Here is a 54,534-nt window from a genome sequence, read left to right on the forward strand (position 1 = left end):
CGAACGGCGCGCGCGGCCGCAGCGTGCCGCCGCGAGCGGTCTCCCGTACAGCGAAGGGCCCCGGCGCCTTGCGGCGCCGGGGCCTGCCCTCCCCTGCTTCGACCTGGAGCCCCGAGCTCTCTAGGTCGTTCCCAGCGGGCCCTCATCCCCGAGTGGCCCGCCTCCCGCTGAAGATCTCCCCTCCGCCACCGGCATCAATCCCTCGAAGCCGTCACTCGAACGAGCGGTGTTGCGTGGCAGAACCCTATTTTCGAACGTGAGTTCGATACTCTGCGCGGTGTGTACGGCGCGTGCGGTGTGGCCGGGACCGTGGTGCGGCCCGGTGGTCGAACGGTGATCGAGGACCAGAAGGGGGTGCCAGGACATATGGTGCGACGCACCGACGTGACCGGGACCGGGGGCGTGCGCCTCGCGGCCTGGGAGTTCGCCGAGCCGCCCAAGGGGCGCGCGGAGGGCGACCGCGCCCCCGGCGTCCTCCTGCTCCACGGCCTGATGGGCCGGGCCGCGCACTGGGCCCCGACCGCCCGCTGGCTCGCCGAGCGGCACCGGGCCGTCGCGCTCGACCAGCGCGGCCACGGCCGCAGCGACAAGCCCGCCGACGGCCCGTACACCCGCGAGGTGTACGTCGCCGACGCCGAGGCCGCGATCGAACAGCTCGACCTCGCCCCCGTCACCCTCGTCGGGCATGCGATGGGGGCGCTGATCGCCTGGCAGCTCGCCGCGAAGCGGCCCGATCTCGTGCGGGCCCTGGTCGTCTGCGACATGCGGGCCTCCGCGCTGGGCGCCGCCTCGCAGCGCGAGTGGGACGACTGGTTCCGGACCTGGCCGGTGCCGTTCGCGACGCTCTCCGACGTACGGAAGTGGTTCGGCGAGGACGATCCCTGGGTGGAGCGGCCCAACCCGGCCCGGGGCGAGTACTTCGCCGAGGTGATGGCCGAGCGGGCCGACGGCTGGCGCCCGGTCTTCTCCCGCCGCCAGATGCTCCAGTCCCGCGCCACCTGGGTGTTCGACGCGCACTGGGAGGAGCTGGCGCAGGTCGACTGCCCGACCCTGGTGCTGCGCGGCCTCGACGGCGAGCTGGGCCGGGCCGAGGCCCAGGAGATGGTCCGCGTACTGCCGCGGGGGCAGTACGCGGAGGTGGCCGATGCCGGCCATCTCGTCCACTACGACCAGCCCGAGGGCTGGCGCGCGGCGGTCGAGCCCTTCCTGGAGCAGTTCGCCGAGGAGACCCCCGGCGACCGCGAGGCCGTTCCGACGTGACCGCTCCGGCGCGACCCGGCCCGGCCCGGCGGTCAGCCCTTGCTGACCGCCGCCAGGATCTCCGGGAGCCGGTCCGCCGTGCGCGGCGCCGCGATCCGCAGCCCCGCCCAGACGACCAGCGCCCCGTACACGATCCCTCCGGGCAGCAGCGTCCACAGCCACGGCTGGTGGTCCGCGACGTGCAGCCAGATCGTCACCCCGACCAGGGGCAGGCAGAGCAGCCCCGCCGAGAACATCCCGCCGAACATGGAGATCCAGGCGAGCCCGGCCTGCCCCGGCGCCACGTTCTTGAACGCCCCGTCCTGCGGGATCGAGTACGGGAAGAGCGCCGACGTCACCGCGCCCGTCGCCAGCATCCCGCCGAGGATGCCGACCGACAGCCCCAGCGCCGAGGGCAGCGTCCCCCAGTCACCGAGCACCGCCGCCGTCACCACCGTCACCACGACCGTGTAGGGCAGGGTGACCAGCAGCAGCGTCAGCGCCCGCGCCCGCAGCTCCAGATAGGCGTCCCGGGGGGAGGAGATCGTCAGCGACACCATCCAGAACGCGGAGGTGTCCTGGCCGAACTGGTTGTACATCTGGACGCCGATCATCCCGGCGGCGAAAGTGGCGAAGTAGACCGAGCCGTTGCCCTGGAGCGCGTTGAACAGCGGTACGAGCAGCCCGACCGCCAGCGCCGTGACCCAGGCGGACTTGGTCTTCGGATCGCGGACGATGTACCGCAGGCCGCGCTCCATCACCGGGCCCGTGCGCCCCGCGGGCAGCAGCCCGGAGAGCCGGGAGCCGTCCTTGCCGGTCTTCTCGCGGGCCGTACCGGCGGCGGCCAGGGTCGACCCGTCCGGCGCCGTCATCAGCTTCACCAGACTCCGCTGCCACAGCCACAACAGCGCCAGCAGCGCCGCCACCGACAGCAGCAGCTGCCCGGCGGCCTGCCCGTACGCGCCGCGCGACGCCGAGTCCACCGCCCCGATCGCGGAGGCGGGCGGCAGCCAGCGCACCACGTCCGCGACCGGGTCGAGCGTGGACAGCCCGCCCGCCTCGCTGAGCCGCTGCGCACCGAAGTTGACCACCTGGAAGCCCACCGCGATCACCAGCCCGCTGAGCACCGCCAGGTCACGGCCCTTGCGGGAGGTCAGCAGCCGGGTGTTGGCCGTGGCCACCGTACGGGCCAGCGCCACGCACAGCAGCAGCGCGAGCGGCGCGCAGACCACCGCGAAGGCGGCCCCGGCCGCCCCGTACGCCACCGCCGCCACCGAACCGGCCGTCAGGCAGAGCGTGAACAGCGGGCCGATCCCGACCAGCGAGGCGGTCAGCAGCGCCGCGACCAGCGGGCGCGGGCGCAGCGGCAGCATCACCAGCCGGCTCGGGTCCAGGGTCTCGTCACCGCTCGGGAAGAAGAGCGGCATCACGGCCCAGCCGACCGCCAGCACGCCCGTCAGCAGGACGGTGACGGCGGCGACATGGGCGTTGCCGCGCAGCGCGACCAGCCCGATCAGCTGGCCGACGGCGAACAGCAGGGCGAAGACGACGGAGGCGATGTACGCGGCCCGCCGCTTGACCGACTGCCGCAGCCCGTTGCGGAGCAGGGCCAGCTTCAGCCCGACGAAGACGCCGACGAGCCCCTCGCCGCTGGCCGCCGGCGCGGTCGCCCGGCCGGGAGCGGGGGCGGTTCCCGCCGGGGTGCCGAGGGCGCTCATCGCCTGCCGCCCAGCCAGTCCAGGGACTCGCCGGTGGCGCGGGTGCCGGCCCCGACGAGTTCGAGGAAGGCGTTCTGCAGCGAGGGCGCCCCGCCGCGGACCTGCTCCAGGGTGCCCTGGGCGCGGATCGTCCCGGCGGCCATGACGGCCACCCAGTCGCAGAGGGACTCGACGAGCTCCATCACATGGCTGGAGAAGACGACGGTCGCGCCGGAGCGGGTGTAGCGCTCCAGGACCTCGCGGATGGTCTGCGCCGAGACCGGGTCGACGCCCTCGAACGGCTCGTCGAGGAAGAGCACTTCGGGGTTGTGGAGCAGCGCGGCCGCGAGCCCGATCTTCTTCCGCATGCCGGTCGAGTAGTCGACCACCAGTTTGTGCTGGGCGCCCGCCAGACCGAGCACGTCCAGGAGCTGGGTGGCCCGCTTGTCCACCTCGGCGCCCGGCAGCCCGCGCAACCGGCCGTTGTACGCGAGGAGTTCCCGCCCGGAGAGCCGCTCGAAGAGGCGCAGCCCCTCGGGGAGCACGCCGATCCGGCGCTTGACCTCGACCGGGTCGCTCCATACGTCGTGCCCGGCGACCTCGACGCGCCCCTGGTCGGGCCGGAGGAGCCCGGTGACCATCGACAACGTGGTGGTCTTTCCGGCGCCGTTGGGCCCGACCAGGCCGATGAACCGGCCCGCGGGCAGCTCCAGGTCGATCCCCGCCACCGCGGTCTGCTCCCCGAACCGCTTCCACAGGCCCTGTACGCGGACGGCGGGAGGCGGAGTGGTCGGGCCGCCCGTGCCGTTCGCCGTCGTGCTGCCGGTCCCCGTCTGTTCGGGCCGTTCCCGGTCCGTCATGTCCTGCTGCCTTTCTTGTGGCCCCGTTTACCCCGTTTACGGGACCACCCTACGAAAGGCCGTTCTACCGGGGGCGGTCGCGTGCGTCGGCGGCCTCCCGGGCGCAGGCGTACGCGAGCGGACTCAGCAGCTCCTCCGCGTCCGGCAGCCAGCGGTTGGCGGCGGTCGGGCGGCGGACCCACTGGACCGTCCCGTAGCCGCCGATCCGGGTCGGCGGAGCCATGACGTACGTGCCGTCGCCGCGGGCGGTCAGGTCGATGGCCTCGGCCTGCCAGCCCAACTTCCGTACCAGGCCCGCCACCTTGGCGGCGGCGCCGGGCAGGACGAAGAAGTGGATCCGCCGGTCGGGGCTGTGGGTGACCGGGCCGAGCGGCAGACCCATCCGCTCCATCCGGGCCAGCGCCATGAAGCCCGCGGACTCGGGGACGTCGATCGTGTCGAAGGCGTGCCCGGTGGGCAGCAGGATCGACGCCTTCGGCTGCCGGCTCCACATCCGGCGGGCCGCGGCCCCGCTCCCGGTCGCCCGGCCCGCCCAGTCGGCCGCCGTGGGATGGCCGCCGGGGAACGCGCAGGCGGCGTCCCCGCAGGAGCACCGCTCGGCCCCCTCCACCGCCTCCAGCCACGTACCCGGGCACACGTCCCAGTGCCGTTCCTCCGCGTACCGCACCGCCGCGTCGAGCAGATGTCCCTCCCTCTGCCGGGGGACCTTCGCGGCTTCCCTGACGCCTGCTTCCGTCACTTCCGCTGCTTCCGCCGCCACTCCCGTGACGACGACGGACTCTTCGGTCCGGATGCGCTCTTCCACGCTGAGCACAACTACGGCCAATGACCGGGGTTACGGGGGTGAAAGGTGCGCTCACGGCGCTCGATTCCGCATCCGGGGCGCATGGGTGCATGGGCGGGGGCGCGCAGTAGGCAGGGCGGGGACGAGTGGGTAAGCACTTACGGGCAAACCGGCGGGCGGCCGTCGGGCGGATCCGGAACGGTCGGCCTCTGTCATATGCCGACAGGAATGGCATCAAAGACGACGCCCGTGATGAACACGATGATTCCGTGCATTTTCCGCGTATTCGCCGGGCAGTGATCGGCTCAATCATCACTGCGGCCTCAGGGGGAAACATGGCAGCCAGGCCTCTCGTAGCCCGCCAGCCGAACGAACGGCTCCAGGCACTCATTCAGGAAGCCGGATGCTCCAACGCCGGACTGGCCCGTCGGGTCAACATGGTCGGTGCGGAGCGCGGGCTCGACCTCCGGTACGACAAGACGTCCGTGGCCCGTTGGCTGCGGGGACAGCAACCACGTGGGAGGGCCCCGGGGATCATCGCGGAAGCACTCGGCCGCAAGCTCGGCCGTACGGTCACGATCGACGAGATCGGCATGGCCAACGGAAAGAACCTGGCGTCCGGCGTCGGCCTCCAGTTCGCCCCGACCGTGATCGGCGCGATCGAGCAGGTCTGCGAGCTGTGGCGGAGCGACGTGGGCCGGCGGGACTTCCTGTCCGGTTCGGCGGTCGCCTCCTCCGCGCTCGTCGAGCCCAGCCGCGACTGGCTGATCACCGGCGCGGACCCGCAGGTGGCCCGGTCCGCCGGGGCCCGGGTCGGGATGTCGGACGTGGCGGCGGTGCGGTCGATGACGGCCGCGCTGGTCGACCTCGACCACCGCTTCGGCAGCGGGCACGTACGGCCGGTCCTGGTGCACTACCTCAACAGCGTGGTGTCCGGGCTGCTCTCCGGGGCGTACCGGGAATCGGTCGGCCGTCAGTTGTTCGCGGCGGTCGCCCGACTCACCGAACTGGGCGGGTACATGGCGGTGGACACCGGCCAGCCGGGGCTCGCCCAGCGCTACTACATCCAGGCGCTGCGGCTCGCACAGGCCGCGGACGACCGGGCGTACGGCGGTTACGTGCTGGCCGCCTCGATGAGCCACCTCGCCGCCCAGCTCGGCAACCCCCGGGAGATCGCCCAACTCGCCCGCGCCGCGCAGGAGGGCGCGCGCGGACACGTCACACCGCGGGCGGAGGCGATGTTCTACGCGGCGGAGGCGCGCGGCCACGCGCTGCTCGGCGACGCCCGCACCTGCCAGGAGGTCACCGGCCACGCGCTGGCGTGCCTGGAGAAGGCCGAGCCGGAGACGGGCGACGACCCCGACTGGATCGCCCACTTCGACCACGCCTATCTCGCGGACGAACTGGCGCACTGCCACCGCGACCTGGGCCAGGCGGAGGCGGCCGCCCGCAGGGCCAAGGAGGCCCTGGCCGCTCTCCCGGAGTCCCGGGCCCGCCGCCGGGGAATCGGGCTGGTGCTGCTGGCCACGGCCCAGGTGCAGATGCGCGAGGTGGAGCAGGCGTGCCACACCGGTACGCAGGCGATGGAGCTGCTGGGCTCGGTGCGTTCCAGCCGGGGCGCGGAGTATCTCGACGATCTCCAGCAGCGGTTGCTGCCGTACGGGGACGAGTCCGCGGTCCGGGAGTTCGGCGCCCGCCTGGAGCTCCAGGCGGCGTAGGACGTGCCGGGGTCGGACACGGCCTGCCCGGAGGGCGGCCGGGGGGTGTCCGACCGTCCCGATTCACCGCGCCGCACGGGCGCGGAGCGTCGCACCGCCTGTGAAGGGGTGGTGAGCGACCGCACACGCTTGGCGGACCGCGCCGACCACCCGATAGCGTGAGCCGACGATTCCGTAGGTTTACACGTAGGAGTCCCGGTGACGCAGAGCGGCGGACACGGCGGCGAGCAGCAGTTCCCTGCTGAACGGCCCGCGCACGAAGGTGTCGTGCTGCCCGCGGGCGGCAGCGAGCCCTGGATATCAGGGCCCGCGGATCAGGCCGCTCCGGCAGGCGGACAACCGTGGGGCGGTTCCTGGGGGCCACAGGCCGCGCACCAGCCTCCGCCCCAGCAGCCGGGGCAGGGCCAGGGGCAGGGGCAGTACGGCGGGCAGGCACCGTACGGCCAGGACCAGTACGGCCAGGGTGCGTACGACCCGGGTCAGTACGGCCGGAGCCAGGGGCACGGCCAGGGCTACGCGCAGCCGGGGCAGGGGTACGGATACCCGCCGGCCCAGCAGCCCCCGCACTCCCAGCAGCAGCCGCAGCAGGCCCAGCAGCCCCCGCAGGCCCTTCCGCCGCAGCAGCCCCCGCAGTCGTTCGCGCAGCCGTTGCCGCCCGAGGCCGTGCCCGGCGCGGCCCCCGCGGCCGGTGCGGGCGGGGACGCGGACGCCACGCAGTACATCGCACCGGTGCCCGGCGGGCCCGCGCCCGGTGGACTGCCGCCGGAGAACCCCGCCGAGTCGACCGCGTTCCTCGGCCGCACCGGGGCACAGCCCCCGCAGCAGGCGTACCAGCAGCCCGGCCAGGGCCAGGGCGGGGACGCGGACGCCACCCAGTACATCGCGCCGGTGCCCGCCGGGGCCCCGTACGACGTCCGGCCCGGCGCCCCCGGCGACCGGCAGCCGCCCGCCGAGTTCGACAACCTGTTCCGCAGCGACGAGCCGGCCGGCGCCACCCAGCAGATGCCCCAGCTCAATCACGCCCCCGCGTACCAGGGCGCCCCGCCGGCCCACCAGCCCCCGCCCCCGTCCGCGTACCGACCGGGGGACGAGGAGCCGCCCGCGCGCCGGAAGCGGCCGCACGTCACGCTGATCGCGGCGGTCGTGGCCGGCTGCGCCGTCGTCGGTCTCGGCGCGGGCGCGCTGCTCAGCGGCAACGGCGACGACAAGGCCAAGGACGACAAGCAGCCGATCGCCTCGGCGAGCCGGCCCGCCGAGAAGCCCAGCCAGGAGGCACCCGCCGACCCGGCGAAGCCGCAGGCCGAGGAGCTGGACAAGCTGCTGGCGGACAGCAACAACAGCCGGGCCGCGGTCATCGGCGCCGTCGAGAAGACCAAGAACTGCACCGACCTGGACCAGGCCGTGACGGCCCTGAAGGACGCCGCGAAGCAGCGCCGCGACCTGGTGACCCGGCTCGGCGGCCTCACCGTCGACCAGTTGCCCGAGAACGAGCGGCTGACCGGCGCCCTCACCCGGGCGTGGCAGGCGTCCGCCTCCGCCGACGACCACTACGCGGCCTGGGCCGAGCAGGCCAAGCACGGCCGGAAGGTGTGCAAGCACGGCAAGGCCCGTACGACCTCCGAGACGCAGCAGGCCAACGCGCAGAGCGGCGAGGCGAGCAAGGCGAAGCAGGAGGCGTCGAAGCTCTGGAACTCGATCGCGGCGAAGTACGGCCTGACCCGCCGGGCGGCGACGGAGCTCTGAACCCCGGCCGGTGGTCCGGGCGCTCCGGCGGCCCGGACCGGCCGGAGGCCCGGTCGGCGGTCCGGTCAGGGGGTCCGGTCGGCGGTCCGCCCGGTCAGCTCCTGGTGCTGGCGTCCGAGAGCGTCTCCGCGACGTCCACGAACCCCTTCCGGTCCGCGACGAGCCGCCCGCCGCGGACCACCTGGAACGTCACCCTGGTGTTGACGATCCGCGGATAGGCGGTGGAGCCCAGCACGTCGTCGAATCCCCAGCGCAGCACCGGCGTGAGGCCGCCGGTCCCGACCGAGGTGCCGGTGTTGAGGGCGGAGGTGATCCGCCACGGGGTGATCCGCGGGGCGTCGACCGCCTCCACCAGCCCCTTCAGCACGGTGTACGCGATCCAGGTGGTCTGCACCCCGGTGTCGTCCGGGTCGATCCGGTTGTCGCCGAAGGCGTACTTCCGGATCACCTGCCGCATCCCGTCCCAGCGGGTGTCGCCCGAGTCCGGGTACCAGCCGGTGATGTACGCCCCCTCGAACGGGCTGTTCCGGCCGCCGGTGCTGTCGATCAGCGGCTGGTCGACGCTGCCGAGCACCGAGGAGATCCGCACCTTCCCGTACGACGGCTCCATCCGCCGGAACGAGTCGAAGAAGGTCTCCGTCCGCCGGCCGAGCACCGCCGTCGCGCAGCCTCCGGCCGGGCCCGCCGCCCGGAGCGCCGCCCCGGCCGCGTCGTCGTACGAGGTCGCCGCCTCCGGCGCCCGGATGTCGGCCGGCGCGGACCGCCCGGCGGAGGTCAGGCCGGTCCGCAGCAGCCATGCCTGGCCGTCGCCGCCGAGCGTGTCCGGCCGCACCACCGATACCCGCTCGCAGGAGCGGGCCAGCTGCCGGGCGTTGCCCGCGAGCAGGGCGGCCTGGCCGCCGTTGACGGGGAAGGAGAGGTAGCTGGAGAACTCCTCGTCGGTGGCGCCGTAGCCCCCGATGAAGGGGATGTTGGAGCCCTCCAGCACCGGCATGAACGCCGACCCGTGCCGACTGTACGAGCCGACGACCGCGACCGCCTTCTCCTTGACGGCCCGCCGGGCGCAGCCGGCCGCTCCGGCGGAGGTGTCCTGCTCGTCGCAGGTGAGGACGCGCAGACGGTGGCCGTTCAGACCGCCGTTGTCGTTGACCCAGCGGGCGTAGGCGCGTGCCATGGCGGTCATCCCCGCCATGTTCACCGTGTCCGGCCCGGCGACGCCGCTCGGCGCCCAGGTCATGACGGTGACGGACTCCCTGGAGCCCCCCGTGGCCCCAGGGAGGGCGCCGCAACCGCTGATCAGCGATGCCCCGAGCACCGCGCTCGTCAGGATTCTGGAGAAGCGCGGGGAAATGGGGCGTCGCCATCCGGTCATGGGCATGAACATTTCCGGACTCGGGGTAACGGCGCCGTGTGCACCGGTCAACACGGAGTGACGTCCGGGTGAATTCCGGGGGCCCGGACGGCGGGCCCGTGAAGGAACGTACGATCGATGACCGTGCAGCAAGGTTCGGAGAACTCTTCCCGTCGCGGCCGTCGCTCCTCCACCATGGGCGGCATGCCGCTGAATGACATGCCGTGGTGGCGCTGGCGCAGCAACGTGCGCTCGGCGCTGCACATGCTCTCCGACCCCGTCTTCCACCACGAGTGCTGGCTGGCCGGCCGGGAGGGGTACGGCGACGTCACCGACGCCGTCTACCGCCTGGTCGAGGACACCTGGCTGGACAACTGGTCCGCCGAGAAATACATAGGCACGATCTTCCGTGACGCGGGCGAGGCGGCCCTCGTCGACGTCGCCGTCCTGCGGGTGCTGCGCATCATGCACCAGGTCGGGGCGGACGCCCCCGTCTCCGCGTACCTGGAGCACCAGGGCTGGCCGGAGGCCGTGCAGGCCGCCCGCGAGGCGCATGTGCTGCTCGCCGGGAACGACGGCGAGGACCCCGACACGCCGCCGCGCTCCCTGGACGTCCTCCACATTCTGACCGGTTCGGCCTGACGGCTCCCCGGTGTGGCACGCTACGGGAATGACCGAGCCGCAGCCCGCCGGGGACGCCCCCGAGCAGTACGTCCTCACCCTGTCCTGCCCCGACAAGCAGGGCATCGTGCACGCCGTGTCGAGCTATCTCTTCATGACCGGCTGCAACATCGAGGACAGCCAGCAGTTCGGTGACCACGACACCGGTCTCTTCTTCATGCGGGTCCACTTCTCGGCGGAGGCCCCGGTGACCGTGGAGAAGCTGCGGGCCAGCTTCGCCGCGGTCGGCGACTCCTTCCGGATGGACTGGCAGATCCACCGCTCCTCGGAGCGGATGCGGATCGTGCTGATGGTCAGCCGGTTCGGGCACTGCCTCAACGACCTGCTGTTCCGCTCGCGGATCGGGGCGCTGCCGGTCGAGATCGCCGCCGTCGTCTCCAACCACACGGACTTCGCCGAGCTGGTCGCCTCGTACAACGTGCCGTTCCGGCACATTCCGGTGACCAGGGAGACCAAGGCCGACGCGGAGGCGCAGCTCCTGGAGCTGGTCCGCGAGGAGAACGTCGAGCTGGTCGTCCTCGCCCGCTACATGCAGGTCCTCTCGGACGATCTGTGCAAGCAGCTCAGCGGCCGGATCATCAACATCCACCACTCCTTCCTGCCGAGCTTCAAGGGCGCGAAGCCGTACCACCAGGCGCACGCCCGCGGGGTCAAGCTGATCGGCGCCACGGCGCACTACGTGACGGCCGACCTCGACGAGGGGCCGATCATCGAGCAGGAGGTCGAGCGGGTGGGCCACGGCGTCACCCCCGACCAGCTGGTCGCCGTCGGGCGCGACGTGGAGTGCCAGGCGCTGGCGCGGGCCGTGAAGTGGCACGCGGAGCACCGCATCCTGCTCAACGGCCACCGCACGGTCGTCTTCGCCTGACGTCCCGGCGGCCTCGGCGGCCTGGGGCCCCGCCCGGTCCCGGCTCCTACAGGCGGCTCAGCGAGGCCGCGGCGAAGAGGACGTCCCGGATGGCCTCGCGGTCGCCCTGCTGACCGGCCGCGGCCTCCTCCGGCGAGACGTGCCCGGCGACCAGCCGGCAGAACTCCACCCCGTCCAGCGCGACCTGCGCCACGGTGTGCGCGGGCGAGCCGAGCGCGGCCGGCGAGTCCAGCGGCACGTACCAGTCACCGCCGCCCGAACCCTCGACCTCCAGATGGAGCGAACGGCCCGGTGAACCGGCCGTCACCAGGTGCCGGGCGGGTCCGGCCAGCCCGGACCGGCGGCGTGCGGCGAGGGTGGCGGGCAGCAGCCGGGCCGCCAGGTCGATCATCCGGTTGAGATGCGGGGCGGACGGGGTCTCGTACGGGTAGTCCACCGCGTCCGCGATGTCGCCGCCGTGCATCCAGCACTCGAAGGCCCGGTCCAGCAGGGCGTCGTGCATCGGCAGGGCGAAGTCCCCGTACGAGACGGACAGCTCGGAGACCCTGCGACCGACGAGGGACACCGTGCGGATGAGGGTGTGGGTCTGGGCCCGCCACGGCTCGTGGACCTCCCGGGTGGGCGGCAGCCGGGACGCCGACCAGTACGCCTCGGTGCGCGCGGTGGGGGAGAGCGGCCAGTCGACGCCGGGCCCGAAGCGGTGGTCGCCGAGCGGTACGTCGAGATCGAGGGCGGTGCCGATCAGTCCGTCGACGGCCGTCAGATGGCCGATGACGCCCGCGACGGTGGTCCGGCGGCCGGTCTCCTGCTCGTCCTCGAACCACTTCAGCCGCACCGGGGCGTGCCACTCCGCGCTGCCGATGTCCCGGAGCAGCGCGTCGAGCCGGGCGGTCTCCGCCTCGTACGGCGCGGCCCAGTCCGGCACCGGGATGGCGGCCGGGCGGCGGCTCAGGCAGGCGTCGATCACCCGGCCGCGCAGCGTCGGGTCGAGGTCCAGGCTGCAGTCGGTGTGCAGCAGCCCGACCGCGTCCCGCAGCCGCAGCGCCTCGTCGGCGCAGGCGGCGCACTCGGTCAGATGCGCCTCGACCGCCTCGGTCTCCTCCGTGGAGCAGGCGGACAGGGCCCAGGCGCCGAGCAGCGCCCGCAGGAGCCGGTGCGGTGGTTCCGGTGGGGCCACGGTGGTTTCCGGTTCCGGTCGGGGCGTCGGTGGGGGAGTGCCCGGGGACGGCTCCCCGGCCGGTGGGACGGGGTCGGGCGGCGGAGTGGCGGCGGGAGCGAGGTCGTCGGCCGCGGGCCGCTGCGCCGGTATCCGCCGGATGTCCCGGAGCCTGTCGGGACGTCCGGCGGCGGGCCCGTTCGCGTCGTCGGTCACCGGGAGGTCCCGTGTCCGGGCGGCGAGGCCCCGTCCAGGGGGCGGGGGTGGGCGCTGGAGAGGAGCTGGAGCCCGAGCCGGAGACGGCGGCGGGCCTCGTCCTCGGTCACCCCGAGATCGGCCGCGGCCTGCCGGTAGTCCCGGCGCTGTACGTACGCGAGCTCCAGTGCGGCCCACAGCGGGGCGGGCATGGACTCGACGATGTAGTCGGCCCGCGCGGCGGCCGTGGCCCGGCTCACCCGCTCCTCCAGCGCGTCGAGCCCTTCGGCCTCCGCCCCGTCCGCCCCGCCCGCGCCGTCCGTACCCGCCTCGCGGAGCCTGCGCACCGCGTGGCGGTGGGCGAGCCGGGCCACCCAGGCCCGCATCGGCCCCTGCCGGGGGTCGTACGCGTCCGGGTTCTCCCACATGTAGCCGAAGACCTCGCGGGTCACGTGGTCGGCGGCGGTGTCGTCGTCGAGTATCCGCTGGGCCTGGCTGTGCACCAGGGCGGCGAAGCGGTCGTAGAGCTCACCGAGCGCGGCCTCCTCGCCGCGTGCCAGTCGCTGCTGCATCCTGCGGTCCCAGCGGGGTGGTGCGTTTTTAGCCATGCGTCCCCCAGCCACTTCCCCTCGTGGGACCGAATGTAGTCGCCGCTGTCGATGATGTACGTACCTTTCGGGCAAGTGCGCCCCTGAAACGGCCCGGGGTGGTAGGGGTGTCCGGTGCCGCGGGATGGCGGAATCCGACCCTGGGTGATCGTTTCGGTCGGGATGCTGTGACGTTCTGGCGGAGCGGCCGGTGTTTCGAGGGGCTGTGACGGGGCAGCGGCGAGAAGGAGGGAAAACTTCCGGATCGTCGGAATATCCGGAATCAGCCGAAGCATTGGAATCCCTGGGATCCCTGAAGCCCTGGAATCCCTGGAGTTCCCGGAACGAGAGGCCCCGTCGCGTGACACTCACTGTGGCCGAGACCGTGCAGGCCGAATGGACCGTGCTGCGTATCCGCGGCGAGCTGGACCTGCTGACGTCGTCCTCCGTGCGCCAGTCCGTGCACGACGCGGTCGCCGCCGGCCGTCACGACGTGGTGCTCGACCTCTCCGGGGTGCTGTTCTGCGACTCCAGCGGTGTCGGCGTACTGATAGCCGCCCGCCGTCTGATGCGCTCCTGCGGGGGCCGCCTGCGCTTGGTCCTCCCGGCCCGGGGCGCGGAGGAGGGCTCCCATGTGAACCGGGTCCTCGCCGCCCTCGGTGTGCGCCGCCTCTTCGACGTCTACCCGGACCCGGCCACCGCCGTCGCTCCCGAGACCCGCCCGCTCTCCGCCTGAGCGGCGGCCGGGGGCCGGGTCGGCGCCGATCCACAAGCCGCCCGGCACGCATTCCAAAGCCGCCGCCCGCTCCCGGTGGGACCGTGAGCCGTACCGTGCGGTGCGCCCTGCCGGGCGTCCCTCCGGTCTTGAGGCAAAGGGCGAGGGGGAGCCATGTCCTGGTACGGCGGCAAGGAGCGGGAAGCCTACGAACGGGGCCGGAGCGACGAGCGCGACCGGATCCGACGCGCGGTCGACGGTGGCGACGACGGCTGCGGCGCCCTCGGCTGTCTGATCTTCCTGATCTTCGTGTTGCCCTGGATCCTGCATTCCTGCCGGGGCTGACGGGCGGGGGCGTCCCGCGTGCCCGTGCCGCCCGCCCGCGTGACCGGGGCCGGACCGGGGTCACGGCCGGTCGTGCCAGGGGCGCACGCGGCCGATGACCCGGGCCGGTGCGTCGTCGGTGGCGCTGGTGGCGGCCGGTGCGGGGGCGCGCGCCGCGGCCAGGACGCCGTCGGCGATCTCCTGATGGGTGAGCCAGCGAGTGCCGTCCGGGCCGTCGGCGAAGCCGAGGACGACCGGGCGGTGGTCGCAGCCGGCCAGGTCCGGTGGCGGCAGCGGCCGGGCGCGGCCCGGGGCGGCCGCCGCGCTGCCGCGTACGTCGACGACCACCGCGCCGGCCGCCAGTACGTCCGCGACGACGGGGAGGGCGGTGTCGCGGCTGGGGGTGCGGATCCACAGGACGACCGTCCGGAACGGGCCCAGTTCGTCGCGGGCCCGTTCCAGCGCCGAGCGGAACCCCCTGGTGTCGGTGTAGTCCGTGGCCAGGGCCAGCGTCCTGGCGGGGTGGGCGGTGCTCCGTACCAGTGCGCGGAGGGCCGCCTCGCCCCGGGCGGCGACGGCGGTGCGCAGCCCGTCGGCCACCAGTCCGCGGACGGTGCCGGAGAGCATGCCCGTACCGCCCACGACGAGCGCCGGTCCCGCGGCCCGTACCGGCCCGGCCGCCGGCTCGGCCTCAGGCGAACTGCTCCCGGAGGCGGTACTTGAGGACCTTGCGGAGGGTGTCGTTGCGGGGAAGGGCATCCAGGACCTCCAGGCGTTCGGGGAGCTTGTGCACGGCGAGGCCCTCGGCGCGGAGGTGGCCGGTGAGCCCGGCCAGGGTCAGCGGGGCGGCGCCGGGCGGCTGTTCGACGACCGCGCAGACCAGTTCGCCGCGCTCCGGGTCGGGGAGGCCGATCACCGCCGCGTCGGCGACGTCCGGGTGGCGGTGGAGCAGGTCCTCTATCTCCTTGGCGGAGATGTTCTCACCCTTGCGGATGATGATGTCCTTGAGGCGCCCGGTGAGCACCAGATGGCCGCTCTCGCGGAGATGGCCGACGTCGCCGGTGATCAGGAAGCCCTCGGCGTCGAAGGCCGCGGCGGAGGCCGCCGGGTCCAGATAGCCCGCGCAGACGGCCTCGCCGCGCAGCCTGACCTCGCCGTCGGTGCCGTACGGCAGGGGCTCGCCCCGCTCGTCGGTGATCCGGATCTCCATGCCCCCGGGCGGGCGGCCCTCCGTCCCGGCCAGGTGCTCCGGGGTGTCGTCGGGGTCGCCCATGGTGATCATCGGGACCTCGGTCATGCCGTACCCGTGGGTGAGCTGGACGCCCATCTCCCGCACCACCGCGTGGTAGAGCTCCGGCGGCTTGGGGGCGCCGCCGCCCGCCAGCAGCCGGAGGGTGGGGACGGGCCGGGTGTCCGGGGCCTTGCGCTGTTCGGCCAGGAACATCGAGTAGAACGCGGTGGACCCGCCCGCGACCGTCACCCCGTGGCGCCGGTACTCCACCAGCGCGTCCGGCAGCGCGAAGTGCTCGAACAGCACCGCGGGGAACCCGTACAGCAGCAGCATCACCGAGTAGTCCGGCCCGGCGACATGGGCGAACGGGAAGGCCATCGAGCCGACGTCGTCCGGGGTCAGCCGCAGCGCGTGGGCCAGGCAGGCGCCCGCCGAGATCAGGGACCGGTCGGTGTGCAGGACGCCCTTCGGGTCGGAGGTGGTGCCCGAGGTCCAGTAGATCCAGCGCACCGCCGTACCGTCGGCGGGCGGCGGCGGCAGCACCGCCGGGTCGCCGTCCGGGAGCGTGTCGTACGCCTCGAAGACCTCCGGCGCCCGCCGTCCGGCCTCCCCGGCCAGCCGCTTGGCCATCGCCGTGTGGTCGAACCCGCGCCAGGTGCCCGGCACGGCGAAGAACTCCGCCTGCGACTCGCGCAGCGCGAACCCCGTCTCGCGGTCCCGGTAGAAGGGGATGACGGGCGACTGGACGGCCCCGATCCGGGCCAGCGCGAAGGAGAGCAGCACCGTCTCGATCCGGGTCGGGAGCTGCCAGGCGACGACGGTCCCGGGGCGCACCCCCATCCCCCACAGCCCGGCCGCCACCCGCTCGCCGCGTTCCCGCAGTCCGCCGAAGGTCAGGACGCGGTCGTCCTGGAGGAGGAAGGGGCGGTCCGGGGTCAGGGCGGCCCGGCGTTCGACGAGTTCCCAGAAGGTGCGCGAGGCGTCCAGGGCGTGCGCGGTCCCGGTCATGGCCGACCCCTCTCCGAAGCTGACGGATAGTCAGATAGTGCGGAGAGCGTAGAGCGCCGCGCCTTGTCGGTCCAGGGGTGCGGGGCTAGCCTGAGGGCGACATCGATCTGACGGGTCATCAGAAATGCGTTCGCCGGAGGGGACACCATGACGGAACTGCCTCGGATCGTCAGCGTCGACGACCATGTGATCGAGCCGCCGCACCTCTTCTCGACCTGGCTGCCCGCGAAGTACCGCGAACGCGGCCCGCAGCCGCTCACCGCGGGCATCGGCGAGCTGGCGTACACCGGCGGCAAGTACGTCATCACGATGGACCCGGACGGGCCGCCCACCGACTGGTGGATCTACGAGGACCTGAAGTTCCCGTACAAGCGGAACATCGCCGCCGTCGGCTTCGACCGCGACGAGATGACGCTGGAGGGCATCACCCGCGCCGAGATGCGGCCCGGCTGCTGGGACCCGGCCGAGCGGCTCAAGGACATGGACCTCAACCACGTCGAGGCCAGCCTCTGCTTCCCGACCTTCCCGCGCTTCTGCGGCCAGACCTTCGCGGAGGCGCGGGACAAGGAGGTCGCGCTCGCCTGCGTCCGCGCCTACAACGACTGGATGGTCGAGGAGTGGTGCGGCGACAGCGGCGGCCGGCTGATCCCGCTCTGCATCATCCCGCTCTGGGACATCGACCTGGCCGTTGCCGAGATCCGGCGGAACGCGGCACGCGGGGTGCGGGCGGTGACCTTCTCGGAGATCCCCACCCACCTCGGGCTCCCCTCCATCCACACCGGCTACTGGGACCCCTTCTTCGCCGTCTGCGAGGAGACCGGCACGGTCGTCAACATGCACATCGGGTCCAGTTCGCAGATGCCCGCCGCCTCCCCGGACGCCCCGCCCGCCGTGCAGGCCAGCCTCTCCTTCAACAACGCCATGGCCTCGATGATGGACTTCCTCTTCAGCGGGGTCCTGGTCCGCTTCCCGCAGCTCAAGCTCGCCTACAGCGAGGGCCAGATGGGCTGGATCCCGTACGCCCTGGAGCGCGCCGACGACGTCTGGGAGGAGCACCGCGCCTGGGGCGGGGTGCGCGGACTGATCCCCGAGCCGCCGTCCACGTACTACTACCGACAGATCTTCTGCTGCTTCTTCCGCGACAAGCACGGCATCGCCTCGCTCGACGTCGTCGGCCGCGACAACGCCACCTTCGAGACCGACTACCCGCACGTGGACTCGACCTTCCCGCACACCAAGGAGGTCGCCCTCGACCACGTCAAGGGACTGGACGACGAGACCATCTACAAACTGATGCGCGGAAACGCCATCCGGATGCTCGATCTGGACCTGGACAAGTAGGCGGCCGTGGACCTCGCGTACACGGAGGAGGAAGAGGAGTTCCGGGCGCGGCTGCGGGCCTGGCTGGCCGCCGCGCTCCCGTCGCTGCCCGCGAAACCCGCCCCCGAGGACTGGCCGGGGCGGCGCGCGTACGACACGGCCTGGCAGCGGGCCCTGTACGACGCCGGGTACGCCGGTCTGCACTGGCCGCTCGACGCGGGCGGCCGGGGCGCCACCCCGACCCAGCACCTGATCTTCCTGGAGGAGACCGAGCTGGCCGGGGCCCCGTACGTCGGCGCCAACTTCGTCGGGCTGCTGCACGCCGGACCGACCATCGCCGCCGAGGGCACCGCCGAGCAGCGGGCCCGCTGGCTGCCGCCGGTGCTGCGCGGCGACGAGATCTGGTGCCAGGGGTTCAGTGAGCCCGACGCCGGATCGGACCTCGCCGCGCTGCGGACCCGGGCGGTGCGCGACGGGGACGACTACGTGGTCAGCGGCAGCAAGATCTGGACCTCGCACGCCGAGGTCGCCGACTGGTGCGAACTGCTGGTCCGCACCGACCCGGCGGCCCCCCGGCACCGCGGCATCACCTGGCTCGCCCTGGCGATGGACGCCCCCGGCGTCACCGTCCGCCCGCTGCGCACCCTCGCCGGATCGACCGAGTTCGCCGAGGTCTTCCTCGACGAGGTACGGGTGCCGGCCGTCAACCGGGTCGGCGCCGAGAACGACGGCTGGCGGGTCACCATGGTCACCCTCTCCTTCGAGCGCGGCACCGCCTTCGTCGGCGAGGTCGTCGCCTGCCGCCGCACCCTGGCCGCGCTCGCCGCCGAGGCCCGGCGCCGGGGCTCCTGGGACGATCCGGTGCTCCGCCGCCGGCTCGGCAGGCTCAACGCCGAGTTCCGGGCGCTGTGGCGGCTCACCCAGTGGAACGTCAGCGAGGCCGGGCGGGGCGGTGTCGTCGGCACCGGCGGCTCCGTCTTCAAGCTGCGCTACTCGCACGCCCGCCAGGAGCTGTACGAGGCGGCGGCCGAGGTGCTCGGCGCCGACGCCGCCGACCTGGACCGGGAATGGGTGCTCGACCGGCTCTCCTCCCTCTCGTACACCATCGCCGCGGGCACCTCGCAGATCCAGCGGAACATCGTCGCCGAACGCGTGCTCGGCCTGCCGAAGGGGCGCTGACGCTCATGGACTTCCAGCTCTCGGACGACCAACGGGCCCTGCGGGCAGGGGTACGGGACCTGCTCGCCGGGCGGTTCGACAGGGACCGGATGCGGGCCGCGCTGGAGAACGGCACGGCCGTGGACCCGGCCCTGTGGCGGGAGCTCGGCGACGCCGGGTTCTTCGCGCTGCGGCTGCCCGAGGCGGAAGGCGGCGTCGGCCTGGGACTGCCCGAGGCCGTCCTGCTCTTCGAGGAGGCGGGCCGGGTGCTGCTGCCCGGCCCGCTCGTCGCCACCCACCTCGCCGCCGGGGCCGTGAAGGGCGCGGCGCGGGGCGAGGCGGTGGTGGCGGTGGCCGAGGCGGGGCAGCCGGTGGCCCACCTGGGCGGGGCCGACGCGCTCCTGGTCCTCGGCCCCGGGGACCTCCCCGGTGGCCTGGTCCGGGAGGCCGGTCCGGTGCGGGAGGCGGCCGCGCCGCTACGCTCCACCGACCCGTTCACCCCGCTGTGGCGCCCCGCGCGACCGGTGACCGCCGACGAATCGCTGCCGCTGCCGCCCGGCGCCCGGCACCTCCGCGACGAGGGGGCCCTGCTCACCGCCGCCGAACAGCTCGGCAGCGCCGCCCGCACCACCGAGCTGGCCGTCGAGTACGCCGGTACGCGCGAGCAGTTCGGCGCCCCGATCGGCTCCTTCCAGGCGGTCAAACACCTGTGCGCCGGGATGCTGGTCCGCGCCGAACTGGCCCGCTGCGCGGTCTACGCGGCGGCCGTGACCGGGGACCGGGTCGAGATCGCGGGCGCCAAGCTCCTCGCCGACGACGCGGCGGTCCGCAACGCGCGCGACTGCCTCCAGGTCCACGGCGGCATGGGCTTCACCTGGGAGTCCGACGTCCACCTCCACCTCAAGCGGGCCTGGCTGCGCGCCGGGTGGTGGCAGACCGCGGCGGCGGCCGAGGAGAGGCTCGCGGCGGACCTGCGCTGACGCCCGGCACGTCCCGGACCGCCGACCGCCCACCCCACGGAATCACGCAGCGTGAGGAAGCGGCGCCGGGCCCCGATCCGTGCCCGGCACATCTTTCGTCACGGGGCGGAGTCGGCTCCCGGCTCGGGTACGCTCCGTGGAGTGCGACAGGAACTGGAACCGGGCAGTCCGGTGATGGCCGGTGCGGTGACTCCGGCCCGCAAGCGGTTTCCTGCTCGCGGTCCAGGCAGCGGCGCCGGGCGCGCCCGGGAAGCGGCCCGCGCGGGCCGCTGTTCGACTCCCCGCGAAGTGCGTCGCACAGTATGGAGTACAGGTACTCCTTCGCGCTGGAGTATGCCCGAAGCGCTTGTTGCGGTGACTGTACGTCAACCATGCTGTCTCGTAGGGGAATCACGTTCCGTGACCCCAAGGAGGCGCGAGGCGATGTGTCCGCCGGTTCGGATGGTGTGAGCGGTGCAGGTGCTTCAGGTTCAGCTGGAAGTCGGGGCCGACCCCGCGGAGGTCGGCCGGGCCCGTAGATGGGCGCGGTCGAGGCTGGTCGGGTCCGGGATAAGTGACGACGAGCCCCTGGCCGAGACGCTGATCCTGCTGATCTCGGAGCTGGTCACCAACGCGGTGGTGCACACCGGCTGTCCGGCCGTGCTGCGCATGCTGTTCGGCCTGACCGGCGCCTCCGGCTGCCCCGGGACGGTCCGGGTCGAGGTGGCGGACGCCAGCTGCCGTCCGCCCCTCCAGCGGCACGCGGCGGGCGAGGACACCAACGGCCGCGGCCTGGAGCTGGTGGACGGCCTCGCCGACCGCTGGGGCTGGCAGCCGGAGGGCGCGGGCAAGCGGATCTGGTGCGAGGTCGACCGGAGCGCCCCGCTGATCCAGCTCCCACCGCACCCCGGCGCGACGGGCACGCCCGTACCGGACCTCGTGAAGCACCCGGTGTCGCGGGCCGTCACACATCTCGCGTGAGGCCTCGGCTCCTCGGGAATCTGCATAAAGGTTAAAGCAGTTGGACCGGGCCGCCCCGGTCCGGCCGTTCCTGGACGGTCAGAGCCAGTCGGCGAGGAAGAGCGCGAGGGGTCCGGCCGGGAGGAGGAAGCGTCCGTTCCCGGCGGCCGCCAGGGCGTCGGCCATCTGCCACCAGGACAGCGTGAAGTCCGTCTCCGTCGCGGTCGGTTCCTGGGGCCCGAGGGTCAGGCCGCGGGCCTCGTAGAGATGGACGCGGGCGGTGGAGTCCAGCGTGATCGCGTACGCACCGAGCGGGCGCCATCGGTCGGCGGTGATCCCGGCCTCCTCGCGAAGCTCGCGCCGTGCGCATTCCTCCGGGGTCTCACCGTCCTCCCGCCGTCCGCCGGGGAGGAACAGGTGCTCGCCGTCGTGGCGGGGGAAGTCGGCGGACAGCAGCGCGACCATGCCGTCGGCGTCGCGGGCCACGACGACGGACGCGTCCCGGACCGGGCCGCGCGCGGGTGCCTGGTTTCCGGTCATGGCGGCCGAGCATAGCCACGGGTCCTGCCGCGTTCGGGCGGCACCGGGCACGTTCACCACATTGGGGTTTGCCGCAGCCGAGTAGCCGCCCCGCCCCTCAGAGCACCGCGACCGGGGCGACCGGGGTGCCGGTGGCGCCGGTGAAGGGTTCGGGCATCGCGGAGAGCAGGAAGGCGTAGCGGTTCTCCTGCGCACAGGCTGTGGACAGCGCCTCCAGGTTCCAGTTCTGGCCCTGGAGCATGCCCATCTCGACCAGGTCCAGCGCGTGCACGCCCAGCCACAGGTTCTCGATCTCCGGCGGGAAGATCTCGAAGGTCAGGGTGTCGTTGGCGACCGCCGCGACGTCGCGGGCGTGGAACCACTCGGGCGTCCGGACCGAGAGTCCGGGCGAGGGGTAGGCGTACGCGTGGGTGTCGCCCGCCAGGTATACCTGTATCTGCCCGGTTCGTACGAGGACGATGTCGCCGGAGCGGACCCGTACCCCTGCCAGTTCTTCGGCGGCTTCCAGGTCCTCGGGGGTGACGGCGTGGTCGCCGGGCAGCCGGTCCGTGCCGAGCGCGCGGGCCACATCGAGGAGTACCCCGCGCGAGACGAGGTGCGGGACCTTGTCGATGCCGCTGAACTGCGCGCCGCCGTGGGCGGTGATCGTGGCGGCGGAGCGGCCGTTGTAGATGCGTCCCGAGTGCGAGGCGTGGGTGAGGGCGTCCCAGTGGGTGGCCGTCTGGAGGCTCAGTACGGCCATGTCGTCGCTGGTGGCGACGGTGCCGGGGCCGAACAGCTCCTGGTTGATCTGGACCATGGTGTGCGTCGGGTTGATCCGCCCGGGGACCAGCCCGCTCTGGACGCCGTCCTGCCGCAGCGGCAGCGCCAGCGGGACGCGCAGGCCGCTGCGCACGGTCGCGGCGGCCTCGCGGACCACGGCGTCGGTGATCAGGTTGAGGGTGCCGATCTCGTCGTCGGCGCCCCAACGGCCCCAGTTGTTGACCCGCTTCGCGATGTCGTGGAACTCGGCCGGCAGTGACATGGCGCCTCCCGGGGCTTGTGCTCGTGGACCTGATGGCCCATAAAATCTAACGGTCCGTCAGAAACCGCGGGAAGGGGCCGGGCATGGGGAACTTCTTGGCAGGCAAGGTGGTGGCCGTGACCGGTGCCGGACGCGGCATCGGCCGGGCGGTGGCGCTCGCGGCGGCCGCCGAGGGCGCGAAGGTCGTCGTCAACGACTACGGGGTCTCCATCGAGGGCGGCGAGCCGAGCAGCGAGGTCGCCGAGTCGGTCGTCAAGGAGATCGAGGCGGCGGGCGGCGAGGCGGTGGCGGTCGCCGACGACATCTCCACGATGGCGGGCGGACAGCGCATCGTCGACACGGCGCTCGCCCGGTTCGGCCGGATCGACGGGGTGGTCTGCGTGGCGGGCATCCTGCGCGAGCGGATGCTCTTCAACATGTCCGAGGAGGAGTGGGACCCGGTGGTCGCCACCCACCTGAAGGGCACGTTCACCGTCTTCCGGGCCGCCTCGGCGGTGATGCGGAAGCAGGACGGCGGCGGCACCCTGATCGGCTTCACCAGCGGCAACCACCAGGGCAGCGTCGCCCAGGCCAACTACAGCGCGGCCAAGGGCGGGATCATCTCGCTGGTCCGGAGCGCTGCGCTCGGCCTGCACAAGTACGGCGTCACGGCCAACGCGGTCGCCCCGGTGGCCCGTACCCGGATGTCCGCCAATGTGCCGATGGAGCTGAAGGAGATCGGCGAGCCCGAGGACGTGGCGGCGCTCGTGGTCTACCTGCTCAGCGAGCGGGCCCGCGCCGAGGGGATCACCGGCCAGGTGTACACCGTCGCGGGGCCGAAGATCGCGGTCTGGGCCCAGCCGAGGGAGCTGCGGGCCGGATACGTCGAGGGGGCGTGGACGCCCGAGCGGATCGCGGACTTCCTGCCGGGGACGGTGGGCACCGACCCGATGCCGATGCTGGCGCGGCTGGAGGAGATGGCGGCCGCGGCGGCGGCGAAGGCCCGGCCGAACGCGTGACCCTTCCGTCTCGGACGGATCGGATCATCTTCGCCGGGCGGCCGAGACCGCCCGGCCTACCGAGGGAGACGGGATGAGAGGCGTCGTCTTCGACGGCGAGCGTACCGAGGTCGTCGACGATCTGGAGATCCGTGATCCGGGGCCGGGCGAGGTGCTGGTGCGCGTGGCCGCGGCCGGGCTGTGCCACAGCGACCTCTCGGTGATCGACGGGACGATTCCGTTCCCGGCGCCGGTGGTGCTCGGGCACGAGGGCGCGGGCGTGGTGGAGGCGGTCGGGGCGGGCGTCGGCCATGTGGCGCCCGGCGACCACGTCGCGCTGTCCACGCTGGCCAACTGCGGGGCGTGCGCCCAGTGCGACCGGGGGCGGCCCACGATGTGCCGCAAGGCGATCGGGATGCCCAGGAAGCCGTTCAGCCGGCGCGGTGAGCGGCTGTACCAGTTCGCCGCCAACTCGGCCTTCGCCGAGCGGACGCTGGTCAAGGCCGTGCAGGCGGTGAAGATCCCGGCGGACGTCCCGCTGACCTCGGCGGCCCTGATCGGCTGCGGTGTGCTGACGGGTGTCGGGGCCGTCCTCAACCGGGCGAAGGTCGACCGCGGCGACACCGTCGTGGTCATCGGCACCGGCGGCATCGGGCTCAACGTCATCCAGGGCGCCCGGATCGCGGGCGCGCTGACGATCGTCGCGGTGGACGCCAACCCGGCGAAGGAGGCCGTGGCCAGGCGGTTCGGCGCGACCCACTTCCTGACCTCGGCGGACGGGGTGCGCGGCATCCTGCCGGACGGCGCCGACCACGCCTTCGAGTGCGTGGGCCGCACCGAGCTGATCCGTACCGCGATCGACCTGCTGGACCGGCACGGCCAGGCCGTCCTGCTGGGCGTCCCGCCCGCGTCGGCGGAGGCGTCGTTCCGGGTCTCGACGATGTACCTGGACAAGTCGATCCTGGGCTGCCGGTACGGCTCCTCGCGCCCGCAGCGGGACATCGCGCTCTACGCGGAGCTGTACCGGGAGGGCCGGCTGCTGCTGGACGAACTCGTCACCGCCACCTACCCGGTGGAGGACTTCGCCAAGGCGGCCGAGGACGCGCACCAGGGCCGGGTGGCCCGCGGGGTGCTGGTGTTCTGAGCCGGGCACGGGGGCGGCTCCTCGGCTCCGCGCGGTGCTGGGGGGCCCCGGCTCCGCGCGGCGTTGGGGTTCCTCGACTCCGCGCGGCCCCGGGGGTTCCTCAGCCCACCGACGGCCTACTGGCGCGGAAGGTGCGCCGGTAGGCCGTCGGGGAGACCCCCAGCGCCGCCTGGAGGTGCTGGCGCAGTGACGTGGGCGTGCCGAAGCCCGCGTCCCGGGCCACCTGGTCGACCGACAGGTCCGTCGTCTCCAGCAGATGCCGGGCCCGCTCGATCCGCTGCTGGGTCAGCCACTGCACCGGGCTGACCCCGACCTCCTCCCGGAACCTCCGGGTGAAGGTCCGTACGCTCATCGACTCCTGCTGCGCCATGTCGCGCAGCAGGATCGGCCGCTCCAGCCTTCCCAGCGCCCAGGTCCGCGCGGTCGTCGTGGCCGCGAGCCGCGACTCCGGCACCGGGCGCCGGATGTACTGCGCCTGCCCGCCGTCCCGGTGCGGCGGCACCACCGTGCGGCGGGCGACGTCGTTGGCGACGGCGGTGCCGTGGTCGCGGCGCACGATGTGCAGGCAGAGGTCGATCCCGGCGGCCACCCCGGCCGAGGTCAGCACGTCCCCGTCGTCGATGAACAGGACGTCCGGGTCGACCCGGACGGCGGGGAACAGCCGCTGGAAGTGGTCGGCGTGCCACCAGTGGGTGGTGGCGGGGCGCCCGTCCAGCCGGCCGGAGGCGGCCAGTACGTAACTGCCCGTGCAGATCGAGACCATCCGGGTGCCCGGCCTGATCAGGGCGAAGGCGGCGGCCAGTTCCCCGGTGAGCCGTCCCTCGGAGTGGACCGGTCCCAGCTCGTAACTGGCCGGGATCACCACCGTGTCGGCCGTGGCCAGCGCCTCCGGGCCGTGCTCGACGCCGATCGTGAAGTCCGCGTCGGTGCGGACCGGGCCCGGCGGCCGGACCGAACAGGTCACGACTTGGTAGAGGCGGCGGCCCGCGTTGTGCGCCTCGACGCCGAACGCGCGGCCGAATATCCGCTGGGGGATGCCGAGTTCGAAGGGAAGCAGCCCGTCGAGGGCCAGGACGACGACCCGGTGCGGCACACGTGGCATACGCAGGACTCCCTTCACCCCCTAGTGGTATAGACCTCAACCCTGATACATGTCACTCCCGTGAAGGCAAAGTCAGCGCGGCCCCCGCGCATTCCCGCCGTGGAGGGCGAGGGCGCGCGGTCCCTCCCGTCCCTCCCGTCCGACCCGTCCCTGGGCGAAGGGCTGTGGAACCGTAACTTCCGGCTCTTCTTCGTCGCCCGTACCGCCGCCCTCTTCGGGGACGGCATGATTCCGGTGGCGCTCACCGCCGGGCTGCTCGGGGCCGGCCGGCCGCACTCCTCCGTGGGGTACGCGCTGGCCGCCTGGATGGGGCCGCTGGCGCTCTTCGTGCTCTTCGGCGGCGTGCTCGCGGACCGGTTCACGCCCCGCCGGATGATGGTCGTCGCGGACGCGCTGCGGCTGGTCGGCGCCTCGGTGCTGGCCGTCACCTTCGCCACCGGGAACCCGCCGCTGTGGGCGGTGTACGTGCTCAGCTCGGTGGCCGGGGTGGGTGCCGCGCTCTTCCAGCCGGGCGTCGCCTCGACCGTGCCCCGGGTCGCCCCGGACGTCCAGCGGGCCAACGCGGTGCTCCGGGTCTCCGAGGCGCTGATGACCATGGCGGGCCCAGCCTTCGCGGGCATGCTCGTCGGGCTGGCCAGCGCCGGGGCGGTCTACGCGGCGAACGCCTCGACGTTCCTGGTCTCCGGGATCTGCCTCTTCCTGATGCGGCTCGCCCCGGCCGCCGGGGACGACGCCGTGCGCGGCGGATTCGTCGCGGAACTGGTCGACGGCTGGCGGGAGTTCCGGGCCCGTAGCTGGCTGTGGGGGGTGATCGCGATCTGGACGGTCTACGGCTTCACCGTGCTCGGCCCGATGCTGCCGCTCACCGCGATCGAGGTCACCGAGGCGCACGGCTCGGGAACGTACGGCGTGATGATGGCGGTGAACGGCGCGGGCAGCGTCGTCGGCGGGCTGCTCGCCCTGCGGCTGCGGCCCCGCCGTCCGCTCGCGGCGGGGGCGGTCGCGCTCACCGGTGTCTGCGTGAACCTGGTGGCGCTGGGGCTCGGGCTGCCGGTGCCCGCGCTCGCGGCCGGGCAGCTCGTGGCGGGCGCGGCGTTCGCGTTCTGGCTGGTCATGTGGTCGACGACGGTGCAGACCCATGTGCCGCCCGAGGCGCTGAACCGGCTGCACGCCTACGACGTGGCGGGCTCGCTGCTGATGCTGGCGGCGGGCCGGGCCCTGGCCGGGCCGGTCGCGGACCGGTTGGGTGCGCCGGAGGTACTGCTCGCCGGAGCGGTGATCAACCTGCTGGTGGTGGCGGTCCTGCTGGTGGCCCGGCCGATCAGCCGGCTGGAGCGGATCGCGTGACAGGACGGGGCGGGTGCGACGGGTGCGGCGGGGGCTTCACGGCCTCCGGGCGGCGCGCCCGCGCGGTCGCGGCCGGGGCCGCCGTGCTGACCGTGCTCGCCGGGCTCGGCGTCCGGGCGGTCCTGGACGGCGACCTGGCCAAGTACGCCGGGGACGCGCTCTACACCGTGCTGATCTGCGCGCTGGTCGCCGTGGTCGCGCCCGGGGCCCGGCCGGCCGTCGTGGCCGGGACCGGGCTGGCGGTCAGCTGGGCGGTGGAGCTGCTGCAACTGACCGGGGTGCCCGCCGATCTCGCCCGGCACAGCACGGTGGCGCGGCTGGTGCTCGGCTCGACCTTCAACGCCCCCGACCTGCTCTGGTACGCGGTGGGGGCAGGGTGCGCGTGGGCGGCGGCGGCCCGGTGGCACCGGGTGCGGCGGTGGCCCGATTCCTGCGAAGGGTGTCCCTCCGGCCACTCGTGAGGAGGTGCGCCCCGCTCCGATGCTGGGTGACGTGACCCAGACAACCGACACCGCCACCCGGGGTGCGTCCGAGGCTCCCGGACGGCCGTCCCGCTCCCGCGTCCGGCGCGTCCACCGCGCCTGGATCGTCGCCGCCGTCACCTTCGTGACGATCATCGGCGGCGCCGCCTTCAACTCGCTGCCCGGCCTCCTCATCGACCCGCTCAACCAGGAGTTCGGCTGGTCGCGCGGGGAGATCGGACTCGCCGTCTCCGTGGACATGGCGCTGTACGGGCTGACCGCGCCGTTCGCCGCCGCGTTGATGGACCGCTTCGGGATCCGCCGGGTCGTGGCCGTCGCCCTCGGCGCGGTGGCGGCCGGGGCGCTGGGCAGCGTCTGGATGACCGCGTCCTGGCAGCTGATGATCTACTGGGGCGTGCTCGTCGGCCTCGGCACCGGCTCCATGGCGCTGGCCTTCTCCGCCACGGTCACCAACCGCTGGTTCGTCGCCCGGCGCGGCCTGGTCACCGGCATCCTCACCGCCGCGGGCGCCTCCGGCCAGCTGGTCTTCCTGCCACTCTGCGCCTGGATCGTCGCCCACCACGGCTGGCGCCCCGCCTCGGTGACGGTGGCGCTCGCGGCCCTGGCCGTCGTCCCGTTCGTCTGGTTCCTGCTCCGCGACCACCCGGCCGACGTGGGCCTCGCCCCGTACGGCGGCACGTACGAGGAGAAGCCCGCGCCCGCGCGCGGGGCGGCGCGGCGGACCCTGCGGGTGCTCGCCGACGCGGCGCGCACCGGGCCGTTCTGGCTGCTGGCCGGCACGTTCGCGATCTGCGGGGCCTCCACCAACGGCCTGATCCGCACGCACTTCGTGCCCTCGGCCCACGACCACGGCATGCCGATCACCGCCGCGGCCTCGCTGCTCGCCGTCATCGGGGTCTTCGACATCATCGGCACCGTCTTCTCCGGCTGGCTCACCGACCGCTTCGACGCCCGCCGGCTCCTCGCCGCCTACTACGCGCTGCGCGGCGTCTCGCTGCTCTTCCTGCCGATGCTGATGGCCCCCGAGGTCCACCCGCCGATGGTGTTCTTCATCGTCTTCTACGGCCTGGACTGGGTGGCCACCGTCCCGCCGACGCTGGCCCTGTGCCGCGAGCACTACGGCGACGACAGCGCCATCGTCTTCGGCTGGGTGCTCGCCTCCCACCAGGTGGGCGCGGCCCTGGTCGCCTTCCTGGGCGGCGTGGCGCGCGACACCTTCGGCACGTACGACGTGGTCTGGTACGCCTCGGGCGCCCTGTGCGCGACGGCGGCCCTGATGGCCCTGGTCATCCGCCGGGTCCGCACGCCCTGAAGGGCGCGGCGGTCAGCCGTCGAGGGGGGCGAAGCGGCCGAAGGCGCCCCGGTGGAACAGGAGCGGAACGGCCCCGTCCGTCGCACCCAGGGCCGCCACCCGGCCGACCACGATCAGATGGTCGCCCCCGGTGTGGACGGCCTGGATGTGGCAGTCGATCCAGGCGGCCACCGAGTCGAGCCGGGGCGAACCGGTCACCGGGGCGGGCCCGTACGCCACCCCCGCGAACTTGTCCGCGCCGCTCACCGCGAAGCCCCGGCACAGCGCGCCCTGGTCCGCGCCGAGCACATTGACGCAGAAGGCCCCGGCGCGGGCGATCCGCGGCCAGGTCGTCGACGTACGCGCCACCATGAACGTGACCAGTGGCGGATCCAGCGAGAGCGAGGCGAACGACTGGCAGGCGAAGCCCGCCGGGCCCGCCGGGTCGTCCGGATCGTGTGCCGTGACGATCGTGACGCCGCTGGCGAAGCTCCCCAGCACCCGGCGGAACTCGCCCGGTTCGACCGGCGGCCGCTCCCCTTCCGCGACGGCGCGCAGATGCGGGCGCGGCAGCGGCTCGACCGGCGCCTCCTGTGCGTCGGCGGCGGTGGTGGCGGTGCCGACGGACCCGAGGTACCGGACGGCTATGGCGGCCATGCCTGCGTGTCCCATCACCCTTCGATTAGAACTGACACCTCATCAGATGGGAAGGCGCGCGGACCGGCAGCTTGCAAGTGCCGGTCCGGCCCCGCCCCGGCGGTCGTCGGGGCGGGGCCCGTCGCCCAGTCCTGCTCGCGGGTACCCGCCGGGGCGGGCACCCGCGCCCCCGTCAGCAGGTCTTGCTGGTCCCCTTCGGGCTGAGGTTCTCGTTGTAGATCCAGCCGCCCTCGGCGCCGGGGATGCGTACCCAGGTCCACTTGCTGCCCAGGTCGTTCGTGGTCGTGCAGTGGTAGACGAGCGTGACGCTGTCGGCCACGTACCCGTCGATCGAGCAGTCCGCGTAGGGGCCCGCGCTGCGGAGCGGGACGCTGGACTTGGACGGCTTGCCGCGGGTCACGTTGTCCTTGGCCGAGTGGGCGTGCGCCCGGCAGTTCCCGGCCTTGGCCGCCGGGGCGGTCGCCTGGGCGGTGGCCGGGACCATCAGGCCCGCGGCGGTGACCCCGGCGGCGAGCAGTACGCCCAGGTAGCGCTTGTTCATCGATCGGCTCCTCTGGCTGGTGTCCGGTTCGTGGTGACGGCTCCAGCATGTCGAGCGGGCCGGGCGAAGTCCTTGACGATGCCCGCACGCCCCTTGCCGGTCCGCGCACGGCCCGGCAAGGGGCGTGCGGGCCGGGGCATCCCGTCCGCGAGGAAACGGCCGGTCTCCCTCTCGCACTCCGCCCGCCCGTCCGGGCACGCTCGGACCGGGCATGCGCCGGGGCGACGTGGCTGGGGGGGCGGGATGCTGGTGTCGGAGTTCACGACGGAGACGGTGGCTGCTCCCGAGCGGTTCGCCCTGTGGGAGGAGATCGCGTGCCGTTCCCATCTGCGCAATGTGCTGCGCAGCGAGATGCGGGACGACTTCAGGGCCAGGATGCGGCTGCTGGCCCTGGGCGAGGCCCAGATCTCCGCCCTCGCCCTGCCGCACCTGGACGTGGTGCGCACACCGCGGCTGATCCGGAGCTACGACCCGGAGGTCTACCAGGTGCAGTACGTGATCTCCGGGACCGGGCGGCTCACGCACGCCGACGGCGTCCGCGCGTACGGTCCCGGCCACCTCGTGCTGGCGGACAGCAGCCGGCCCCTCGACGTCACCATCCGGGCCAGCCCGGACACATGGTCCTCCGTCGTCGCCACGGTTCCCCGCGCCCTGCTGCCGCTGCCGGAGCGACTCGTGCGCCCACTGATCGGTGTGCCGATTCCCGGCGGCACGGGCCTGGAGGCCGTCCTCGGCCGCTGGATCACCGATCTGCACCGCCGCGCACACGAGTTCACCTCGCGGGACGTGCCCACCCTGGCGTCGGTCACGACCGATCTCCTGACCTCCGTGATCGGCCGCTGTCTGGACGCCGAACGCGCCGTGCCCCCGGAGACCCGCAACAGCACCCTGCGCATGGAGATCCGCACGTTCGTGGAGCGGAACCTCGCCGACACCCGGCTGACCCCGCAGGCCGTCGCGGACGCCCACCACATTTCGCTGCGCCTGCTCCAGCAGTTGTTCGCGCGGGACGGCACCTCGCCCGCCGCCTGGATACGCCACCGACGCCTCGAACGCTGCCGCGCGGACCTGACCGACCCGCGCTTGGCCGACTGCTCGATCCAGACGATCGCCGCCCGCCGGGGGCTTGCCGCGCCCGCCCACTTCAGCCGGCTGTTCCGCGCCGCGTACGGGATGACGCCGAGCGACTACCGGTACGCGTCGGTCAGGACGGGGCTTCCCGGCCGAGCCTGATCACGGCGTACCCCTCCCCTTCCCCCGGCGGGCGCGTCCACGAGCGGGTGGTGAAGGTGTGCAGCCGCCCGGTCGTGAGCGCGTGACGGGGCAGCCGGACGCCGAACTCCTCGGACACGGCCTCCAGCAGCGCCCGCTCCCCGGCGATGCCGCTTCCGGGGCCGAAGAGCCGGTCGGGGTCCAGGGACCGGGGTATCTCCCCGGTGCGGTGCGTCTCCCCGTCCGCGTGGGTGAAGGCGTACTGCTCGACGCCGTCCCGGGCCACGGACAGGTGGAGGAAAGGCTCCCCGCGTCCGGGGCGCGGGGAGCCGCACCACACGACCACCGCGCGGGTGCCGGTACCGGCGCTCGCGGCGACGGCCGGGGAGACGAACCGGTCCGCGTCGAAGTGCGCGGGGTCGCCGTCGAAGGCGAAGCTCCAACGGTCCCCGGCCCGGCCGACCGCTACGAGGGCCCGGTCGTCGTAGGACGAGAACTCCCACCTTCCGTGGAACGCGCGCCGACGCGTCTCGGCGGGCGTCATGGGGGCCTCCAGCCCCGCCCCGTCCCCGTCCGCGAGGCGTCCCGGCAGATCCGCCGGCGCCACGCCCTCCAGCAGGACGAACCGGTAGGAGGACGGACGGTCGTGGGAGTCCGGGTCCGCGAGCCAGGCCAGGCCTTCCGGGTCGAGGCCGGCGGTCCGGGCGGGGGACGCGCCCCGCTGACCGCCCCGGGGCGTGGACAGCAGCTCGCGGCCCCGCTCCGGAGTCAGCAGGGGGCCGAGCAGAGGATCGGCCAGCCACCCCAGCGGCGCCAGGTGGTCCGGGCCCAGCGGCAGCCAGTCCGGCAGGGCGTCCGCCAGCGTCCGCCACGCGGCGTCGCAGTCGCCCCACCGCGCCAGCTCCCGCGCCCGCCCGACCGCCGCCCCGAACGGCCCGGCCGGCGCGTACCGGTAGGTGCCGGCCCGCATCTCCTCCAGCATCGCGCGGGCCGAGGCCACCACCTCCTCACCGGCGCCCCGCATGTGGAACGTCAGCGTGGAGTCGTTCCGGAGAGGGTGCGCCGCGTGTGCGGCGACCAGTACGGGCAGCAGGTCCGGCGCGTACCGGAGGTCGGCCGCCACGTCGTCGAGACGTACCGTGCCGGTCTCCCCGAGCAGGCGGCGTATCTGGTCGCCCAGGCAGACCGCCCGCGGCCTGCCGTACTCCTTCGCCTCGTCCAGCAGCGGCAGCGCCCCTTCCCAGTCGCCGCGCAGCGCCGCCTGCCGGGCCCGCTCCATCCGGGCGTCCTGCTCCCGTGTGGTGTCGTTGACGAACTCCGGCTCCCCGTCGGCCGGATGTGCCCGCAGGCTGTGGAACTCCCGGTGCATCTCCCGCATGAACGCGGCGAAGTCCGCGTAGCGTTCGGGCGGCGCGGCCCGCCAGCTCGCCCAGCTGTACACGGCCCATTCGCCGTTCTCGTCCACGTCCTCCGGGTCCAGGACGACGTGCATGGCGTCGGCCTCGACGTCGATCCGGAGCCCGCGCCGCCAGACGCCCGCCTCCCGCCACTCCTCGGGATCGGAGTCCTCGTCCAGGTACTCCTCGAAGATGTCCGCGAGCCCGGACTCGTCGTCGTGCCAGTGGACCTCGGCGCTTCCCGCCAGCAGCCAGACGAAACCGCCCGCGTGCTGCCATCCGTCGCTGACCCGGAGGAACTCCCGGTACGACGGGGGCAGTCGGCGGCCGAGGCGCTTCTCCACGGCCGCGATCCGCTCCTCGGACGCGGGTGGGAACCCGAGCCACCGCGCCCGCCGCGCGGCTTCGTCGTCCGCGCTCCGCGTCTCGTCGTCGGTCAGGGAGTCCGCCCACTCCGCACTCCACCTGAGCAGGAACGGCTGCCAGTCGAACGGTGTCGTCTCCGTCATGGGCCCGATGCTGCCACCCGCCACTGACAGCGCCCGGTCCCGGAAGCGCTACCGTCCCCGGAACTCCGGCTTCCGGCGCTCGACGAAGCTCGCCACCCCCTCCTGGGCGTCCCGCGTCGTCATATTGATCTCCTGGGCGGCCGCCTCGGCGGCGAAGGCGGTCGCGCGGTCGGCGTCCAGGGAGGCGTTGACGAGCTGCTTGGCGAGGACGATCGCCCGGGTCGGGCCCTCGGCCAGCCGCCGCGCCCACTCCGTCGCCGTCGCCGCCAGCTCCGCGTCCGGCACGACACGGTTGACCAGCCCGAGCCGTTCCGCCTCCACCGCCGGGAGCGCGTCGCCGAAGAACATCAGTTCCTTCGCGCGCTGCGGGCCGATCAGCCGGGGCAGCAGATACGCCCCGCCGCCGTCCGGGACCAGACCGCGGCGCACGAACACCTCGATGAACCGGGCCGATTCGGCGGCCAGCACCAGATCGCAGGCGAACGCGAGATGGGCGCCGATCCCGGCCGCCGTGCCGTTGACCGCCGCGATCACCGGCTTCTCGCAGTCCAGGACCGCGCCGATCAGCCGCTGCGCGCCGAGCCGGATCGTCCGGGCCACGTCGCCCGGCACCCGCTCGCCGGAGGCCGGGGACGAGCCGCGCAGATCGGCGCCCGCGCAGAAGCCGCGACCGGTGGCGGTGAGGACGACGGCCCGTACGGCCGGGTCGGCCGAGGCGTCCGCGAGCAGGGCGATCACGCGTTCCCGCTGCTCCCAGGTGACGGCGTTCATCGCCTCGGGCCGGTTGAGGGTGATCCGCAGGACGCCGTTGTCAGTGGTGTGCAGTACCAAGGGAGCGTGCGGATCGGCGGGGCCCGCGGCCCCGGTGGATCCGGTGGACTCGGTGGTGTCTTCGGGGGAGGACGGCATGGGCGGGCTCCTGGGGGGTGGTCGGTGGTTCGCGCGGCGGGGCGGCGGTGGTCGGTCAGCGGCAGACGGCGAGCGCGTCGAGCGCCACCGCGCCCTGCCCCCGCCCCAGCACCATCAGCGGGTTGATGTCCAGCTCGGTGAGGTCGTCGCCCAGCTCCAGCGCCATCCGCTGCACCCGCAGCACGACCTCGACGAGCGCGTCCACGTCCACCGGCGGACCGCCCCGGACGCCCTCCAGCAGGGCCCGGCCGCGCAGTTCGGCCAGCATCGAGCGGGCCTGGTCCTCACCGAAGGGCGGCACCCGCACCGCCGTGTCGTGCAGCACCTCGACCAGGACGCCGCCGAGCCCGACCGTCACCGTCGGGCCGAACAGCGCGTCCTGGGTGACGCCGACCATCATCTCGACGCCCCGCTCCACCATCTGGCAGACCAGGATCCCGTCGAGCTCGATGCCCTCGTACCGGGCGATGTCGGTCAGCTCGCGATAGGCGTCGCGCACCTGGCTCGCGGAGGTGAGCCCGACCTTGACCAGACCCAGTTCGGTCTTGTGGGCGAGCTGCGCGCCCGACGCCTTCATGACCACCGGGTAGCCGACCAGCCCCGCGGCCCGGACGGACGCCGCGGCGCTGGTCACCAACTGCTCGCGCGGTACGCGGATGCCGTACGCCCGCAGCAGCTGCTTCGCCGCGTGCTCGCTCAGCCGGCGGCCCGGCCGCATCAGGGCCTGCGCCTTGCGGAAGGACGGCGAGGGGGTGCGGGGCGCCTCGTCGAAGGGGGAGCGGTACGACGCGGTGAACCGGTGGTGGTCCAGGTACGCCTTCACGGCGGTGACGCAGTTGCCGAAGGTGCGGAAGGTGGCGACGCGGGACGAGCCCAGCAGCGTCGTGCGGTAGGCGTCCTCCGTACCGACGGGCGAGCCCCACACCACGCACACCAGCTTGTCCGTGGTCTCCGCCGCGTCCACCAGGTCCTGGGCGAGCTTGTCGCTCATCGGCGGGAACGGGCCGGTGATCGGACAGATCAGCACGCCGACCGCGGGGTCGGCGAGGATCGCGTCGATGATCTTCCGGCCGCGCCAGTCGCCGACCGGATGGCCGCCGTTGTCCACCGGGTTCGCCACGTTCAGGTACGCGGGAATCCACTCGTGCAGTTCGCGCTGCTTCGCCTCGGACAGGGTGGGCAGGTCCAGCCCGGCGCCGGTCGCCAGGTCCGCGAAGTGCGCCCCGGTGCCGCCCGAGATCGAGTAGACGACGACGCCCTCGGCCCGGGGAGCGCGGGCGCGGGCGAGGAGGGTCGCGGTGTCCTGGAGCTCGTCGAGCCCGTCCACCCGGATCACGCCGAACTGCCGCATCGCCGCGTCCACCACTTGGTCGGCGCCGGTCAGCTTGCCGGTGTGCGAGGCGGCCGTGCGGGCCCCGGTCTCCGTGCGCCCCACCTTGACCGCCACCACGGGCACCCCGGCCCGCGCCGCCCGGTCCGCGGCCAGCAGGAAGGACCGCCCGTCCTTCAGCCCCTCCACGTAGCAGGCGATGGCCCCGACCTCCGGGTGCTGCGAGAAGTACGCGATGAAGTCGGCGGTCTCCAGATCGGCCTCGTTGCCCGTGGGCGCCCAGTGCGAGAGCCGTACGCCCAGCTCCTGAAGGGTGAACAGGGGGCGGCCCTGGTGACCGGACTGGGTGATCAGCGCGATGGCCGGGCCCTCCAGGTCGTCCCGGAACCGCTCGAAGGCGTTGAGGTTGGTGTTCGGTCCGAGCAGCCGCAGCCCGGACCGCTCCACCGCCTCGGCCAGCCGGGCCTGCGCGGCGGCACCCTCCTCGCCGGTCTCGGCGAACCCGGAGGCGAAGGCGACGGCGAACCGCACCTTGGCCTGCGCCAGTTCCTCGATCACCGGGAGCGGGTCGGCGACCAGGAGCACGGCCAGATCGACCTGCTCCGGCAGCTCCCCGACCGACGGCGAGCAGGCCAGCCCGAACACCGACTTTCGCGTCGGATGCACCGGATACAGCCGCGCCCCGACCCGCTCGGCCCAGCCGATCAGCTGCCGGGTGATGCCGGTGTTGGGGCGGCCCTCGGCGTCGGAGGCGCCGATGACGGCCACGGACTCGGGCCGGAAGAAGCGGTCCAGGTCCGGCACGGGAGCGTACAGCGGCCGGCCGCTGACGTCCGGTACGCGTTCCTCGGTGGCCTCGACCGTCACGCTGTGGACGGCCGCGTGCGGCTCCTCGCCGCAGGCCACCACCCTGGCGCGGAAGTCGGTGGTGAAGGTGCCGTGAGTCGATCCAAGCATCGTTCGCCCACTCCTGCCTGAGGTCCGTCGGGGTTCCTGTACGGCCAACAAAAGCTGACACTCTGTCAGGTTACTGAACTGACGGCTCGTCAGGAATGGTCGTGCAGGCAAAGACCGGCGGGAATCCGGTCCGTGGCGGAGCGCGGGGCGGAGCCGTACGGGCTCCAGGGGGCGCGCGCGGTGCCGTACAACCTCCTGGTGATCTTGGGTGTCCAACGGTCGGCCGGGCCCGCCCGCCGGCCGTCGTCCGAGGTCCAGGGGGTCTGCCGGCCCCCGGGCCCACTTCGTTGGGGGAAACATGAGATCCACCTCCGTCCGGCGCACCGCGCGCCTCGGGGCCTGCGCCACCGTCGTCGCCGCCGGGCTGCTGACCGCCGGTCTGGCGGTCCCCGCCGCGGCGCAGGACCTGCCGCAGACCGACCGGCTCTGGATCCAGGCGCCCTCCGAGCAGAGCCTTCCGCTCGGGGCCGACCTGCCGGACCGCCCGCTCGACATCGGGATCCACCACGACAACGACAACTTCGCGGTCACCGACGGACTGCTCTCGGTCGACGCCTCCGGCCTGGCCGGGGTGGCGCAGGTGCAGTGGCCCTCGAACTGCGCCCCGAGCGGGTCCACGGCCGTGTGCGCCGTCGACGAGGTCCCGGTCGGTGGTGACGACTACAGCCCCCAGGTGCGGCTCGGGCTCAAGGCCGCCGCCGGTGCCGGCGTCGGCGCCCATGGCCGGATCAGCTACGAGGCCGTCGCCACCGGTGGTCCGGACGGCACCCTGGAGGCCCCGCACGGTTCCTTCGAAACCGAGGTCACCGTCGGCGCGGGCCCGGACCTGGCGGTCAGCGGGCTCAACCCGGTGAAGGGCGCCCGGCCGGGCGATGTGCTGACCGTGCCGTTCACCGTGACGAACCGGGGCGGCGAGCGCTCCGAGGGCCTGCGCGCGGTCGTCACCACCACGTACGGGGTCACGTTCCCCGAGGAGTACGCCGAGTGCGTCTACGGGACGACGACGGGCGGTGACGACGTCCCGATGCACACGGCCACGTGCGACTTCGACCAGGTCGTCGAGGCGGGCGGCACGTTCACGCTGCCCCGGCCGCTGCGGGTGGCCCTCGCCGGCCACGCCTACCGCGAGCGGGTGGAGGTCGTGGTCCGGCCCGGCAACGGCGCCACCGACCTCGCGGAGGAGGACAACTACGACGCCGCCGGTATCCAGGCGGAGAACACGGCGGACTTCGAGGCGCGCGGGGCCCGGGTCGCGGGCGCGGCCGGGGAGACGGTCACCGCCGCGCTCGCCTTCCGTAACAACGGCCCGGCCTGGATCGGCAACCTCGGCTCCGGCGACTCCGTCGCCGCCGTCGACCTCACTGTTCCCGAGGGCGTCACCGTCACCTCCGCCCCGGCCGGCTGCGAGCCGCGCACCTTGAGCGGCGGCTACCACCCGAACCCGGTCGGCGCCCCGCGGTACAGCTGCGAGATGCCGATCTGGACCCTGCCGGACACCGAGCGCGCCTTCCCGTTCGAGCTGCGCATCGACCGGGTGGTCCCGGACGCGGCCGGGCGCGTGGTGCTCACCACCGGCGGCGCCAACCCGGTGACCTTCCCGTTCGATCCGCAGCCCGCCAACAACACGGCGTGGCTGGTGGTCAACCCCACGTCCGCGTCCTGACCGGACCCGACGAGGGAGCGGGGCGCGGCCGGATCCCCGGTCGTGCCCCGCTCCCCCCGGCCAGGGGGAGTGCGGACGGGCCGTCAGCGGGAGGTGTGGTGGCGGCGGGCGATGCGCTTGGCTATCTTCCGCGCGTCCAGTGCCAGTTCGCGGAGCATGCCGCTGATCGGGTTGGTGAAGCCGGTGAAGTGGAGGCCGGGGGCCTGCTTGGGGGAGTGGGCGCCGTGGACCGTCGGGCGGCCCCGGGCGTCCAGCACCCCGAGGTGGCCGACCAGGCCCTCCAGCCCCCGCCGGTAGCCGGTCGCCGCGATCACCGCGTCCGGGGTGATCCGCTCGCCGTCGGCCAGCACCACCGCGTCCCCGTCGAACGACTCGACGGCCGCCACCGGCACCACGAGGCCGCGCTTCACGGCGTCGATCAGCCCCACGTCCTGCACCGGGATGGCCCCGTCCCTGACCCGCGAGTACAGTCCCGTGTCCGGGCGCGGCAGCCCGTACGCGGCGAGGTCCGGCACGGAGATCCGGCCCATCAGCCGCGCGGCCCGGTCCACCAGCCGCACCGGCAGCCTGCGCACCAGTACGGCGGTCGACTGCGCGGGCCAGCCGGCCGTGGAGCGGCGCACGATGTGCGGCACGGTGCGCACCGCGATCCGGACCCGCTCCGCCCCGCCCTCGACGAGGTCGACGGCGATCTCCGCCCCCGTGTTGCCGATGCCGACGACCAGGACGTCCTTGCCCGCGTACGGGGCCGGGTTGCGGTACTCCGAGGCGTGGATCAGATCGCCGTCGAAAGTGTCGAGGCCGGGCCATTCCGGAACGCGCGGCGTGTGGTTGAAGCCGGTGGCGACGACGACGGCCCGGCCGGTCAGCACCCGGCCGCCGGTCGCGGTGAGCTGCCAGTCGCGGCCGTCCGGGGCGCGGTCGATCCGGGACACCTCGACCCCCGTCACGACTTCCAGCTCGTGATGGTCGGCGTATTTGTCCAGGTAGCGCACCATGTCGTCCCGGGACACCCAACGCCCGAACCGGCGCGGCATCGTGAGCCCCGGCAGCGCGGACCGGCGCCGGGTGGTGTGGAGGTGGAGCCGGTCGTAGTGGCCCCGCCAGGAGGAACCCACCCGGCCGGACTTCTCCAGCACGACCGCTCGTACGCCCAGTTCGCGCAGGGACGCCGCGACGGCGAGACCGCCCGGCCCGCCGCCGACGACGTAGACGGGGCGGTCCTCGGTGAGGTCGGTCCGTGCGGAGCGGGAGCTTCCGGCGGTACCTGCGCTGTCGGACATGGTTCGGAGCGTAATCGCGCACCTGGTTGATGGGTCTCGGTCAAGACCGGAATCGATTGCGAATTGATCACGGGGGTGCGGGTCATGCGCGGATGCGCCCGCGCATCGCCCCTGAACCGCCCGTGAGTTGTCCGCGCGCTTCCGCATGCCTCTTGCGGGAGTCGCCCGTCATCAGGTGAACTGACGTACCGTCAGATTCCTTGAGTGGGAGGCACCGTGCAGACGATCTGGCTCGGCGGAGCCGAGTGGCTCGCCGTTCTGCGGATAGGGCTCGGCCTGTGGTGGCTGGAGAGCTGGCGGCACAAGGACAAGAAGGGCTGGTTCGAGCGCGGTACGGGCATCGCCTGGGCCGCCGACGTGGCGGAGAAGCACCGCTGGGCCGCCGTGCGCACCGGCTTCCGCCGGATCGTCGCCCCGCGTCCCCGGCTGATGGCCTACATCGTCGTCTACGCCGAACTGGCCCTGGGGCTCGGCCTGGTGGTCGGCCTGCTCACCCCGGTGGCACTGGTCGGGGGGCTCCTGCTCAACCTTCTCTACCTCGTGCTGATGATCCACGACTGGGCCGAGCAGGGGCAGAACGCGATGATGGCGCTGATCTCGCTGGTCGCGCTCTTCGCGATGGCCTGGCAGACCTGGTCCCTCGACGCGCAGATCGGACTCTTCCCGTGACCTCGGCCGCCGTACGCTTCGACCTGCCCGAGCCCGACGCCTTCACCCGCCCGTACTGGGACGCCGCCGCCGAGGGGCGCCTGCTGCTGCGCCGCTGCCGCGCCTGCGGGCGCGCCCATCACTACCCGCGCGAGTTCTGCCCGCACTGCTGGAGCGAGGACGTCGACTGGGAGACGGCGAGCGGCGACGCCACGCTCTACACCTGGTCCGTCGTCCACCGCAACGACCTGCCGCCGTTCGGCGCCCGCGTCCCGTACGTCGCCGCCGTGGTCGAGCTGGCCGAGGGGCCGCGGATGATGACGGAGGTGGTGGAGTGCGCGGAGTCCGCGCTCGCCGTCGGCATGGCGCTGCGGGTCGCCTTCCGGCGCGAGGAGGGCGAGGAAGGTGCGGAGGGCGCGGAGGCCGTCGCGGTCTTCCGGCCGGGGGACTGACGGAGCCGCCGGGGACTGGCGGGGCCGGGCGGGCACTGGCGGGGCCGGGCGGGGCCCGAGGAGCGCGGGTCAGGATTCGAGGGCGCGCAGCTTGCGGCGCTCGATGAAGTTCGGGTGGCGCAGGTACACCCCGCCCATGCCGCTGGAGCCCGTCAGGCGCAGCACCGGGGCGCCGGGGGTCCGCTCGTGCGTGGTCCGGTCCTTCAGCGCGCCGAGGCCCTGGTCCACCCGGTCGACGTCGACGCCCCAGCCCTCCGGGACCACGATCCGTACGCCGCCCATCTCGCCGCGCACCTCCACCTCGACCTCGCGCAGCCGGCACTCGGCGCGGGTGAAGTCGATCCGCACACCGCCCATGCCGCCCTGCGCGACGATCACCGCGGGCACCTTCCAGGCGCCCGCGCGCTTCGCGCCGTACATCCCGCCCTTGAGGACCAGCGGTTCGCCCGCGGCCACCTCGATCGGGACCAGGTCCTCGGTGAGGGGGGCCAGGTCGGCGTAGGTCTTGGCCGCGAGTGCCTGCCCGAGCCGGGTGTCCAGCTCGTCCAGGTCGATCCGGCCCTCGGCGGCCGCCTCCCGCAACTGCTCGACCACCGCCTCCCGGTCGGCGTCCGAGGCGCGCATGCGGGCGGCGGCGGAGGCGGGACGGGACGGCTCGGCAGTCATGGCAGTGATCATACGGGCGTACGAGCACCGAATCCCAGTGCCGGAAGGGCGTCCGGGACGGCTTCCGGAAAGGCTCCTGGACCGGACCCCGGCCGCCCGGTGGTCGGGCTGCCCACCCCGTCACAGCCCCGGGGCGCCCCACACCGGGAACCAGCGGGCCAGGTCCTGTTCCATCCGGAGGTCGTCCCCCAGCACCGCCCGCACCTCCAGCTCCAGCTGGTTGTCCCGCTTCTCGGCGCCGCCGGGCACCGGGGCGAACGGGTAGAAGGTGCCGCGCTTGTAGAGGTAGACCAGGGCCAGCGGGCGGCCACGCCCGTCGCGGAAGCCGATCAGCGAGCAGAGGAGCTGCGGCCCGAAGCCGCCGTCCTGGAGCAGGGTGTTGACCGCGTGCAGGTCGTTGACCAGGGTCGCGGTGTCGTCGGCGGGGTGGCGGGAGAGCAGCCAGGTGTACCCGTAACCGTCCTGGTGGAACTCCACGGGGATGCCGCCGCGCCCGGTGTCGGCGTCGAGCAGTTCGCGTACGTCCTCCTGGAGCCGGGCGAAGGCGCCGCCCTCGACCCCCGCGAAGCAGACCGAGCCGAGGCCGGTCGGCGCGAAGCCCGCGCCCGCCTCCAGGGTGAGGGCGGCGGAGGGGACGGCGAAGAGCGCGTCGAGATCGGGGCGGACCGGCTTGCTCCGGCCCAGGATCGCGTCGAGCAGACCCATGGACGGTCACCTCCGGGCGGTGGGGGCGGGGGCGGGGCTCACGGGCGGCCGAGCTCGGCGGAGATACGGGCCAGTTGGTCGAGCCGCTTCTCCAGCGTCGGGTGCGAGGAGAGCAGCCGGCTCAGGCTCTCCTTGGACGAGAACGCGGGCACGAAGTAGAAGGCGTTGTACGGCTCCGCCTTCCGCAGGTCCTCGGTCGGGATGCGGGCCATCTGGCCGCTCACCTTGGTGAGCGCCGAGGCCAGCGCGGAGGGGCGGCCGGTGAGCAGGGCGGCGGCGCGGTCGGCGGAGAGCTCGCGGTACCGGGAGAGCAGCCGGGTCAGCAGGAAGCTCAGGCAGTACACCCCCGCGCTGATCAGCGGGATCAGCATGATCGCGATGCCCACCGGGTCGTTGCTCCGGGAGCCCCGGGAGAGCCCGCCCCACAGCGCGACCCGGGTGATGATCCCGGCGAGCACGCCGAGGAAGGAGGCGATCGTCATGACGGCGACGTCCCGGTGCGCCACGTGCGACATCTCGTGCGCGAGCACCCCCTCCAGCTCGCCCGGCTCCAGTCTGCGCAGCAGTCCGGTGGTGGCGCAGACGAGCGCCGTCTTCTCGCTGCGGCCGGTCGCGAAGGCGTTCGGCACGTCGCTCTGCGCGATGGCCACGCGCGGTTTCGGCATATCCGCAAGAGCGCAGATCCGGTCGATCGCCCCGTGCAGCTCGGGTGCCTGCTCCGGAGTGACCTCCCGGGCGCCCATGCTGAACGCCGCGATCCGGTCGCTGAACCAGAACTGCGCGACGAACATGCCGCCGACGAGGATCAGGATGATCGGCCAGGCGCCGCGCAACACGGCGAGCAGCACCCCGACCAGCACCACGTACAGCAGGCCGATCAGGAACATGGTGCCGACCATGCGGGTCGTCAACCCGTTGTCCGGGGCGTAGCGAGAACGGGGACGGGCGCGGGATCGGGTACGTGTTCGGCTCATCGTCGCCTCCGCATTCCATCTTGCTCCTCGCTCCTCGCGGACGGAAAACGGGCGGCCCCGCTTCCCGCGGGCGGGCCGGGCGCCCCTGAACGGGGTACTCCGGTACGGCGGCGGGGAAAACGCGGCCGGGCGTGCCCGGGCGGTGCCGGCGGCGGACAATGGAGAACACCGAGGACAAATGGCCGAACATCACCTGGACCCATTAGGTGCCTGAGGCATCTAGTGGGCGGAGATCGGTAGGACACCCCCCTCTCTTCTGCGAGGTCCGCCATGGCAGACGCCGAGACCATCTCCTTTCCCCAGAACCGCACCTGCCCCTACGACCCGCCCGCCGGATACCGGGGCACCGCACCGGAACGGCGCCCCGTGGCCCCGGCCCGCCTCTACGACGGCCGTACGGTGTGGCTGGTCACCGGGCACGCCGAGGCGCGCGCCCTCCTGACCGACCAGCGGCTCTCGTCCGACCGGGAGAACCCGGAGTTCCCGCTCTTCGCCCGGCGACTGGCCGAGACCTCGGTGCGCCGTGTCGAACTGCTCGGCGTCGACGACCCGGAACACAACGTCCAGCGCCGGATGCTGATCCCGAGCTTCACGGTCCGGCGGACCGCCGCGCTCCGGCCGCGCATCCAGGAGATCGTGGACGGCCTGCTCGACGCGATGGTGCGGCAGGGCCCGCCGACCGATCTGATCGAGGCGTTCGCCCTGCCCGTGCCCTCCATGGTCATCTGCGCGCTGCTCGGGGTGCCCTACGAGGACCACGAGTTCTTCGAGGCGCAGTCCCGCAGGCTGCTGCGCGGCCCGGAGGCGTCGGACGTCGAGGAGGCGCGGGAGGCGCTCGACGCGTACTTCCGCGAGCTGATCGCCCGGAAGCGGGCCACCCCCGGCGACGGGCTGCTCGACGAGCTCATCGCCGACCGGCTGGAGACCGGGGAGATCGACGGCGAGCAGTTGGTGCGGCTGGCGGAGATCCTGCTCGTCGCCGGACACGAGACGACCGCGAACATGATCTCGCTCGGCACCTTCACCCTGCTCCGCCACCCCGACCAGCTGGCCCGGCTGCGCGGCTCGAAGGGGCTGGTGCCCTCGGCGGTCGAGGAGCTGCTCCGCTTCCTGTCGATCGCGGACGGGATCTCCCGGGTGGCCGTGGAGGACATCGAGGTGGCGGGGGTGACGATCCGGGCGGGGGACGGCGTCGTGCTGTCCGTCGCGACGAGCAACCGGGACGAGGCCGCCTACCCCTCGCCCGACGAGCTGGACCTCGGCCGGAACGCGCGCAACCACGTCGCGTTCGGCTTCGGCATCCACCAGTGCCTGGGCCAGAACCTCGCCCGCGCCGAGATGGAGATCGCGCTGCCCGCGCTCTTCGACCGGCTCCCCGGGCTGCGGCTCGCGGTGCCCGCCGAGGAGATCCCCTTCAAGCCCGGCGACACCATCCAGGGGCTGCTCGAACTGCCCGTGGCCTGGTGAACCCGGTGACCGTCCGGCCGACCGGCCGTGCCCGGGGCGGCGCGTACGGCGACGGCACGGCAACGGCACAGTGATCGGAACGTGGTGATCGACATGCGACCGGAAGGATCTGCCGGAATGCGGATCAGTATCGACCAGGGCCGGTGCATCGGCGCGGGCCAGTGCGCGCTGACCGCGCCGAAGGTCTTCACCCAGGACGACGACGGGTTCAGCGAGCTGCTGCCCGACTACGAGGAGGCGCTGGACGGACCCACGGTGCGGGAAGCCGCCCGGGTCTGCCCGGTACAGGCGATCACCGTCGACTGACCGGGCCCGGACGACGGCACTTCGAAGGACGGGACCTACGGCCAGAGGAGGTCCCGCTCCCACCCCGCGTCCCGCCGCCGGTACCGCAGCCGAACGTGCCGGCGGCGGGCGTCGCCCTGGAAGAACTCGGCCTCCCGAGCCTCCACCACGTACCGCGTCCAGCTCGCGACCTCCGTGTCCGGCGCGGTGCGGGCCCGCTCCCAGGCGGCGTCGGACGCCCGCTCCAGTTCCTCCACCGAGCCCAGCACCTCGCTCTGCGCCCCGGTGAGCGCCGCCGCGAGCGCCCCCGTGGACCGGGCGCGCAGATCGGCCCGGCTCTCGGCGGGCGGGCAGACGGCGACCGGGCCCCGCAGCCGCACCTGGCGGCCCTGCGCCGGCCAGTAGAAGCCGAGCGCCGCGTACGGGCGGGCGGCGAGCTGGCGGCCCTTCGCGCTGGTGCGGTGGGTGGCGAAGTGCCAGCCGCGCCCGTCCGCGTCGTGGAGCATCACCGTCCGTACGTCGGGGTGGCCGTCCGCGTCCGTGGTGGCCAGCGACATCGTGTGCGGCTCGGGCTGTCCGGCGGCCACCGCCTCGGCGAACCAGCGGTGGAAGAGCGCCAGCGGGTCCGGGGGAGCGGCGGCCGGGTCGAAGGAGGGCAGCTCCACGTCCCAGACGCGCTGGGCGTGCAGCAGGCCGAGGAAGCTCCGGTGCGCCTCGCGCGCGTCGTACGGGTCCGGGGAGCCGGGTGCGCCGGGTGCTTCGTGGGCGTCCCGCGGGCCGTGTGCGTCGGTCGTCATGGACCCATTGCAGCGCACGCCCGGCTCGTTTCCCCGTCACCCCCGCCCCAGCACCACCGTCCCCGAGGAGCAGAACCAGCCACCCGTGCCCGAGGCCACCGCCAGCTCCGGAAGCGCGCCGTCCGCCCGGCGCACCTGGCGTTCGCCCGCCTCGCCGCGCAGTTGGCGCACCGCCTCCACCAGCAGGAACAGCCCGCGCATCCCGGGATGGCAGGCGGACAGGCCGCCGCCGTCCGTGTTGACCGGCAGTTCGCCCCGCAGCCCGGTCCGGCCCTTCTCCACGAACGGGCCGCCCTCGCCCTTCGCGCAGAACCCCAGGTCCTCCAGGGTCACCAGGGTCATGTACGTGAACGCATCGTAGATCTCGGCGAGATCGATCTCCGCGGGCCGCACCCCGGCCCGCTCGAAGGCCAGCCGCCCGGAGACCGCCGCCGGGGAGACCGTGAAGTCCTCCCACTCGGACATCGTGGAGTGCGAGACGTGCTCGCCCGTGCCCAGGATCCACACCGGGTCCGTGGCGGTGTCCGGTACGTACTCCTCGGCGGCCAGCAGCACCGCGCAGCCGCCGTCGCTGCGGATGCAGCAGTGCAGCTTGGTGAACGGATCCGCGATCATCGGCCCGGACAGCACGTCGTCGACCGTGATCGGCTCACGGAACATCGCGTCCGGATTGGCCGCCGCGTTGGCCCGCGCCCGCACCGCCACCTCGGCGAGCTGCTCCAGCGTGGTGCCGTACTCGTGCATGTGGCGGCGGGCGGCCATCGCGTACTTGGCGATCAGAGAATGCCCGTACGGCACCTCGAACTGGAGCGGTCCGCGCGCCCCGAAGGAGAGGTTGGAGGTCCGCCGCCCCGCCCTGATGTCCGCCCGCGCCGTCGACCCGTACACCAGCAGGACGGCGTTGGCGCGCCCCGCGGCGATGGCGTCCGCCGCGTGGGCCGCCATCACCTCCCAGGTCGAGCCGCCGACCGAGGTGGAGTCCACCCAGGTCGGCTTCAGGCCCAGGTACTCGGCGACCTCGACCGGGGCGAGCGTGCCGAGCCCGGCGGAGCCGAACCCGTCGACGACGGACCGGTCCAGCCCCGAGTCGGCCAGTGCCCGGCGGGCGGCCTGGGCGTGCAGGGCGTACGGCGTGGCCGTGTCGACCCGCCCGCAGTCGGCGAGGGATATCCCGACGACGGCGACCTTGCGCTGGGAGGAATCCATGGATCTGACGGTACATCAGATCCCGGGTGCGGGGCAGACCCCCGCCCCCGGCCCCTTCCGTGCGCGACCCTGTGCATCTCGTTGATCCCCACCTAATATGACGCTCCGTCAGATGAGGGGTTACGGACCCCTCGGCGGAAGGAGCCCGAGATGGATGCCGCCTTCACCGCGGAACAGGACGGGATACGCCGCGCCCTCGCCGGACTCCCGGCCGCGCGCCCCGCACCCGGCACCGGCGCCGGAGACGATGACGACGACACCGCCCCACCGCCCGTCGACGGCTACGACCCCGGCGTGTGGCGGCGGCTCGCCCGCGACCCCGGTCTGCCCGGACTGGCCCTGCCGGCGGAGTACGGCGGCGCCGGCCACGGACCCACCGGGCTCGCCGTCGCCTGCGAGGAGACCGGCCGCGTCCTGCTGCCCTCGCCCCTGATCGCCACCGCCGTGCTGGCCGCGCCGCTCGTCGCCGCGCTCGGCACCGACGCCCAGCGCACCGCGCTGCTGCCGCGCATCGCGTCCGGTGAGCTGACCGCGACCCTCGCCGTCCCCGGCGGATCGCTCGCCACCGCCCTCGGCCTCACCGGCGACCCGGCGGGCGCCACCTGGTCGGGTGGCGGCCGGGCGGGCGGCATCCAGGCCAGGCCCGTCGCCGACGACGGCCCGGACCGCTGGCGGCTGTACGGGGAGGCCGACCGGGTCCTCGACGGGCACACCGCCGACGTGCTGCTGGTCGCGGCCCACACCGGCGGCTTCCCGCGCAGCCGTACGCTCCTCTTCCTCGTCCGGCCGGACGGGGCGACCGGACTCGTCCGCGCCGCCCGCACCCCGCTGGACCGGACCCGCCCGCAGGCCCGGCTCGAACTCCGGGACACCGGGGCCGAACTCCTCGGCGCCGACCCCGCCACCGACGTGACCGGCGCCCTCGCCGAGGCCGGGCGGACCGCCGCCGCGCTGCTCGCCGCGGAGGCGGTGGGCTCGGCGGCGGGCGCGCTGGAACGGACGCTCGGCCGGCTCCGGGCACCGGGCGCCCATCGCGCGACGGCGGGCGGGCACGGGGCCGCCGAGCACCGCCTCGCCGACCTCTACGTACGGGTGCAGGAGGCCCGCTCCGCGGCGTACTGCGCGGCCTGGAACCCGGCCGCGGCCGGCGGGCTCGCCCTCGCCCAGGCCCTGGAGGCGCTGCGGACCACCGCCGCCGAGGCCGTGCAGCTGCCCGGCGGGGGCGGCCCCGGCCGGGAGCGCGAGGCGCGGCTGTACTTCGGGCGGGCGGCCGCCGCCGAGCTGCTCTTCGGCCCCGTGCACCGGCTCCGCGACCACGCGGCACGACGGGCCGGGCTGCTCGCCGAAGGGGTGCCGGGGGCGGCGCGGTCGCCGGGAGCGGCGACCGGGCCGGGACCGGCCGAGCGGGTGGGGGCGGTCTGATGGCACCCGGCGTCCGGCTCGTCCAGAAGGTCTCCGCCACCCGTACGTTCGCGAGGATCGCCCCGCACGTGGTGCCCGCCATGGACCGCGCGGTGCACCGGCTCACCCGGGGCCGGGTGCTGCTCAGCTCCCGGATGCTGCCGGGGCTGGTGCTCACGGTGCCGGGGGCGCGCAGCGGGGTGCCGAGGACCACCCCGCTGGCCTGCATGCCGGAGGGCGGCGAGCGGAGCTGGATCCTGGTCGGCAGCAACTTCGGCCGCACCGGGCATCCGGCCTGGACCGCGAACCTGCTGGCCGGTCCGGACCGCGCGGTGGTCAACTGGCGGGGCCGGGACATCCCGGTGCACGCCACGCTGCTGAAGGGCGCCGAGCGCGAAGAGGTGTGGGCGGCCGCGCTGAGGTTCTGGCCGCCGTACGCGGCGTACCAGGCGAGGATCGACCGGGAGATCCGGCTCTTCCGGCTGCGTCCCCGCGAGGACTCCTGAGCCGCGGCTGCGGGGGGCTCCTGAAATCCCGGAGGGCCGGGAGGCGGGGCGGCCCCGGGTGCACCGACGGCGGACCACATGCGTGGCCCGCCGCCGGTGTGACAGGACCTGGAGTGCGCCCGGGGCGGCCGCACGCTCCCGGGTGAGGAGGGGGCCGTCGGCGCCGGGGCTACTTCGGGGGCTTCTTGCCGGTGATGCCCAGATGCACCAACAGCGCGAGGTTCGGCTTCAGTTCGGCCTGCTTCACGCCCCAGGTGGTGAACCCCTTCTGGTGCGAGGCGACGGCGGCCAGCATCGCCACCAGCGAACCGGCCATCGCGGCGGCGCTGACCTCCTGGTCGACCCTGCCCTTGGCCTGGAGCTCCTTGACCGAATCGGTGAGGGAGTTGGTGACCGAATTCAGGATCTTCATACGGATCTTGTAGAACCGCTTGTCGCCCTCGGCGGCACCCAGGTCGACCACGCGGAGGATCGCGTCATGGCGGCGCCAGAAGTCCAGGAACCCGTCGACGAGTTCCTCGGCGGTCTGGCGGCCGGCCTTGCCGACCCAGGACCGCCCGGCGACCAGTTCGGTCAACCCGGCGCCCTCCTTGGCCATTTCCTCCGCGATTTCGAGGACCGCGCCCTCGACGTCGGGGAAGTACTGGTAGAACGTCGCGGGGGAAGTCCCCGCCTTCCGGGCCACGTCGATGACTTTGACGTCCCGGTACGGCGAGGAGCTGAGCATCTCGCTGAGGCAGTCGAGCAGTTTCTGCCGCGTCGCCTGCCCGCGCCGACCAGCCACGCGGCCGTCGACGGTACGCACTTGTCCTGTCATGCCGTCAGCTTACCGAGGGGTGATCGGAGCGCGATTCGGCCGACTGCAAATGGGGTTCGCCGCAGTTGTGGCGGGGGGAGTGGCCGGATTTCGCCGGATGCGCACCACGGAGTGACAAGTCTTATCAACAGCCTGTGGATAACTTCCGTGGATAACTTTCCGTGACGGTGTGGGCGGGGATCCCTTCCGGCGGGGGCGCGCCGGGCATTTTCGAAGATATGTCCGATGTGGCCAGGTCGGTGCGCGCGCCACGCGCACTCCCGCTACGTTGACTGTGACGAGCGTCACTGGTGTGCGTCGCGCGTGACGGATCACGGAAGGACCCGGACCCATGGCCGTATTCGCACCATCCGTGCCCTGCTGGGTGGATGCGCGCCTTCCCGACCTGGAGGCGGGCAAGCGCTTCTACGGCGAGCTGTTCGGCTGGACCTTCCGGGCGGGCGAGGGCCCGTACGCGGACGCCTACAGCGGCGGCCGGCTCGTCGGCGCGCTCTCCGCCAAGCGGGACGGGCGGATGCCGACCGGCTGGGAGATCTACTTCGCCACCGACGACATCGCGGCCGACACCGCCCGGATCAGGGCGGCGGGCGGCCAGATGGTCACCGAGCCCGTCCCGGCGGGCCGGGCCGGGGTGCTCGCCCAGGCGGCCGACCCCGGCGGCGCGGTCTTCGGGCTCTGGCAGGCCGGTGACCGCGCGGGCTTCGAGAAGCGGAACGAGCCCGGCTCCTTCTGCTGGACCGAGGTCTACACCCGCCGCAGGGACGAGGTGGACGCCTTCTACGAGTCCGTCTTCGGCTACCGGGGTACGGATATGGACGACCCCGGAACGGCCGAATCGGGTCTCGACTTCCGCATGTGGTCCCCGGCAGGCACCGAACCCGGCCCGGACACCGCGATCGGCGGCCGCAGCGTCATCACCGACGCCTTCCCCGCGGAGATGCCCAGCTACTTCCTCACCTACTTCGCCGTCGAGGACTGCAACCGCACGGCCGGGCACACCGTCCGTCTCGGTGGCCGGATCTCCGCGCCGCCCTTCGACATCCCGCACGGGCGGATGGCGGTGCTCCAGGACGACCAGGGGGCTGTTTTCGCCGTACTTCAGCCCCCTGTGCCCGAGAAGGGGCAGAGTGAGCTGTGACACCCCGATCCGCCCCCGGGTTCGCAACCACGGCCTCAGCCAGGAAGAATCGGGGGAGCGCACCGCCGGGTGGTGCCCAGTGGTGAGACGCCGTACAGGGCGGGTGTTCGCGGGCTTCTTCACTTGAGGCCCGTACGGGGAGGTGGCAGGGCAAGTGGTGGAGCAGCTGACGCAGCACGACCCGAGGCGGATCGGCCCGTTCGAGGTGCTGGGCCGGCTCGGTGCCGGCGGCATGGGCCTGGTCTATCTCGCCCGCTCGGCTTCCGGCCGACGGGTGGCGATCAAGACGGTCCGTACCGAGCTCGCCGAGGACCAGCTGTTCCGGGTCCGGTTCACGCGCGAGGTGGAGGCCGCCCGCGCCGTCAGCGGTTTCTACACGGCCGCGGTCGTGGACGCCGACCCGCGCGCCGCCGTGCCGTGGCTGGCCACCGCCTACGTACCGGCGCCCTCGCTGGAAGAGATAGTGACCGAGTGCGGCCCCATGCCCGCCCAGGCGGTCCGCTGGCTGGCCGCCGGGATCGCCGAGGCCCTCCAGTCGATCCACGGCGCCGGGCTCGTCCACCGCGACATGAAGCCGTCGAACGTGCTCGTCGTCGAGGACGGCCCCCGGGTGATCGACTTCGGGATCGCCTCCGGCGTCTCCAACACCCGGCTGACCATGACCAACGTCGCCGTGGGCACCCCCGCCTACATGTCGCCCGAACAGGCCAGGGACTCGCGCAGCGTCACCGGCGCCAGCGACATCTTCTCGCTCGGCTCCACGCTCGCCTTCGCCGCCACCGGCCACGCCCCGTACCACGGCGGCAACCCCGTCGAGACGGTCTTCATGCTGCTGCGCGAGGGCCCCGACCTGACGGGGCTGCCCGAGGAGCTGCGGCCGCTCATCGAGTCCTGCATGCAGATGGACGCCGGGCTGCGCCCCACCCCCGCCGACCTCCAGGCCCAGCTGGCCCCGCACCTCTTCGCCGCCGGCGGCGACGACAGCGGCACGGCCTCGGCCTGGCTGCCGGGCTCCGCCACGGCGATGATCGAGCAGCGCCGGGGCGGCCGGAAGCCCGCCCCGCCGGCCCCGCCCGCGGCGCCCGCCCCGGTCCCGCCGCCGCCCCAGGCGCCGCCGCGCGTCGACCCGCGCCCCTCCGTCGCCGTCGCGGCGCACCGCCCCGATCCGGGCGGCCCGGTCCGGCTGCCCGGCGCCAAGGTGCCGATCGGCCCCGGCCCGCGCGCCCAGGACGTCCGGGCCGCCGCCTCCGGCGAGGCGGGGCACGCGACCGGCTGGGTCCGCCCGCCCGCCGGGGTGACGGCCGCCGCCCCGGCCGCCGCCCCCGTGCCCGCCCCCGGCCGTCCGGTCGAGCCCCCGCCGGGCCCGGACCGCTGGCGCCCCTGGCGGTTCCGGATGTCCAACGACGTCTGGGGCACCCCGGTCGTCTCCGGCGACCTCCTCTACGTCACGTCCTTCGAGGTGCACGCCCTGGACGTCGGCAACGGGCGGCGCCAGTTCAAGACCCGGGACGTGGCCTGGGTGATGGCCGTCGAGGGCGGCCGCATCCACGCCTCCGACGGGCCCTCGCTCTACGCCCTGGACGCGGCGACCGGCACCGAGCGCTGGCGGCTCCAGACGGACGCCTGGGTCTACGCCCTCAAGGCCGACCGGGGCACCGTCGTCACCGGCACCCGGGGCGGCGGCGTCCAGGCATGGGAGGCCGCCACCGGCGAGAAGCTGTGGGAGGCCACCGGCGTACAGACCGACTTCGAGACGCCCGAGGCCGGGCCGGTCATCCACGACGGCACGGTCTTCCTCTGGCAGGACGCCAGGCTGCGCGCCGTCGACGCCCGCACCGGCATCGAGCGCTGGTCCTACCCGATCGGCGACGCCGCCTCCTGCGGCGGGGTGCCGGTCCGGCTGACCCCGGCGCCGGACGGTTTCGTCTACGTCAGCGCGGGGGCCCGGGTCCTCGCCGTGGACACCGTCTCCGGGCATGTGCGCTGGCACTTCGAGTCGCCCGCGGTCTTCCTCTCGCCGCCCGCGTTCGCCCCCGGCCCGGCCGTCACCGGCGGTGGCGTCTACCTCGCCGACTACCTGGGCACCGTGTACGCGCTCGACGCCTCGACCGGCAAGGACCGCTGGCGGATCGCCACGGAGGCCCGCCAGTCGGCCGAGCCGGTCCTGGTCGCCGCCGGGAACGTCCACGTCGGCAGCGGCAGCGCCCTCTACACCCTCGACGCGGTCACCGGCACCCCGAAGTGGCGGTTCGCGGCGGGCGGCGAGGTGGTCGGCTCCCCGGTGGTCGCCGACGGCCGGGTCCACTTCGGCTCCGCCGACCACGTTCTCTACACCCTGGACGCGGTGGGCGGCCAGCTCCGCTGGAAACTGGCGACCGGCGGCGAGATCACCGGCTCGCCCGTGGCACAGGGCGGTGTCGTGTACGCGTGCAGCAAGGACCGCTGCGTGTACGCGCTGGACGCGCTGAAGGGCACGGGCACCGGCAACCGGGCCAGGGTGTGACACCACCTCCCGGGGCGTGCTCCTACGCCCCGGGACGGCGCTCGTCCTCCGGGCCCGGGGTCTCCGGCCCGTCGTCCGGCGGGGTGCGGGGCCCGTCCCGCGGCTCCGGCCCCGTGTAGGGCTCCGGCTCGGGCTCCGGCAGCGTGCTCGTCTGCACCGAGGGCCCCGGCTCCTGCGTCGGCGGCCAGGTGTCCGGATGTCGCGCGTCCGGCGCCGTGAACGGCTTCCCGGCCACCGCACCCGCAGATCTCCGCCGCCCCGGCATCACCACCGCTCCCACCACCATCAGCACCCCGCCCACCAGCGCCCCGGCCACGCCCCACCCCAGCCCCGAGCCGTCCCCCGCGACCGCGAGACTGCCCGCCGCCTGCCCCTGACGCACCATCCACAGCACGGTGAACCCCAGCACCAGGATCCCCGCCACACCCACCGTCCACCGCGAGCGCACCGCCACCCCGAGCACCGCCAGCAGAACGGCGCAGAGGAACACGAGCAGCATCGACCCCAGCGGCTCCGGCCGCCCGGCGGTGACATGGGTGAACAGCTCGCCGACCCGGTAGTCCCGCCCGGGGCGACCGTCGTACCAGTCACGGAAGGGGCTCAGCACGGCGGCCGCCGCTCCGGCGAGAGCGATGAGCGGGCCGAGGACTGCGCGGATCATCTCGGCCTCCCGAGGGCACGGACCGGTGCCACGTCTGCACGGACCGGTGTCACGACACTGCACCGCTCTCGGCACGACGCTACGCCCGCCCGCCCCACCCCGCCACCGTGCGCTAGCGTGACGCACGGTCGTTCGACAAGTGCACATCAGGGCAACAGCGCAAGGGGGGCTGCATCGATGATGCGGCATGTCAAGCTGTCCGCGGTACTCATCGCGGTCGTACTCGCACTCACCGGTTTCTCCACGTCCGGCCACGGACGCGGCGGTTCGGGGAAGAGCAAGAGCAAGAGCCATGGTTCGAGCAGCAGTGGTGGCGGCTGCTCCAACTCCAAGAAGAGCAACAACGGCTACCGCAGCGGCTACGACGACGATGACGACTACGGATCGTCGAGCGGGTCCTCGGACAACACCGACTACGCGACGGAGACCCCGAGCCCCACCACCACCGACGAACCCCTGGTCTCCGTCGTCCGCTGCGCCGGCCCCGGCAAGAGCGGGGGCAGGAACAAGCGCAAGGGCAAGGCGGTCACCTTCTCCACCGTCAGCCTCACGGCCGGCACCACCGGTTCGCACAGCTACGAGATCGAGGTGGAGTTCCTCGACGCCGGGGGCCGGACCATCGACACCGGCACCGCGTACCAGGACGCCCAGGGCGGCGACGTCGTCGAGATCGACGTACGGATGGACCACCCGGGCAAGGCCGCCCAGGTGAGGAAGTGCCGGGCCGACGCCGAGATGACGTACTGATCCGTCGGCCCGGTCCGTTCACGGCCCCGGCCCGTTCCGTCCCCGCCCGGTCAGCGGATCCGGAACGGACCGGTGCCCCGGCCCCGGCCCTCACCGCGCTCCCGGCCCCGGAAGAGCTCGGCCTGCCGATCCGGCGGCAGGTTCCCGAGTGCGATCAGGTGCGGGGCGTGGGCCATGGCCTGCGTCCGGGCCGCCTCCCGCGCGGACCACACCGCCCGCACCGTCCCCTGCACCGCCTCCGTCGGGTACCCGGCGATCACCCCGGCCGCCCGCAGCGCCGCCTCCACCGCGCCGCCCGGCTCCGTCACCTCGCTGACCAGCCCGGTCTCGTACGCCCGCCGGGCCGAGACCCGTTCGGCCGTCCCCATCAGCGCCATCCGGGCCACCTCCCCGAACGGCATCCGCTGCGCCATCGCGATCGACTCGTACGCGCTGACCATGCCGTACGCGGTGTGCGGGTCGAAGAACGTCGCGTCCTGCGAGGCGATCACGAACTCCGCCTCGCCCAGCAGGTAGAACGCCCCGCCGCAGGCCATCCCCTCCACCGCCGCGACCACCGGCTTCCACAGGTCGTTCGCCTTCGGCCCGACCGTCAGCAGCGGATCGTCGATCGTGTACGGGGAGGAGGGCTGCGGCACCTCG

Annotated in this window: 53 protein-coding genes (1 of these 53 cut by a window edge); 28 read left to right on the forward strand and 25 right to left on the reverse strand. The window is 73.7% G+C overall.

Going from position 1 to position 54,534, the window contains the following annotated elements; genetic code table 11:
- Positions 1-366 precede the first annotated feature (366 nt).
- The gene (locus tag ACF08W_RS23210) at positions 367-1,260 is read left to right on the forward strand and encodes an alpha/beta hydrolase (protein ID WP_352275896.1); all 894 of its coding nucleotides are present in this window, start codon (positions 367-369) and stop codon (positions 1,258-1,260) included.
- 32 nt (positions 1,261-1,292) lie between these two features.
- Here ACF08W_RS23210 and ACF08W_RS23215 read toward each other — a convergent pair whose 3' ends face one another.
- From ACF08W_RS23215 to ACF08W_RS23225, 3 genes are all read right to left on the reverse strand, one after another.
- A complete protein-coding gene (locus ACF08W_RS23215; protein WP_392280400.1) occupies positions 1,293-2,957 on the reverse strand; it encodes a transporter in 1,665 nt (554 codons plus the stop codon).
- Complete coding sequence (locus ACF08W_RS23220; protein ID WP_352275898.1) at positions 2,954-3,796, reverse strand: ABC transporter ATP-binding protein; 843 nt, start codon at positions 3,794-3,796, stop codon at positions 2,954-2,956. The genes ACF08W_RS23215 and ACF08W_RS23220 overlap by 4 nt, the downstream gene beginning before the upstream one ends.
- A gap of 64 nt (positions 3,797-3,860) precedes the next feature.
- Positions 3,861-4,535, reverse strand: coding sequence for a bifunctional DNA primase/polymerase (locus ACF08W_RS23225; protein WP_352275899.1), 675 nt, complete (start codon positions 4,533-4,535; stop codon positions 3,861-3,863).
- A gap of 380 nt (positions 4,536-4,915) precedes the next feature.
- On the opposite strand from ACF08W_RS23225, the gene ACF08W_RS23230 reads away from it, so the two are divergent.
- Together ACF08W_RS23230 and ACF08W_RS23235 are read left to right on the forward strand one after the other, a co-directional pair.
- Positions 4,916-6,298, forward strand: a complete 1,383-nt coding sequence (locus ACF08W_RS23230) for a transcriptional regulator (RefSeq protein WP_352275900.1) — start codon at positions 4,916-4,918, stop codon at positions 6,296-6,298.
- Between the two features lie 198 nt (positions 6,299-6,496).
- Positions 6,497-8,041, forward strand: coding sequence for a hypothetical protein (locus tag ACF08W_RS23235; RefSeq protein WP_392280401.1), 1,545 nt, complete (start codon positions 6,497-6,499; stop codon positions 8,039-8,041).
- Between the two features lie 94 nt (positions 8,042-8,135).
- Here the strand turns inward: ACF08W_RS23235 and ACF08W_RS23240 are convergent, their stop codons facing one another.
- The gene (locus ACF08W_RS23240; protein WP_392280402.1) at positions 8,136-9,224 is read right to left on the reverse strand and encodes an ABC transporter substrate-binding protein; all 1,089 of its coding nucleotides are present in this window, start codon (positions 9,222-9,224) and stop codon (positions 8,136-8,138) included.
- Here ACF08W_RS23240 and ACF08W_RS23245 point away from each other — a divergent pair.
- From ACF08W_RS23245 to purU, 3 genes are read left to right on the forward strand one after another with little or no spacing between them, the layout of a single operon-like run.
- On the forward strand, positions 9,214-9,474 hold the full coding sequence (locus tag ACF08W_RS23245) for a hypothetical protein (protein WP_385207805.1): 261 nt from the start codon (positions 9,214-9,216) through the stop codon (positions 9,472-9,474). The genes ACF08W_RS23240 and ACF08W_RS23245 overlap by 11 nt on opposite strands.
- Positions 9,475-9,530: 56 nt before the next feature.
- Positions 9,531-10,034: a hypothetical protein gene (locus ACF08W_RS23250; protein WP_392280403.1), complete on the forward strand. Its 504-nt coding sequence runs from the start codon at positions 9,531-9,533 to the stop codon at positions 10,032-10,034.
- Positions 10,035-10,062: 28 nt separating this feature from the next.
- Positions 10,063-10,941, forward strand: a complete 879-nt coding sequence (gene purU / locus ACF08W_RS23255; RefSeq protein WP_352275906.1) for a formyltetrahydrofolate deformylase — start codon at positions 10,063-10,065, stop codon at positions 10,939-10,941.
- A 46-nt stretch (positions 10,942-10,987) separates the two neighbouring features.
- On the opposite strand, the gene ACF08W_RS23260 is transcribed toward purU, so the two are convergent.
- Both ACF08W_RS23260 and ACF08W_RS23265 read right to left on the reverse strand, forming a co-directional pair.
- Entirely contained in the window at positions 10,988-12,313 is a 1,326-nt protein-coding gene (locus ACF08W_RS23260; protein WP_392280404.1) for a zf-HC2 domain-containing protein, read from the reverse strand.
- Positions 12,310-12,900 carry an RNA polymerase sigma factor gene (locus ACF08W_RS23265; RefSeq protein ID WP_385207811.1) on the reverse strand — a complete coding sequence of 197 codons (591 nt, stop codon included), beginning with the start codon at positions 12,898-12,900 and terminating at the stop codon, positions 12,310-12,312. The genes ACF08W_RS23260 and ACF08W_RS23265 overlap by 4 nt, the downstream gene beginning before the upstream one ends.
- Positions 12,901-13,240: 340 nt before the next feature.
- Between ACF08W_RS23265 and ACF08W_RS23270 the strand changes: the two genes are divergently transcribed.
- Entirely contained in the window at positions 13,241-13,615 is a 375-nt protein-coding gene (locus tag ACF08W_RS23270) for an STAS domain-containing protein (RefSeq protein WP_352275911.1), read from the forward strand.
- 153 nt (positions 13,616-13,768) lie between these two features.
- The gene (locus ACF08W_RS23275; protein WP_392280405.1) at positions 13,769-13,939 is read left to right on the forward strand and encodes a hypothetical protein; all 171 of its coding nucleotides are present in this window, start codon (positions 13,769-13,771) and stop codon (positions 13,937-13,939) included.
- A 60-nt stretch (positions 13,940-13,999) separates the two neighbouring features.
- On the opposite strand, the gene ACF08W_RS23280 is transcribed toward ACF08W_RS23275, so the two are convergent.
- Both ACF08W_RS23280 and ACF08W_RS23285 read right to left on the reverse strand, forming a co-directional pair.
- Complete coding sequence (locus tag ACF08W_RS23280) at positions 14,000-14,545, reverse strand: hypothetical protein (RefSeq protein ID WP_392280406.1); 546 nt, start codon at positions 14,543-14,545, stop codon at positions 14,000-14,002.
- Between the two features lie 64 nt (positions 14,546-14,609).
- On the reverse strand, positions 14,610-16,157 hold the full coding sequence (locus ACF08W_RS23285; RefSeq protein WP_392280407.1) for a class I adenylate-forming enzyme family protein: 1,548 nt from the start codon (positions 16,155-16,157) through the stop codon (positions 14,610-14,612).
- Positions 16,158-16,304: 147 nt separating this feature from the next.
- Between ACF08W_RS23285 and ACF08W_RS23290 the strand changes: the two genes are divergently transcribed.
- The 4 genes from ACF08W_RS23290 to ACF08W_RS23305 all read left to right on the forward strand — a co-directional run bounded on the left by ACF08W_RS23290 (position 16,305) and on the right by ACF08W_RS23305 (position 20,575).
- Entirely contained in the window at positions 16,305-17,498 is a 1,194-nt protein-coding gene (locus ACF08W_RS23290) for an amidohydrolase family protein (protein WP_392280408.1), read from the forward strand.
- A gap of 6 nt (positions 17,499-17,504) precedes the next feature.
- Positions 17,505-18,656: an acyl-CoA dehydrogenase family protein gene (locus ACF08W_RS23295; protein ID WP_352275920.1), complete on the forward strand. Its 1,152-nt coding sequence runs from the start codon at positions 17,505-17,507 to the stop codon at positions 18,654-18,656.
- A gap of 5 nt (positions 18,657-18,661) precedes the next feature.
- Complete coding sequence (locus tag ACF08W_RS23300) at positions 18,662-19,615, forward strand: acyl-CoA dehydrogenase family protein (RefSeq protein WP_392280409.1); 954 nt, start codon at positions 18,662-18,664, stop codon at positions 19,613-19,615.
- Between the two features lie 453 nt (positions 19,616-20,068).
- Positions 20,069-20,575 (forward strand): ATP-binding protein, encoded by a 507-nt coding sequence (locus ACF08W_RS23305; RefSeq protein ID WP_385207830.1) that lies wholly within the window; start codon positions 20,069-20,071, stop codon positions 20,573-20,575.
- Between the two features lie 78 nt (positions 20,576-20,653).
- Here ACF08W_RS23305 and ACF08W_RS23310 read toward each other — a convergent pair whose 3' ends face one another.
- Positions 20,654-21,094 (reverse strand): NUDIX domain-containing protein, encoded by a 441-nt coding sequence (locus ACF08W_RS23310; RefSeq protein ID WP_392280410.1) that lies wholly within the window; start codon positions 21,092-21,094, stop codon positions 20,654-20,656.
- A 97-nt stretch (positions 21,095-21,191) separates the two neighbouring features.
- Positions 21,192-22,118: a cyclase family protein gene (locus ACF08W_RS23315; protein WP_392280411.1), complete on the reverse strand. Its 927-nt coding sequence runs from the start codon at positions 22,116-22,118 to the stop codon at positions 21,192-21,194.
- 83 nt (positions 22,119-22,201) lie between these two features.
- On the opposite strand from ACF08W_RS23315, the gene ACF08W_RS23320 reads away from it, so the two are divergent.
- Positions 22,202-23,116 carry an SDR family oxidoreductase gene (locus tag ACF08W_RS23320; RefSeq protein WP_352275929.1) on the forward strand — a complete coding sequence of 305 codons (915 nt, stop codon included), beginning with the start codon at positions 22,202-22,204 and terminating at the stop codon, positions 23,114-23,116.
- 73 nt (positions 23,117-23,189) lie between these two features.
- Positions 23,190-24,239 carry a Zn-dependent alcohol dehydrogenase gene (locus tag ACF08W_RS23325; RefSeq protein WP_352275931.1) on the forward strand — a complete coding sequence of 350 codons (1,050 nt, stop codon included), beginning with the start codon at positions 23,190-23,192 and terminating at the stop codon, positions 24,237-24,239.
- Positions 24,240-24,339: 100 nt separating this feature from the next.
- On the opposite strand, the gene ACF08W_RS23330 is transcribed toward ACF08W_RS23325, so the two are convergent.
- Positions 24,340-25,332, reverse strand: coding sequence for a GlxA family transcriptional regulator (locus tag ACF08W_RS23330; RefSeq protein WP_392280482.1), 993 nt, complete (start codon positions 25,330-25,332; stop codon positions 24,340-24,342).
- 69 nt (positions 25,333-25,401) lie between these two features.
- Here ACF08W_RS23330 and ACF08W_RS23335 point away from each other — a divergent pair, with 69 nt between their 5' ends.
- From ACF08W_RS23335 to ACF08W_RS23345, 3 genes are all read left to right on the forward strand, one after another.
- Positions 25,402-26,688, forward strand: a complete 1,287-nt coding sequence (locus ACF08W_RS23335; RefSeq protein ID WP_385207838.1) for an MFS transporter — start codon at positions 25,402-25,404, stop codon at positions 26,686-26,688.
- A gap of 83 nt (positions 26,689-26,771) precedes the next feature.
- Complete coding sequence (locus ACF08W_RS23340; protein ID WP_392280483.1) at positions 26,772-27,149, forward strand: DUF2809 domain-containing protein; 378 nt, start codon at positions 26,772-26,774, stop codon at positions 27,147-27,149.
- A 19-nt stretch (positions 27,150-27,168) separates the two neighbouring features.
- Positions 27,169-28,482 (forward strand): MFS transporter, encoded by a 1,314-nt coding sequence (locus tag ACF08W_RS23345; protein WP_392280412.1) that lies wholly within the window; start codon positions 27,169-27,171, stop codon positions 28,480-28,482.
- A 12-nt stretch (positions 28,483-28,494) separates the two neighbouring features.
- Here ACF08W_RS23345 and ACF08W_RS23350 read toward each other — a convergent pair whose 3' ends face one another.
- Both ACF08W_RS23350 and ACF08W_RS23355 read right to left on the reverse strand, forming a co-directional pair.
- Positions 28,495-29,118, reverse strand: coding sequence for a flavin reductase family protein (locus ACF08W_RS23350; RefSeq protein ID WP_392280484.1), 624 nt, complete (start codon positions 29,116-29,118; stop codon positions 28,495-28,497).
- A gap of 172 nt (positions 29,119-29,290) precedes the next feature.
- A complete protein-coding gene (locus ACF08W_RS23355; RefSeq protein WP_392280413.1) occupies positions 29,291-29,659 on the reverse strand; it encodes an SH3 domain-containing protein in 369 nt (122 codons plus the stop codon).
- Positions 29,660-29,902: 243 nt separating this feature from the next.
- Here ACF08W_RS23355 and ACF08W_RS23360 point away from each other — a divergent pair, with 243 nt between their 5' ends.
- Positions 29,903-30,892, forward strand: a complete 990-nt coding sequence (locus ACF08W_RS23360; protein WP_392280414.1) for a helix-turn-helix domain-containing protein — start codon at positions 29,903-29,905, stop codon at positions 30,890-30,892.
- On the opposite strand, the gene ACF08W_RS23365 is transcribed toward ACF08W_RS23360, so the two are convergent.
- From ACF08W_RS23365 to ACF08W_RS23375, 3 genes are read right to left on the reverse strand one after another with little or no spacing between them, the layout of a single operon-like run.
- The gene (locus ACF08W_RS23365) at positions 30,864-32,777 is read right to left on the reverse strand and encodes an SMI1/KNR4 family protein (RefSeq protein WP_392280415.1); all 1,914 of its coding nucleotides are present in this window, start codon (positions 32,775-32,777) and stop codon (positions 30,864-30,866) included. The genes ACF08W_RS23360 and ACF08W_RS23365 overlap by 29 nt on opposite strands.
- 48 nt (positions 32,778-32,825) lie before the next feature.
- The gene (locus tag ACF08W_RS23370; protein ID WP_392280416.1) at positions 32,826-33,686 is read right to left on the reverse strand and encodes an enoyl-CoA hydratase/isomerase family protein; all 861 of its coding nucleotides are present in this window, start codon (positions 33,684-33,686) and stop codon (positions 32,826-32,828) included.
- A 55-nt stretch (positions 33,687-33,741) separates the two neighbouring features.
- The gene (locus tag ACF08W_RS23375; protein ID WP_392280417.1) at positions 33,742-35,973 is read right to left on the reverse strand and encodes an acetate--CoA ligase family protein; all 2,232 of its coding nucleotides are present in this window, start codon (positions 35,971-35,973) and stop codon (positions 33,742-33,744) included.
- A gap of 298 nt (positions 35,974-36,271) precedes the next feature.
- Here ACF08W_RS23375 and ACF08W_RS23380 point away from each other — a divergent pair, with 298 nt between their 5' ends.
- On the forward strand, positions 36,272-37,636 hold the full coding sequence (locus ACF08W_RS23380) for a hypothetical protein (RefSeq protein ID WP_392280418.1): 1,365 nt from the start codon (positions 36,272-36,274) through the stop codon (positions 37,634-37,636).
- Positions 37,637-37,719: 83 nt separating this feature from the next.
- Here the strand turns inward: ACF08W_RS23380 and ACF08W_RS23385 are convergent, their stop codons facing one another.
- Positions 37,720-38,919: a flavin-containing monooxygenase gene (locus ACF08W_RS23385; RefSeq protein ID WP_392280419.1), complete on the reverse strand. Its 1,200-nt coding sequence runs from the start codon at positions 38,917-38,919 to the stop codon at positions 37,720-37,722.
- Between the two features lie 216 nt (positions 38,920-39,135).
- Here ACF08W_RS23385 and ACF08W_RS23390 point away from each other — a divergent pair, with 216 nt between their 5' ends.
- Together ACF08W_RS23390 and ACF08W_RS23395 are read left to right on the forward strand one after the other, a co-directional pair.
- Positions 39,136-39,588: a DoxX family protein gene (locus ACF08W_RS23390; protein WP_385207861.1), complete on the forward strand. Its 453-nt coding sequence runs from the start codon at positions 39,136-39,138 to the stop codon at positions 39,586-39,588.
- Positions 39,585-40,019 carry a Zn-ribbon domain-containing OB-fold protein gene (locus tag ACF08W_RS23395; protein WP_392280420.1) on the forward strand — a complete coding sequence of 145 codons (435 nt, stop codon included), beginning with the start codon at positions 39,585-39,587 and terminating at the stop codon, positions 40,017-40,019. The genes ACF08W_RS23390 and ACF08W_RS23395 overlap by 4 nt, the downstream gene beginning before the upstream one ends.
- A 69-nt stretch (positions 40,020-40,088) precedes the next feature.
- On the opposite strand, the gene ACF08W_RS23400 is transcribed toward ACF08W_RS23395, so the two are convergent.
- The 3 genes from ACF08W_RS23400 to htpX all read right to left on the reverse strand — a co-directional run bounded on the left by ACF08W_RS23400 (position 40,089) and on the right by htpX (position 42,364).
- Complete coding sequence (locus tag ACF08W_RS23400; RefSeq protein WP_392280421.1) at positions 40,089-40,685, reverse strand: DUF1707 domain-containing protein; 597 nt, start codon at positions 40,683-40,685, stop codon at positions 40,089-40,091.
- Between the two features lie 120 nt (positions 40,686-40,805).
- The gene (locus tag ACF08W_RS23405) at positions 40,806-41,390 is read right to left on the reverse strand and encodes a hypothetical protein (protein WP_352275949.1); all 585 of its coding nucleotides are present in this window, start codon (positions 41,388-41,390) and stop codon (positions 40,806-40,808) included.
- A 38-nt stretch (positions 41,391-41,428) separates the two neighbouring features.
- Positions 41,429-42,364 carry a zinc metalloprotease HtpX gene (gene htpX, locus ACF08W_RS23410; RefSeq protein ID WP_385207871.1) on the reverse strand — a complete coding sequence of 312 codons (936 nt, stop codon included), beginning with the start codon at positions 42,362-42,364 and terminating at the stop codon, positions 41,429-41,431.
- A 270-nt stretch (positions 42,365-42,634) separates the two neighbouring features.
- Between htpX and ACF08W_RS23415 the strand changes: the two genes are divergently transcribed.
- Both ACF08W_RS23415 and ACF08W_RS23420 read left to right on the forward strand, forming a co-directional pair.
- On the forward strand, positions 42,635-43,831 hold the full coding sequence (locus ACF08W_RS23415) for a cytochrome P450 (protein ID WP_392280422.1): 1,197 nt from the start codon (positions 42,635-42,637) through the stop codon (positions 43,829-43,831).
- 117 nt (positions 43,832-43,948) lie between these two features.
- Positions 43,949-44,137: a ferredoxin gene (locus ACF08W_RS23420; RefSeq protein ID WP_385207877.1), complete on the forward strand. Its 189-nt coding sequence runs from the start codon at positions 43,949-43,951 to the stop codon at positions 44,135-44,137.
- 35 nt (positions 44,138-44,172) lie between these two features.
- Here the strand turns inward: ACF08W_RS23420 and ACF08W_RS23425 are convergent, their stop codons facing one another.
- Together ACF08W_RS23425 and ACF08W_RS23430 are read right to left on the reverse strand one after the other, a co-directional pair.
- On the reverse strand, positions 44,173-44,913 hold the full coding sequence (locus tag ACF08W_RS23425; RefSeq protein WP_385207880.1) for a pyridoxal 5'-phosphate synthase: 741 nt from the start codon (positions 44,911-44,913) through the stop codon (positions 44,173-44,175).
- A gap of 36 nt (positions 44,914-44,949) precedes the next feature.
- Positions 44,950-46,119 (reverse strand): acetyl-CoA acetyltransferase, encoded by a 1,170-nt coding sequence (locus ACF08W_RS23430; RefSeq protein ID WP_385207882.1) that lies wholly within the window; start codon positions 46,117-46,119, stop codon positions 44,950-44,952.
- 150 nt (positions 46,120-46,269) lie between these two features.
- Here ACF08W_RS23430 and ACF08W_RS23435 point away from each other — a divergent pair, with 150 nt between their 5' ends.
- A complete protein-coding gene (locus ACF08W_RS23435) occupies positions 46,270-47,541 on the forward strand; it encodes an acyl-CoA dehydrogenase family protein (RefSeq protein ID WP_392280423.1) in 1,272 nt (423 codons plus the stop codon).
- Positions 47,541-48,026 carry a nitroreductase family deazaflavin-dependent oxidoreductase gene (locus ACF08W_RS23440; protein ID WP_385207889.1) on the forward strand — a complete coding sequence of 162 codons (486 nt, stop codon included), beginning with the start codon at positions 47,541-47,543 and terminating at the stop codon, positions 48,024-48,026. Before ACF08W_RS23435 ends, ACF08W_RS23440 begins: the two co-directional genes overlap by 1 nt.
- A gap of 169 nt (positions 48,027-48,195) precedes the next feature.
- Here the strand turns inward: ACF08W_RS23440 and ACF08W_RS23445 are convergent, their stop codons facing one another.
- On the reverse strand, positions 48,196-48,843 hold the full coding sequence (locus ACF08W_RS23445; protein ID WP_352275959.1) for a TetR family transcriptional regulator: 648 nt from the start codon (positions 48,841-48,843) through the stop codon (positions 48,196-48,198).
- A gap of 331 nt (positions 48,844-49,174) precedes the next feature.
- Between ACF08W_RS23445 and ACF08W_RS23450 the strand changes: the two genes are divergently transcribed.
- Positions 49,175-49,981, forward strand: a complete 807-nt coding sequence (locus ACF08W_RS23450) for a VOC family protein (protein ID WP_392280424.1) — start codon at positions 49,175-49,177, stop codon at positions 49,979-49,981.
- 154 nt (positions 49,982-50,135) lie between these two features.
- Positions 50,136-52,484 (forward strand): PQQ-binding-like beta-propeller repeat protein, encoded by a 2,349-nt coding sequence (locus tag ACF08W_RS23455; protein ID WP_385207896.1) that lies wholly within the window; start codon positions 50,136-50,138, stop codon positions 52,482-52,484.
- A gap of 22 nt (positions 52,485-52,506) precedes the next feature.
- Here the strand turns inward: ACF08W_RS23455 and ACF08W_RS23460 are convergent, their stop codons facing one another.
- Entirely contained in the window at positions 52,507-53,145 is a 639-nt protein-coding gene (locus tag ACF08W_RS23460; protein WP_385207898.1) for a hypothetical protein, read from the reverse strand.
- Positions 53,146-53,322: 177 nt separating this feature from the next.
- Between ACF08W_RS23460 and ACF08W_RS23465 the strand changes: the two genes are divergently transcribed.
- On the forward strand, positions 53,323-53,892 hold the full coding sequence (locus ACF08W_RS23465) for a hypothetical protein (RefSeq protein WP_385207901.1): 570 nt from the start codon (positions 53,323-53,325) through the stop codon (positions 53,890-53,892).
- A 50-nt stretch (positions 53,893-53,942) separates the two neighbouring features.
- Here the strand turns inward: ACF08W_RS23465 and ACF08W_RS23470 are convergent, their stop codons facing one another.
- On the reverse strand, positions 53,943-54,534 hold the 3' portion of the coding sequence (locus ACF08W_RS23470) for an enoyl-CoA hydratase/isomerase family protein (RefSeq protein ID WP_385207904.1). 206 nt of this gene lie beyond the right edge of the window; 592 of the gene's 798 nt are visible here — the last part of the coding sequence; its start codon lies beyond the right edge, outside the window; the stop codon is at positions 53,943-53,945.

The organism is Streptomyces sp. NPDC015144 (assembly GCF_043079735.1).
Classification (GTDB): Bacteria; Actinomycetota; Actinomycetes; order Streptomycetales; family Streptomycetaceae; genus Streptomyces.

What these genes read in the sequence shown, in the direction of transcription:
- ACF08W_RS23210 (WP_352275896.1), top strand. Translation starts at nt 367, where the DNA reads ATGGTGCGACGCACCGACGTGACCGGGACCGGGGGCGTGCGCCTCGCG.
- ACF08W_RS23215 (WP_392280400.1), bottom strand. Translation starts at nt 2,957, where the DNA reads ATGAGCGCCCTCGGCACCCCGGCGGGAACCGCCCCCGCTCCCGGCCGG.
- ACF08W_RS23220 (WP_352275898.1), bottom strand. Translation starts at nt 3,796, where the DNA reads ATGACGGACCGGGAACGGCCCGAACAGACGGGGACCGGCAGCACGACG.
- ACF08W_RS23230 (WP_352275900.1), top strand. Translation starts at nt 4,916, where the DNA reads ATGGCAGCCAGGCCTCTCGTAGCCCGCCAGCCGAACGAACGGCTCCAG.
- ACF08W_RS23245 (WP_385207805.1), top strand. Translation starts at nt 9,214, where the DNA reads ATGGCGGTCATCCCCGCCATGTTCACCGTGTCCGGCCCGGCGACGCCG.
- ACF08W_RS23240 (WP_392280402.1), bottom strand. Translation starts at nt 9,224, where the DNA reads ATGACCGCCATGGCACGCGCCTACGCCCGCTGGGTCAACGACAACGGC.
- ACF08W_RS23250 (WP_392280403.1), top strand. Translation starts at nt 9,531, where the DNA reads ATGACCGTGCAGCAAGGTTCGGAGAACTCTTCCCGTCGCGGCCGTCGC.
- purU (WP_352275906.1), top strand. Translation starts at nt 10,063, where the DNA reads ATGACCGAGCCGCAGCCCGCCGGGGACGCCCCCGAGCAGTACGTCCTC.
- ACF08W_RS23265 (WP_385207811.1), bottom strand. Translation starts at nt 12,900, where the DNA reads ATGGCTAAAAACGCACCACCCCGCTGGGACCGCAGGATGCAGCAGCGA.
- ACF08W_RS23275 (WP_392280405.1), top strand. Translation starts at nt 13,769, where the DNA reads ATGTCCTGGTACGGCGGCAAGGAGCGGGAAGCCTACGAACGGGGCCGG.
- ACF08W_RS23280 (WP_392280406.1), bottom strand. Translation starts at nt 14,545, where the DNA reads ATGCTCTCCGGCACCGTCCGCGGACTGGTGGCCGACGGGCTGCGCACC.
- ACF08W_RS23285 (WP_392280407.1), bottom strand. Translation starts at nt 16,157, where the DNA reads ATGACCGGGACCGCGCACGCCCTGGACGCCTCGCGCACCTTCTGGGAA.
- ACF08W_RS23290 (WP_392280408.1), top strand. Translation starts at nt 16,305, where the DNA reads ATGACGGAACTGCCTCGGATCGTCAGCGTCGACGACCATGTGATCGAG.
- ACF08W_RS23300 (WP_392280409.1), top strand. Translation starts at nt 18,662, where the DNA reads ATGGACTTCCAGCTCTCGGACGACCAACGGGCCCTGCGGGCAGGGGTA.
- ACF08W_RS23310 (WP_392280410.1), bottom strand. Translation starts at nt 21,094, where the DNA reads ATGACCGGAAACCAGGCACCCGCGCGCGGCCCGGTCCGGGACGCGTCC.
- ACF08W_RS23315 (WP_392280411.1), bottom strand. Translation starts at nt 22,118, where the DNA reads ATGTCACTGCCGGCCGAGTTCCACGACATCGCGAAGCGGGTCAACAAC.
- ACF08W_RS23320 (WP_352275929.1), top strand. Translation starts at nt 22,202, where the DNA reads ATGGGGAACTTCTTGGCAGGCAAGGTGGTGGCCGTGACCGGTGCCGGA.
- ACF08W_RS23325 (WP_352275931.1), top strand. Translation starts at nt 23,190, where the DNA reads ATGAGAGGCGTCGTCTTCGACGGCGAGCGTACCGAGGTCGTCGACGAT.
- ACF08W_RS23345 (WP_392280412.1), top strand. Translation starts at nt 27,169, where the DNA reads ATGCTGGGTGACGTGACCCAGACAACCGACACCGCCACCCGGGGTGCG.
- ACF08W_RS23350 (WP_392280484.1), bottom strand. Translation starts at nt 29,118, where the DNA reads ATGGCCGCCATAGCCGTCCGGTACCTCGGGTCCGTCGGCACCGCCACC.
- ACF08W_RS23355 (WP_392280413.1), bottom strand. Translation starts at nt 29,659, where the DNA reads ATGAACAAGCGCTACCTGGGCGTACTGCTCGCCGCCGGGGTCACCGCC.
- ACF08W_RS23360 (WP_392280414.1), top strand. Translation starts at nt 29,903, where the DNA reads ATGCTGGTGTCGGAGTTCACGACGGAGACGGTGGCTGCTCCCGAGCGG.
- ACF08W_RS23365 (WP_392280415.1), bottom strand. Translation starts at nt 32,777, where the DNA reads ATGACGGAGACGACACCGTTCGACTGGCAGCCGTTCCTGCTCAGGTGG.
- ACF08W_RS23370 (WP_392280416.1), bottom strand. Translation starts at nt 33,686, where the DNA reads ATGCCGTCCTCCCCCGAAGACACCACCGAGTCCACCGGATCCACCGGG.
- ACF08W_RS23375 (WP_392280417.1), bottom strand. Translation starts at nt 35,973, where the DNA reads ATGCTTGGATCGACTCACGGCACCTTCACCACCGACTTCCGCGCCAGG.
- ACF08W_RS23380 (WP_392280418.1), top strand. Translation starts at nt 36,272, where the DNA reads ATGAGATCCACCTCCGTCCGGCGCACCGCGCGCCTCGGGGCCTGCGCC.
- ACF08W_RS23385 (WP_392280419.1), bottom strand. Translation starts at nt 38,919, where the DNA reads ATGTCCGACAGCGCAGGTACCGCCGGAAGCTCCCGCTCCGCACGGACC.
- ACF08W_RS23400 (WP_392280421.1), bottom strand. Translation starts at nt 40,685, where the DNA reads ATGACTGCCGAGCCGTCCCGTCCCGCCTCCGCCGCCGCCCGCATGCGC.
- ACF08W_RS23405 (WP_352275949.1), bottom strand. Translation starts at nt 41,390, where the DNA reads ATGGGTCTGCTCGACGCGATCCTGGGCCGGAGCAAGCCGGTCCGCCCC.
- htpX (WP_385207871.1), bottom strand. Translation starts at nt 42,364, where the DNA reads ATGAGCCGAACACGTACCCGATCCCGCGCCCGTCCCCGTTCTCGCTAC.
- ACF08W_RS23415 (WP_392280422.1), top strand. Translation starts at nt 42,635, where the DNA reads ATGGCAGACGCCGAGACCATCTCCTTTCCCCAGAACCGCACCTGCCCC.
- ACF08W_RS23420 (WP_385207877.1), top strand. Translation starts at nt 43,949, where the DNA reads ATGCGGATCAGTATCGACCAGGGCCGGTGCATCGGCGCGGGCCAGTGC.
- ACF08W_RS23425 (WP_385207880.1), bottom strand. Translation starts at nt 44,913, where the DNA reads ATGACGACCGACGCACACGGCCCGCGGGACGCCCACGAAGCACCCGGC.
- ACF08W_RS23430 (WP_385207882.1), bottom strand. Translation starts at nt 46,119, where the DNA reads ATGGATTCCTCCCAGCGCAAGGTCGCCGTCGTCGGGATATCCCTCGCC.
- ACF08W_RS23435 (WP_392280423.1), top strand. Translation starts at nt 46,270, where the DNA reads ATGGATGCCGCCTTCACCGCGGAACAGGACGGGATACGCCGCGCCCTC.
- ACF08W_RS23440 (WP_385207889.1), top strand. Translation starts at nt 47,541, where the DNA reads ATGGCACCCGGCGTCCGGCTCGTCCAGAAGGTCTCCGCCACCCGTACG.
- ACF08W_RS23445 (WP_352275959.1), bottom strand. Translation starts at nt 48,843, where the DNA reads ATGACAGGACAAGTGCGTACCGTCGACGGCCGCGTGGCTGGTCGGCGC.
- ACF08W_RS23450 (WP_392280424.1), top strand. Translation starts at nt 49,175, where the DNA reads ATGGCCGTATTCGCACCATCCGTGCCCTGCTGGGTGGATGCGCGCCTT.
- ACF08W_RS23460 (WP_385207898.1), bottom strand. Translation starts at nt 53,145, where the DNA reads ATGATCCGCGCAGTCCTCGGCCCGCTCATCGCTCTCGCCGGAGCGGCG.
- ACF08W_RS23465 (WP_385207901.1), top strand. Translation starts at nt 53,323, where the DNA reads ATGATGCGGCATGTCAAGCTGTCCGCGGTACTCATCGCGGTCGTACTC.